The organism is bacterium (assembly GCA_030697645.1).
GTDB lineage: Bacteria > Patescibacteriota > Minisyncoccia > Phycocordibacterales > VMGT01 > JAUYPI01.
In genome coordinates this window covers 1-57,134 of sequence record JAUYPI010000008.1, presented here as the reverse complement: position 1 = coordinate 57,134, position 57,134 = coordinate 1, and the positions used below count along the sequence as shown (strand labels likewise).

Here is a 57,134-nt window from a genome sequence, read left to right as displayed (position 1 = left end):
TCTGGATCCTGCTCGGGGCCGCCATACCGCATCGCTATGGCGAGCCGTTCGGCGAGCAAACACTCGCAGATCTCGCCGAGCGGTGGCTGATCAATCGCGCGTGGGAGCCGCTCCAGATCATAAAAAATCCGAAAGGCAACAACACCCGCACGGAGCTTCTCGCGATCAGACAAGTGGAGCGGTGGGACAGACGCTTACGGTGGGGCGGCGAAAAAAGCATACGCGTTCGGATCGTGACCTCGTGGTGGCACGCGCCACGCGTATGGCTTGCTGCGTTCATCATTTTTCACCGGCCGATCCGTGTCTCCATGGCCCGTACGAAACTTTCCTGGCGCTCTCTTGCAAAAGAGCTGCCAAAAGAGCTCGCCAAGCTCCTCTGCGAAGGGCTGTGTACTATCGCGAGTATACGGCGTGCGCGCAGCAAGTAGCCCGTAGAAGTACGGCCATCGCGGAGCCAGAGTTTCGGGCGGCACCAACAATGGTGCCGGCCGAAACATGCTAGAATGGCGGAAAGGAATAGGAGTATGCGAATCATTATCACCGGTTCAGCAGGAACGATCGGGAGAGTCCTCGTGCGCGGGCTCACGACCCGATACGAGATTGTTGGTGTTGATTCTGAATATTATGGGGCTAGGCTCGGCAAAGACGACGAGCAATGCATAGCGCTCAACCTCGTGCATGAAGCAGTGCGCTTCAAGACGCTTGTCGCAGAGACAGAGCCAGACGCTATCATCCACCTTGCGTGGAATATACGCGAGGGTGGTGGTGGCCTACCCGGTCGGCTTGACTATGCGACGTGGGACGCGCACGAGATGAATGAGCGCATGGTACGGACAGTGCTCATGGCAACGACGACGCATAAGGTGCCACGCCTCATCCTCGCCAGCAGTGTGCATGCCGCAATCGGCCACCTCGGCGGCTACGAGTATCCGGCAAGTATCCGTGAGAAAGACCGACACGGCGCTTTCCACCGCAAAACCAAAATCAGGGTCTCGGATGGCCCCGCGGCCTCAGGGCTCTACGGCGCAACGAAAGTCTGGATGGAGGAAGCAGCCCGCGCGGCGGCAGCGGAAGCAGGCGGCGCGCTCACTGCAATCGCCGTTCGCTTCGGCAACGTCCGTCCGGACGACAACGCGGCTCAGAGCGAATACCCGTTTTACCTCTCGCACCGTGATTGCGTTCAGTTTATTGAGCGATGCCTTTCGGCGAAGAACCTCCGGTCATTCTCGACATTCTTCACCGTCTCCGACAACGCCTGCAACCCGTTCAACATCTCGGACGCCGAGCGCACGCTTGGCTATAAACCCCAGGATGGCACGAGCTGTCCTTTTCGGTAACGCCGACATGAACGTAGAACCCCGCTACATTATTAAGCCCCGCGTGCATGCACGCGGGGCTGCTGTATAAAAATATTCACGCTGGGGCGACCTCTGTTTTGACTTGCGAGCAACAAAAAGGCCGGTATATAATCCACGCATAAAAGGCAGTGAGTATGTCCTACTACAAAAAAACCATTCTCGTGAGCGCTGCGACGAGTGCCTTGGTGCTCGGAATCGTCCTCGCGGCGCTCGGCGGATACGTTTATCTTAACCGGGGCGCAATTTTTAACTACTTCGCGTCGGAGATCCTCGAAGAAGCAGGTGGCGAAGATGGCGACGCGACCGCAACTTCAACGAGTGGGGCCCCAGTCGAGCGTAGCGGTTTTGCCAAAGCGCTCCAGAGCGAAGAAGAACGTGTGATCAGCGCCGTCAAACGCGCGTCTCCTGCGGTGATCTCGATCGTGGTCAGCAAAGATGTTCCCATTATTGAGCAATACTTTGAAGAGGATCCGTTTTTTGATTTCTTCGGCGATAACTTCGGGGGCGGCTTCCAGATGCCGCGTTTGCGCGAGCGCGGAACCGAGCGCAGGGATATCGGGAGCGGCTCGGGCTTCATCATCGGGACGGACGGGCTTGCCGTGACGAACCGCCACGTAGTCGAGGACACAAACGCCTCCTATACCGCCTTCACCAACGACGGCAAAAAATACGACGTCGAGGTCGTGGCAAAAGACCCGATGCTCGACATCGCTGTGATTCGTCTCAAGGGCGGCGGCTCATTCCCTGCCCTATCCTTTGGCGACTCCGCGGTGCTCGACGTCGGCCAGAAGGTGATCGCGATCGGAAACGCGCTCGGCGAGTTTCGCAACACCGTCTCAGTCGGCGTCATCTCGGGTCTCGCGCGCTCGATTGTCGCCGGTGACTCCCGAGGCCGCTTCGAGCTCCTTGAGGAAGTGATCCAGACCGACGCCGCGATCAACCCAGGCAACTCCGGAGGCCCCCTGCTCAACCTTGGCGGTTTGGTCATCGGCGTCAACGTCGCCGTCGCGCAGGGCTCGGAGAATATCGGTTTTGCCCTTCCTTCAAACACGGTCGCAAGCGTCGTCGAGTCGGTGAAGACGACCGGAAAGATCGTGCGGCCGTACCTTGGCGTGCGTTACACGATGATAACCGAGCGCATCAAGCAAGCGAATAATCTCACGGTAGATTACGGCGCGCTTGTCGGACGAGGCGAGGGCCGCGAGGAGCTTGCGGTGATGCCCGGCTCCCCTGCGGACAAAGCCGGCATCGTCGAAAACGACATCATTCTCACAATTGACGGCGTCAAGCTCGACGAGAATCACTCGCTCGCCTCGGCGATTCGGCGCAAAAACGTCGGCGAGAGCGTCACGCTTGTCATTCTCCACCGCGGCGAAGAAAAAATCGTCCGAGTCACCCTCGAGGCTCTGCCGGAGTGAATCGACACGGAACCAGCCGCAAAACTTCGAGCAACAACGCTATCCCCACCTCGACAATATCCGAGAAGGCGTTCAACTATCTATAAGTTTTTTAAGTTCCGGGTATAGTCTGTCCGCGATACGCGTATAGCCCGCATCATTCGGATGAATGCTGTCATACATCAAACCCGGCTTCCCAAAAATACCGTCTAGAATATTGGGCACATACGCAGTGCCTCGACGCTCCGAGAGTTCCTTGAAATATGACTCCGCCTTATCGCCGAGAAGCGTGCCCTTAACACCGAGCAATAACACTATGGCGCCCTTTTCCTGGACACGCTCTATGATGCGCTCAAGGTTGGCGAACGTGGTCTCTTGGGCTATTTTCCGCAAAAAGTCATTGCCACCGAGAACGAGTATGACCACTTGAGGGTCGTAGCGGAAAATTTCCTCCACACGAGCAAGACCGGAAGCCGTTGTGTCCCCGGAGCGGCCGAGATTCACAATCCTGCGCCCGATCCGTTCCGAGAGAATAGGTACAAAACCCCCGCCCGCGGTCGAGCCGATCCCTTCCACCAAACTGTCCCCAAATGCAATAATATCTTTCCCTGCCGAAGGATAATTGCGGATTTCCGGCCCAGGTTTAAAGAACCACAGGAGAGAAAAAATAGAGCCGATTATGAAAAGCAGAACAAAAGCAAAAGTACCAAGAGCCAGAGGCGTCTTTTTCATACAGTCATTATGGTACCACGAAAATTTCCTGACAAAAGACACCCTTAACCTCAAACGCTTTCCAGCGCCATGCATATGTGCTAGTCTCATTTTAGAGAATAACCGATATTGTTCCATGGGGTCTCGCTTACCTAGAGGTGTGTCATGGGATCGATACGGGAATTGAGATTTGGTATCTGCCGTTGCGTAGCGGAGCGATACCCGGTATTGCCCGCAGTACTGCCTGTAGTTTTTTACGTCCGTGGCAGAAGGGTGGTGCAGGAATTTTCGCTGAGGTGGATTGTCATTCCTGAAGACAGAGAGGTGGAAACTTTGGTGAAATCTCGGGCACATTTTTTCTTTGACGCCCACAAGCGTGCCTCTTGGCATCTATTTGTTGAGCTGTTGGAGCAGTCCTATTTTGCCGCATCGCACGAAGAGGTATGGTGTACGCACTGGCAGCGTTTCTGTTCCCGAGCCGCTTTCTTTAGAATATGGGAGTCTGATACTCTACCTGATGTGGCAGTGGTACTGCGTGCGGCTGGAGTGTGCTTACAAAGATATAAAAGATACCGGGGAGGCTATAAAAGCTCAATGTATGGTTGCGTCGCATGACGCCGTATAAGTGGAAGCTGCCTATAGAATAGAGGCAATTTCCGGCGTGAGCCTTTTCCCCAAACGAAACCAGCGCTTCGCTCCGAGCGCTGGTTTGCTGTTGTTATGATGAGAGTCAAGCTTCTTTTCCATCTGCATTGGTGTATAAAAAACGGGGGGAATGAGACGGAAACGTAACCAAAATAGACCCTCCCTCGCCTGCGCGAGGTCGCGGAAAATTCTAATGGAGCTATTTCCCCACAATGAGGTGGAGATGGAAGTGGCTCGGGATTGATTTACTAGGGTGCGTCGGTTCAACTATCCATTCGTAGTGCTGGTGCACGAACGATTCCTTAATCACTGCCAACTCACCCAACTCCTCCGGCGTCAGCTCGTTTTCAACAGCATGCCGTTTTGGCACCAGCATATGGTGCACCTTGGCAATCAGATCGTACGGGAAAGAATTTTCAGTAACCTTCCAAAACTGGAAAGTCTCTATCGACTCCTTCCCACAAAGCGGGCAGGCCGATAGATCGGCAAGAGACAAATATTCCTCGTACCTCTCCTTTCCTTCCGGAGTTCGTAATGAGCCCATAGTTATTGACCGAGATTAATGAAAAATCATTGTATATCCGCAGTATACTATGGAGCAGTTGGAGGAGCTATTGAGCATGGAAAATAACGTCTAACCTGCATGTACAATTTTTGTTTATAGTGAGAGGTCAAAAAAGAAAAAAGCGCTGGTCAGGCGCTTTGAGATTTTACGACCTTTTGTGACTGAATGGCGCGAACTCTTTAGAGTTTCAGAGACCTCACTCGAAGCCCCGGTATCTCGGTAAAAATTTCGTGCGCATCCTCAATATGACTCCCGAAAGATTCAACCGGTTGCAGATTGATAAATCCTTCTCGGAAGAGAGCCTCCGCTTTGGTTCGATCGGAAACGTGGTATGCTTCGATCATCACCCGGGCAGTACAATTCTTGCACTTATCACAGATGATAATGTCGTACCCCGTTGTTTCCCGCAGAATCTTACGACCGTCTATGATGTCTCCAAATAATCGGACATAGTCTTCTCCTTCCTTCAGAAAATGATGCCTACATTTCGGACACTCGTTCGGAAGGAATTTTTCCACTCGAAACATAGGTTTGCCTCGTCGTTCCACACTCATATGTCACCTGTCTCTTCCTAGGAGCTCGTATAGAGCCGGTTTGCCCAAAAACACATTTCCTGTTTCGTTATTGTGGCTCATCAGTCGAGATACGCACCCCGAAACAGAGGAGAGTTTAAAGCAGGAACTCTCCGAACTCGAGGTAATAAAGAACTATCTTATTTTTCTCGGCGATTCGTGGCCGCAGTGAGCACGGATTTTTACCAGTGCATCTGCTCTGTGAGGCCACCTGTGGAGACTACACCGAGGTTCTCCCCGGAAACCACCTCTCCCATGAAGCATTGGGGTTTGTGAAGTGTCCCCACGCGGCAAATTCAGACCACCATACCGCGTCTAAGCGCAAGTCTCGAAAGGTACCCTCGATGGTCAGATCATAGCCGGCCAGCCATCGACGAGACAGCACCGCATCCATTGGCCACATTCGCGCCGATCCGTCGGCACCCTCCTTAAAAAGCGTGATGTTCTTCCACCGTGGTTCCCGCTCACCTGGCACGAACGCGAGCCAGACCAAGGCACGCTCGGCGACTCCGGAGATGACGATATGCTTTGCAATTTGCCTGGCACGAAGCGCCATCGCCCGATCGATCTTGTGGGGATCTTTACCGGATAGTGCTCCTCCCCCAATCGGAATGTGCGGCCCGTATGCATCTACGACAAGCTTCTTGCCGGCAAGACCGTTATCTCCTTCAGGTCCGCCAACCGCAAAGTCTCCTGCGCCGTTGACAATAACCTCCGTCTTCCCGCTTCCGCCGTTCCACCTGGTGTGTACCGAAGGGAGTTTAACCATAGCACATTCAAGAACCTGCTTGGCGGTTTTCACGATCTCTATAGTGTTGAGTTCGGACTGATGGTGAACCGAAAAACTCACCGCCTCGAGACGATACTCTGTCCGCACTCCAGATGACCGCCCTTCACTTTCAATCACTACAAGTACCTTGCCGTCAGGACCGATCCGGATGTTTTCCTTCCTCTGATCACAAAACTCTCGCGCGATTGTATAAGCGACAAAGTGCGCGATCGGGAGAAAGTTGGTGTCCGGATTTAGTTCCGCATATCCCGTGACGATGTTTTGATCGTCGGAGATAGAGCGAATGCGCCGTTCATCTTCACGAAAGTCACCAACGCACAGATCGGTGTCTATCGAGAGTCTTGTGGGATCAGGCAGAAATACCGAACTGTACCCGCTTTCGCGAAATACCCTTCGCGCAATCTCGGAACAGTCGAATGTCTCTGCATGTGGACACGCGATTCGACCATCGATGAAGACCTTATTTCGGTGTACAGCAACTTCGATACCGACGAGCGCATCGGGGTCGTCGATGAGCGCCTCATCAACAATCGAATCCGCTATGCGGTCGGACAGCTTATCGGGATGCCCAGGGAATACCCATTCTCCATACGTTTTCATTCTTCTTCCTCTCTATGGGTGAAGCATGCGCGAGCGAATGTCTCACCTTCTGCTTCTCAGGTTAACTCCAGTGGTAACTCTATGATCTCATCGGCAATGTCTTCAAGATCACACATATAGCCGTCAGCGACCAGCGCCACACATATTCGAACGCCGTTCTTTGATAGCTCATGAGACCAATACCGAGGTGGCTTGCCGACATACCCGTCAGTGAGCACGACAATCTTTCTGAAGCCATTTTCACTCGCGTGTTTCCAAATACAGACAGCATCCGTGCCGTCCGTTGTTTTGTATATGCCGCGCTTGAGCGCGTCGGGGGTGACCGCATCCACCACTTCGCTGAATACGAAGAGCCGAGCACGTTTTCTCAGAACATACGGCTTCACAAGAGAAGCCATAAGTGATCGATACCGAGCCACGCTCCCACTTACATCAACGTAGACCGACGTGATACCTCGTTCCTTACGTCGCCGTCTTATTTCAAGTGAGGTTCGATACACGAGCGGTTGCCAGCCGAAACTGGCGGCCACAAGCGCCCGCCGATCGCGTAGTGTCGGCAGGGGATGCTCGATCGTTCGATCCACGTCTTGAAGCGTATATCGCGTCACGCCGCCGGCAGGGCCCTCTTCAACCATCTTCCTGATGAGTCGCTCCAGGATCCTCTGTGCCGTAGGCGGAGTTTTCACCTTCTCAAGCAGGATCTCCCTGAGTTCTCTGCCAGAGCTTCTGCCGCGTATGGGATCCGGCGGCATTGGCCACTTCTCAACGATTGAGCGGACAGCCCCCTCCAGGGCCGGGCTGTTCGCGGCCGACTCGCCTCGTCCAACTATTCCTTCAGGAGAATGATCCCCTAAAAGAGGGCACTGAGCATCGCCCCCCGTACCCAACGTTCCATCTTGGCCTCTCCCGTCAAGCGGTATGCCTGCACCGGCAAGGTGTTCTTTGAGCGCGGTGTCTTTCTTGAAGAGGTCGTAGACCTCCTTGTAGGTACCGCTTGCCTCCGAATAGAGTACTCGGATCATTTCTGATACGGGTTTCGGAAGACTCATCGGGATGTCCCATTCCTTCGGCCAACCGTCGGGCGGCCGAAGCAGTGCATCCGGTAATCTGTCCGGCTTGTACAGCTTTTGGAAGAACGAGTAGTACATCGGTTCTCTGAAGAGCTGTGAGAGAATTGCATTTATCACAGCGTCAAAAGCGATGTTATCGAGCACTGTTGTTCGCTTGAACAGAGTGGTATGCCCCATGAGCACGTGGTGAAGTTCATGCAGGATAAGCATGAAGAGGTGTTCATCGGTGGCGCAGTGTTTTGAGACGAACTGCCCATTGACGAGCATCCGTGGTGCCGCAACACACTCTACCGCTGCCGTATCCACGCGGTCTGTGACAACGATGTCAGTGAGGCGAAAGAATGCGTCAAGCGCGTAGTGACCTGCCGGGAAAGCCGCAAGAATGCGTCCGCGGAGCGCATTCCCGGCATCCTCGTTATGCTCCGGTCTCTTCATGTAGTTTCTCCTGTAGCGCTACGATCCGTGAATCGAAGGTAACCAGCTCTCGGTAAAGCAAGCTGATCGAAAGATTTGGCGTTTTTGATGCCACAAACAAACGATCTGAACTTTTCGATAAGAGAGCTAGTTTCAGTTTGGGGCACGTTAATGACCTCAATGAGGTCGCTTTACTCAATGTGCCAGAGTAAAGATGCACCAGAACGCAACCAATGAGGCCGTGTTCGATAACAGTCCTGTTGGCAATGTCTCTCAAATCCTCCTCAATGGTCGTGCATAGTGCGCCTAAGAGAATCTCGTCATGAAGCCCTTTGAGAAAACTCTCTTCATCAGCGGACGTGCGGAGCGAGATCGTCACACCTCTATTACTTCTTACGCTTGCTCCATGGGCCAGAGTCGGGGGTGATTCGACTCGACGCGGTTTGACATACGCGGTTGAGCGTGAAGATGAGCTCATGTTGTGCAGCGCACGGGCGATTTCTCTCATACGTTTTCCTTTCTCCAGGGGAATAACTCGTTAAACTTGTTGAAGGTCAGTGCGACGATTTCCGGTTCAAACTCGACTTCCCGCTCAAAGAGGACAAGTGCGATATTAACTTTCACACTTTCTTCTAAGGTGTTCGTCGTCTGCTCACTGATCCAATCGACCAGTTTTTGCCACTGCCGATGCCGTTTCGACCCGCTCGCCACTTGATGTCTGCGCGCCGATTGATTCTCAACCTCGAACCATTCGTCGGCTAGAGCCTCGAACGCAACGGCTGTCAGATTTTTCGTGGTACTCACTATAGGATAGAGCGCAACCCCAAAGCAGATGCGCTCAACTGCCTCAAGCGAGGCGTACGCGTCCTGCACTAGGATCGACATATCCAAATCCGGAATCGAGAGTGATAATCCCAACGCCACCCGCTTCACCGGATTGGGTTCGGCAAAGATGAGTCGCCTTGGATCCGTTGCAGGAATTTCGGCTAATTTCCACGCCTGGTTATGGGCCGTGAGTAATTCTAACGCATCTATAACCTCGCCGTACGCGGGATGCGGTAAGGCGTTCGTAAGCGCCATGAATGTCGCGGACTTTGAATCGTGGCGACCGGCAACCGATTCCGCCGCGATAACCCCAACAATGGCATCGTGGAGCATGCGGGCGCGTCTCGGTGATATTGGCCGTTTCATCTTTTCAAGAAGCGCATGAATGGCAAGGACATAGGAGCCGATACTCTCGCTCAAAGTTTTCCTTACTTCCCCTGCCGCAACTCTCGCGAGGTTAATTCGCTGAGAGAGCAGAGTGCCAACTTTTGCAGCTTCCACTTCCGGCTGGCCGCGAATGACCGCGAGCTTGTGGCTCTCGGAAAACGCTGCAAAAGACGGAAGTGAAAGAATAAACGGAAATCGGTCCGCCAACGCCACATCAAGTGGCTCCGAGCCTTCGTACGTCCACCCGCGCTCTTCTTCCTCGTCCTTTCGTGGAGGGTTCATGGCCGCCCATCTGAAACGAAGACCCGAAAGCGGAATGCCTTGGATCATCTTCTCGTGGATGATTGGGAACAGCCGGTTTTGCATATCAACGCGAGTGCGTGATATTTCGTCAATAAACACAGACTCTACTCCCCATATAGAGCCTTTCGTTGGTATATACTCAAGGCCAGTCTTGCTTTCGTTCGGATACGGAAACCCGATGAGGTCGTCGAAATTGATCATCGCTGCATTATAATGGCGATGTTCAAGACGAAGTGCCTCCGCGAGCAAATTCAGCAGCAATGATTTTGCAGTCCCGTGTGGGCCGATAATGAGCAGCGGAGCTTCCGTCGCGAGCGCGGCGATGACTACCGACTCAACTGAGTCGTATCCAACGATTCCAAGCAACTGAAGGATGCTTGGTTCGGCCGTACTATGTTTTTGTACCATGCGTTGTTCCTTATAGTATTGTCAAGGACCTTCTACCAAACAAATACACCGCCCACGAAGGCGGTGTATCCAGACATCCAATTTTAGAACGTATCTTTCCTTCAAACAGGAAGTCTGAAGGATGGAGTTCGCACCTTTTTCGCCACTCGGCGAACAGGTTGCGGACGGAGCATTGGGCCATTACCCTTCGCATCTCCGTACTCTGGATACACCATATGTAGTTGTTAACCTCGTTCTAGTATACATAACCGCACACCTAAGTCAATGGTTTCTCGTCTACCACCGTCTCTACGCTTTCGAACCGCTATTTTTCAAAAAAATCCTATATGTGCATTGCCTCAGTAAAGAGTCACGTATCGCGGTTTAGGCCCAACAGCCATGGTTCGAACCTACAAAATCTGGCTCTATAGCAAGCCAAAAAGCGGCTCTCGCCGCCGCTTCTCCACACTGGCTGCCGGGCTTGGACTCGAACCAAGATAAATTGCTCCAGAGGCAATTGTCCTACCTTTAGACGACCCGGCAAAATAGAAAGCGCGCATGCATGCGCGCTTGTACTATAGCACATCAAGACTGCGGTTCGGAATGCGAGATAGCACTATCGCTGCGGGACATCGGATGTCCCGCAGCGATTAGTGGATGAGCCCTTAGGATACCTTGTTTACCCTAATCGCGTTCGGCCCTTTCGGACTGTCGGCGATTTCAAATGTCACCTTGTCACCTTCGTGAAGTTCGTCGAACCGTACACCCACAAGTTCGTTCGAGTGGAAAAAGAGATCCCTTTCTTGGCCTTCGCACTTTATAAAGCCGAAGCCTTTGCCCGCAATGAGGCGGGCGATTGTTCCTTCTTGCATGATAGCGTAAAAAATTTTGCGAATAATATATCAAATACAATGGCTGCAACAGAAGCTCGAACCACACCTCATCAGCACTGATCGCTGTCTATAAAAGTAACATTCATGGAACAGCCTGTCAATCATCGCAAAAAATTAAGTCGGCTTCCAGCTACTTGGTGACCAAGATTTTAATTATAGGACCTACGCAAAATAGTTGATAAGCGATACAAGCAAGCCACTAAAACAAGTTTGCACATGCCGATTAAGCCATTTTTTACATTTTGCGTAGGTCTAAAATTACTTCAATTTTTATTTCTGTCCAAATCCCTGAACCACGCGGGAGCAAGCCCCGCGTAGTTCAGGCCGAACGCTCGGCGCTGATCGCGGCTTTTATGAACTCGACGAAGAGCGGATGCGGACGCAGCGGACGGCTCTGGAGCTCGGGGTGGAATTGGGTGCCGAGAAAGAAGGGGTGCACCGAGCGCGGGAGCTCCGCGATTTCCATCAGGGTACCGTCGGGCGAGCGGCCGGAGAAGACCACCCCTGCCTTTTCAAGCTGCTCGATGTACTCTGGGTTCACCTCGTAGCGATGCCGATGACGCTCGCTGATCTCATGTGTACGGTACGCCTCGTGTGCGATCGTGTCGCGCGAGAGGAGCGCCGTGTAGGCGCCGAGGCGCATGGTGCCGCCGTAACGTCCTTCGGCGATGAGCTTCTTCTGCTCGGGCATCACGTCGATCACCGGGTGCGGCGCATCGGGCGCGATCTCCGTCGTATGCGCCCCCGTGAGCCCCGCGACATGCCGCGCATACTCGACGAGTGAGAGCTGCATGCCGTAGCAGAGGCCGAGGTAGGGGATTTTATTTTTGCGGCAGAACTCAATCACCGCTATTTTTCCCTCGACGCCGCGCGCACCAAACCCACCCGGGACGATGATGCCGTCGTACTCACACAACTTCTCCAGGTTCGCGGTCAGCGCGACGCCTTTCTTTTTCTCAAATGTCTCGGCGTCAAGCCACTCGATCTGCGGTTTGCGACGCTCGCTGAACGCGGCGTGCTTCACCGCCTCGATTACGGAAATATATGAATCCGCAAGAATGTAACTACCGGTGCCGAAATACTTGCCGACAATGCCAATACGCACCGGCTCCTCTGAAGCATGAATTTTTTCCACAAATGCGCGCCACTCCTTCATGTCTGTCCCGCGCGCGCGCAGGTGGAGCTTGCGCAGAATGGAAGCGCTTAAATTATCACGCTCAAAGTTTACCGGCACTTCGTAGATGCTGTAGACATTCGGCGCGGATATGACATCCTCCTTTCGCACGCTGCAAAAAAAGGCGATCTTTTCGCGGCGCTTCTTGTCGATACCGTCCCGGGCTCGCGCAATGACGATGTCCGGCTGCAGACCGGCGGCATTCAGGGCGCGAACGGCATGTTGGGTCGGCTTCGTTTTAAGCTCGTTATCATTATCAAGCAAGGGGAGAAACGTCACGAGCACGAGCACGACGCTCCCGGGGCGTTTGATCTTGAGCATCTTCACTGCCTCAAGGAATAACAAATTTTCATATTCTCCTGCGGTGCCGCCTATCTCAGTAATGGCGATCTCGGCATCGCAGTCTTTTGCCGCCTTATTGATACGATCAATAACCTCAAGGGGGATATAGGGCACGACGCTCACGAACTTGCCGTCGTAGCCGAGATTCCGCTCCCGATTGATAACAGAGAGATAGATGCTCCCCGTGGTCATATAGTTCGCGCGCGTGAGATCAGTACCGAGAAATCGCTCGTAGTTGCCCATGTCCTGATCGCACTCCATGCCGTCGCGGAGCACAAAAACTTCCCCGTGCTCCGTGGGATTCATCGTGCCCGCATCAACGTTTATGTACGGGTCGATCTTAAGAGCGGTCACGCGATACCCCCGAGCCTGCAAGATCTTTCCTATCGAGGATGCGGCGATGCCCTTCCCGACGCCGGACATCACGCCGCCGACGACGAAGATGTATTTGTGCGTTGTCTTTTTAGCCATGATGTAGCCGTAAAAAGTCTGTGCAACTTCCGATGACCTATCAGTCACGAAATCCGAATATGCCTAAATCCGAATATCGAAGCACGAACAGAACATGTGACAATTGACCATTGACATTTGACAGACGAGGCGACGCGGTCAAATGTCAAATGTTACATGTCAAATGTTCGGCTCGGATTTGATATTCGTATTTCGAATTTCTAAACCCTGAGATACCTCTTCGTCGCAAGGAAGCTCGAGAGGGCGCCGAGGGCGATGCCGGATCCCATCACGATCAAAAATATTTCCGCAAAATGCGCGCGGTAGTAGATAAATAGATTAATGCTTGCGAAAAACTGCTCGGTAATCGGCCCGAGCCAGTAGGTGAGCGGATAAAAGAGCCCGAGCGCAAGCACTCCCGCGACGACGCCTGCGAGCACACCCTCGATAATAAACGGTCCCCGCACATAGGCGCTTGAAGCCCCGACGAGCTTCATCACCGCTATCTCATCGCGCGAGGTGTAGATCGCAAGACGGATCGTGTTGAATGTAATGAGGACGGAAATCGCTGCAAGCGCGATCGTCGCAAGGAGTCCGACGCGCTCGGAGACGTCAATGAAGCCCGCGAGGCGCTCGATCGCGATTTTATTCTGGAAATAATTAACGTTGTCTACGATCGAGGATTCTCCCTTCGAGAGCGCGGGCGAGGACTCAAGAAAACGCGCAACGCTCTCGTACTGCGAGGGCTCGCGGGCCTTTACATTCAGCACGGCGCCGAGGGGATTATCGCCGAGCTCGTCGAGCGCCTGGAGAGTGAGCTGGTCGTCCGCGTGGCGGATGCGGAAATTCTCAAGTGCCTGCTCGCGCGTCACATACTCGACGCGCTCAACCTCCGGCAGCGCCTCGATCTGGGTTTTCACCCCAAGGATGTCTGCCTCTCCCGCAATCGGAATAAAATATACATTCACGTCCACTTTATCACGAAGCTCTTGGAGCGTAGACTCAAGCGTCGCCTGGAGGAAAAGCAGGCAACCGATCACAAAGAGCGTCACCGTAAGCACGAAAACGGACGAGAATGACACGACGCTATTGCGCCAAAAATCAAGAAAGCCGGAGCGGAAGATGCGTTTGAGAGAAATCAACATAAGTGCGAGCTGTTAGCTTTTAGAAGCTTCGCCGTCGCCGTCCATGCTAAAAGCTCAGTGGTTATTATAGTGTCCATGCGCCTCGTCTCCGACCACCCTGCCGCGCTCCATCGTAATGACGCGACGTTTGAGGGATTCCACGACGCCGGTGTTGTGCGTCGTGAGCAGCACGGTTGTGCCGAGGCCGTTGATTTTTTTCAAAATCTGCACGATATCATAGGTATTGACCGGATCGAGGTTCCCCGTCGGCTCGTCGGCGACCAAAATGTCCGGCTGGTTCACGATCGCACGCGCGATCGCCACGCGCTGCTTCTCGCCCCCGGAGAGCTCATGGGGGAAGTTCCACATGTGTTCCTCGAGATCAACGAGACCAAGCGCATACGGCACGTCGGACTGGATTTCCTCATCACTGCGGCCTGCGGCCTCCATCGCAAACGCGACATTCTCATAGGCGGTACGGGCGGGAAGGAGCCGAAAATCCTGAAAAATCATGCCGATGCGCCGCCGCAGGCGGCTGATCGCTCTCCGGCGAAGCGAGTGGATGTCCGTAGACTCAAAATACACCGCGCCCGCTGTCGGAAAGTCCTCGGCAAGCAGCATCTTGAGAAGCGTCGTCTTCCCGGCCCCGCTGTGGCCAACGATCGAGACAAACTCCTTGGAGTCCACCGTGAGCGTGACGTCCTCGAGCGCCACCGTGCCGCCATTGTATATTTTTGAAACTTTGTCGAAGTAAATCATGCGTACGCAACTGCCAACAACGAATTACTCACTTTCAATGACGAACTTCCGACCCTCGTCTACTTGTCATCCATTTTTTTCAACACAAACTCTTTGATCCGCACAGCAGCCTCGGATGCCTCTCTGCATTCAGCAGAGCTAAACTCTGGCGTGTCGTCGGGGTATCGAGACGTCATATAAAATCGGTTGAGCACCGCTGTGTCTTCATCAAGCTCGCGGAACGAGGGGTCAACATTTTGACACTCCTGGAGCAGCGCCTTGAGATCGTGTATTTTCCGTACGTTCTGGGCGTGGAAAGCAAGAAACCCTTTCAGGTATTTCTCTGCGGCTTGTTGCGCATGAAAACAAACGGGGTTGACGGGACCGTCCTCTTTCAGCGCCAAATCAACCATCTGTAAATCTTCATCGGCGCGATGAAACCAATCCACGACGTATTTAGTCATCGGCATAAAGCACGGTGCCATTACTGACGATATCTTCGAGAAATAAATTTCGATCGTCGTCTATTTTCTCACGAAGTTCCTTCGGTGTATACGCGAGAATATCGAGCGGCATCGTACGCGGAACCAGTGACCTATCTATATCACGCTCCCGCTCACGCCGCGGCTTCGCGGATTCTCCCACAACCAGCAGATCAACATCGCTGTCTTCGGTCGGTACGCCCCACGCGTACGAGCCAAAGAGAATAACCTTCTCCGGCTTAAACGTACGGACGATCGTATCCACAATGGTCTTAATTTTTTTATCAACTGATTTTTGATCCATATTTTTGAAACTTTGTCGAAGTAAATCATGCTGACGCAACTGCCAACAACGAACTACTCACTTCCAATTCAGTAGTTCAACGCGCCTTTGAGTCGGGAAGTTTTGATTTCGATCGCAGTTTGTACCAAAGTAATGAAACGGTACTTGCGGCCAGATAGAGAATCACGGTGCTTGTAAAAATGCTCGCTGCGAAACCGAGGACGGTTGGGTTGGGAAGTGCAAGAAAAGCCCCACTGCTGGGATGTAATGTTGGAATACCCACCTGATCGAACAACACGGCCGGTACCAATAATACGACGATTGCAATTCCAACAAAAAAAGTAGTCGCCATCCCAATGTCCGGCAAAATGCCCGAAGAAAAAAGTAGCCCGATAAGAACTACACAGAAGAACAGTGTCATTACTAAGCACGTCACCCTCGTCGGCTTCAGAAAATTTTTCATATTCACCTACACATTTTTCTCCGCCTCGATGAACTCATCGATCTCCCCGCGCTCAAGCACGCGCTCGATGTCGCTTGTTTCGACCCCGGTGCGGTGGTCTTTCACCATTCGGTACGGGTGCAGCACGTATGAGCGGATCTGGTTGCCCCATTCGGCAGAGATCGTCGCGGCAGTCGAGAGGCCGCGCTCGCGCGCGTGTCGCGCCTCCTCTTCCCTATGATAGAGCTTTCCGCGGAGGAGCGCCAGTGCCTTCTCCCTGTTCTGCTGCTGGCTGCGCTCGGAGGACACATGTACCGCGATATTGGTCGGCAGGTGCACGATACGCACGGCAGTTTCGCGCTTATTCACATTCTGCCCGCCTGCGCCCCCTGATCGCGCGAACTCGACCCGAAGGTCGCTCTCCGCGATATCCACAGGTCCCACCTTCTCAAACTTCGGCACGACCTCGACAAGCGCAAACGACGTCTGCCGTTTCTTTGACGCATTAAAGGGCGAGATCCGCACGAGGCGGTGTACCCCGCTCTCGTGCTTAAGGGTCCCATACGCCCCGCGCCCCGCAATCTCCGTCGTGATATTGCGGTAGCCGCCGGACTCACTCGAGTGCGCGTGGAGCTCTCGAGTGCTCCAGCCGTGTGCGACGATATATTTCCCGTACATTTCCGAGAGCATACGCGTAAAATCCTCGGCATCGTCACCCCCGGCTCCGGCAAAAATGGTCATGATCGCATCGCCGCTCTCATACACGCCGACACCGGCTGCGGTATCTTTTAGTGCCTGATATTCACGGATCAGCGTCTGCGCTCGCTCCTTGTCAGCCCAAAAATCGCTCGCCTGCATCAGAGCCTCAAGTTCTTTGAGGCGGTCGGTGCCTTGTTTTGTCTCGTCCATACGCTGCAGTATATACGCCAATATCAAAAACGAGAAGCGGGCCTGTCCAAAAAGAGAACCGACACACTCACCGAGAAACGAACTGAACGAAAATTTGCAATAACAATGCGGTCGCAGAGTTATTGCAAATATCTTTTTCTGTTTTTTATGACCTATAACGGAGGGCACGCGCGAGGCAATGAGTATGGTATAAGTATAGCAAGGTCGATCATTAGAAGACGGTCATTTTCAAATCCTATGCAAAAATGTGAAAAATGTGCCCAAGAAACGGAGGGGTACAAATGCGACATGTGCGGTGCGGAGGCCGAGGAGCATGACGCCGAGCATGAGTGTGGCGGAGAGCATTGTATGCCAAAATGCTCCGGCTGCGGCGAGGCGGAAGCAAAGTGTGCCTGCGCGATGTCGCTCTTTATGGGGCTCCACTCGACAGGTAGCGCCGGGAGAGAGCAATTAGAGCAGGCATGGAATACGTATAAAAAAGCGTGCGACGAGAGTGGTCTCAAAGCGAAGAAGGTCTACTACAGCAAAGAGAAAGGCGTTGCGTACTGTATCACGGAAGCGCCATCCGAGGCGGCGGTTCGGGATGCGCACAAGAGCGCGGACATCCCGCTCGACGACGTGTACGAGGTCGGCGTCCTGAAGTGAGAGGCCGAAAAACGTTGAGCACCTGTTGAACACCGAGTGTTGAACGTGTTCTGCGCACTACCGACAACGATGTGCCGGCGACCCAGAGGGGTCGCCGGCTTTGAAATTCGTCGCAAAGAAGTCGTGCATACTGTCTACTGCCTGTTGCCTCGTCCGCCGTACCCTCTGGCGAAGGTGGGCCTTGTTTCATGCTGCTTATTGCTCGCCCACTACCCTATTAAAAGCGCTCATCGCCTTTTCGCGGCCATCGGTGATGAGAGTCATGATCGCATCGCAGGCACGCGCAAGTGAGCTGGTAAGCACTCCCTCTTCGCGCTTACTGAACGCCCCGAGGAGAAAGTCGAGCACCGCCTGCTCGCCGCGGGGCTTCGCGAGCTTGCCGCGCACTCCGAGAGGCGCAATGCCGATACGCACACGAGTAAAATCGCGCGTTTTGATCGCGCGGATCACGGACTCAAGCCCTTTGTGCCCGCCCGAGCTCCGGCCGAAGGAAATTTTTACGACGCCGAGTGGTAGGTCGAGGTCGTCGTACGCCACAATAAGCCGCTCGGCGGCACGCGGACTCTTGACTAAACTAGCCACGGAAGCCCCCGAGCGGTTCATAAATTGCTGCGGCAGGAGAAGTGTCACGCGCGCTCCATCAATTGCACCTCCTGCTTTCAGGGCTTTGAGCCCTCTGTCCTCGCGCCAGGGCTCAAACTCGCCGCGCTCGCGGAGCGCCTCGAGCGCCCGCCGTCCCGCGTTGTGCCGTGTGCGCTCGTACTCCACCCCCGGATTGCCGAGGCCGACGACAAGGTATGTAGCTTTCCTCTTTCCTTCCTCTTTGATTGTTAACATAGCAAAAGTTTAGACGTTTTAGGTACCTTGTATTTGGTATTTTGTATCTTGTATTTTTGCACGCACTCTAACTCTGTGAATGAGGTTACATTTTCGACACAAGATACAAAATACGAGCTACAAAATACACAGTTTGATTTTTGATTTTTACGTTTTCATTTTGTACTGCAGTATTTTCTCCGATTTCTCTTGCGCTCTCTCGTCAATACGACTACAATAGCAGTAATCTTTTTTCTCCTCAACCTCCATGAACGTTCCTCTACAAAATCAAAACCAAAAAAACAGCCGATCATTCTTCGAGTTCATCCGCTTTCTCGTCATTATCTCGGCCGTCGTGTTTGCGATCCGCCTCTATATCGCCACACCCTTTATCGTCAGCGGCTCCTCAATGGATCCGACGTTCGCGCACGGCGAATACCTCATCGTGGACGAAATCAGCTACCGACTTCGCGAGCCGAAACGCGGCGACGTCATCGTTTTCCGCTTCCCACAGAAACGAACGCAGTTCTTCATTAAGCGCATTATCGGACTCCCTGGAGAAACCGTTGAGATACAAGATGGCACGCTCTCGGTGAAAAACGAGGGCACGCCTCGCGGATTCGTGCTCGACGAGCCCTATCTCGTGGGTGGCACCGCTGGTTCGTTTCTCGTCACCCTCGGCGAGAGCGACTACTTCGTGCTCGGCGACAACCGCTCGGCAAGCTTCGACTCCCGCTCGTGGGGGACCCTGCCACGCGACCTCATCGTGGGGCGCGCGCTCGCGAGGCTCTTCCCCCTCCAGAACATTGCGCTCTTCCCGGGATATGTCGGACGAGGTAATTAGGTTTTAGGTATTAGACTCTAGATTAGCGCGAACGGAATCGACCGGGTGGACACCATATCAAAAATGAATGCGCCTGTCTCACGACCGCGCCATGATGCGCTCCCCGCGCCGCTCGCGCAGGCGCTCGGCATCGCCGAGCACTATGGTTTTGTCTCGCTCGACGAGCGCTACCGGGCGGCGAGAGCGGAGCGCCGGGAGGTGCGAAGCGCCGACAAGCGCCGATGGCTCGCCCCGGTGCCTCCCCATGCGCCGCCCGGAAGTCGAGAGGATGTTTCCGCTATCATCGCCTGTCTCACAAGCGGCGTCCTCACGAGCGTCTCACCCCCCGCGCTTCTCTACCGGTACCTCCACGACGAGAAGGACGGAAAGGGCATGGGCCCGCTTCGCCGAAGCGGGAGCGAGGCGAGCCGCCGAAGCGCCTACACGCTACAGCTCGAAGTATTCGGGATGAAAGACGCGCTCGGCGAAGCGCTCCTCATTCGCGCCGCCTCGGCCATCCTCGATGAGCTCAAGCAAGGAGGCGTCATCATCCACATAAACAGCGTCGGCGACCGTGAGACCGCGGGACGATTTTTCCACGAACTCTCGTTCTATTACCGCCGGTACGCGGGCTCCCTCGCACCCTGCTGCAGAACGCGCGTCGGCGAGAACCTGCTCGCGCTCATGCGCTGTACCACCGAGCGGTGCAGCGAGGTGCGCGAAAACGCCCCGAAATCAATCAGCTACCTCCACGACTCGCACCGGCGGCACCTCAAAGAGGTGCTCGAGTATCTTGAGGGGATGGACATCCCCTACGCAATCGACGAAGCGCTCATCGAGCCGAAGCTAAACTTTGCGGCGACAATCTTCGAACTCCGCCCTGCAAGCGCGGCGGATGCGCGGCAGAAAGAGCCGTTCGGCTACGGCGGCCGCTACGAGGGACTCGCCCGGCGCACGGGAATCCGCGGGGCGCTCTCCGGCGTCGCGCTCTCACTCACGATCGCCTCAGAAAACGCTCGCCAACGTGCCGCCGAGGCCCCGCGACCGCTCGTACCGCGCATTCTCTTTATCCAGCTCGGAGCGGACGCGCTGCGCCGCGGCCTTGTCATCCTCGAGCTCCTGCGGCGGGCGCGGATACCCGTGCTTCAGGCGCTCGGCTCCCACTCGCTCTCGGAGCAGGTCGTGCGCGCGGAGCGCGAGAGCATACCCTACACCGTGATCATCGGCCACCGCGAGGCGCTCGACGGCACCGCGATCGTCCGCAATACCGCCACCCGCTCCCAGGAAACCATTCCCGTCTCGCTCCTGCCACGGTACTTCAAAACCACGGCGCGGGTACGATAAAACGCACGTGTCAGCTTTTAGCTGTTAACTTAATCAGACGAGCTTTTAGCTGTTAGCTTTTAGAAGCTACGTCGTCGTGCTAAAAGCTATCAGCTAAAAGCTAAAAGCTTGCACACCTTGATATTGCGCACATCGCTATAGGTTTGTATCATGGTTATCCCCGTGGTATAGTCTCACTATCATGATCAACGTCGAAGTCACCAAAACGGAGACTGAAAACAACGTCGCCGCGCTCCGGAGATTCTCTAAACGCGTCCAAGAGTCAGGCGTGCTCACTCGCGCCCGCTCACTCAAGCACTATAAACGAGACGCGTCTCAGCACACGAAAAAACGCAGTCGCCTTGCACTCATCGCGCGGCAGATTGAGCGCGAACGCCTGGCGAAACTCGGCAAGACGCCGGAGCCGAAGAAGAGAAAGGGGGGGAGGAGGGGATAAGGCCTATAAACATTTGACCATTGACATTTGACTTCGAACGACCGGCGACGCGACGTCAAATGTCAAAGGTTACATGTCAAATGTCGTTCTCCCATGCCCCGCTCCCTCACCATTCCCACCGCCATTATTCTCGCCGGAGTTTTTATCGGCGGCGCGGTTTTCTTCTCGAACAAAGCCTCTCGTCCTGCGGCGGTGGTAGAGAATGTCGGCGAGTCCGCCACAGCACCAAAGCAGCAGGGTGCTGCGCCGATTTCGGGCGACGACCATATTCTGGGGAACCCGCAGGCGCCGATCATTCTCATTGAGTATTCGGATACCGAATGCCCGTTCTGCAAGAACTATCACGCCACGCTCCACCGCATCATGGATGAGTACGGGAAGATGGGCGCGGTTGCCTGGGTGTACCGCCACTTTCCGCTCGCGGCGGTCCACAGCAAGTCCCCCAAGGAAGCCGAGGCCACGGAGTGCGCGGCGGAGCTCGGGGGAAACAGCGGATTCTGGCTCTACCTCGACCGCATCTTTACTATCACTCCCTCGGACAACAAACTCGACCCCGCACTCCTCGCAACAATCGCTGCAGATATCGGCCTCGACCGTGCCGAATTCGAGCGCTGCCTCAAGAGCGGCAAATATGCTAAGAAAGTCGAGGCGATGGTTGCGGATGCCGAGCGCGCCGGCGCCACGGGTACCCCGCACACTGTCGTACTCGTCGCCGGTAACCAGCTCCCCCTCGAAGGTGCCCAGCCCTACAGCTCCATTCGATCTCTCATCGAGAGCATTCTCCAAAACGTGCCGCAGGCGGGAAGCGAAACGGAAGCATCGGTGCAGTAGCGAGGCGAACCAAAACTGCTTGGTGCCCATTCTTAAAATAGTTCGAACGCATTTCGCCGCCTGCGGCGGCGAGGAAGTCTCCCCGCTTGCCCGTCCGAAGTCGAAAGGCGAAGGAGGACGAAAATCCGGAAAAGCGGCGGAGCCGCACCGCTGACAATTTCCCGCCTTCGCTATCATGAGCTACGGCGGACAAGCAAGTTTTTCTTTGGCGGCAAAGTTCTTTACAATTTTGAATACAGAAACTTTTTTGTGAAAAGAATTCACCTTTTATAAGTTGATTGACGGTGGTAGCGGTTGTTTATGGATTTGCGGAAAAATAGTTACGAAAATTGCTATTAATAAAATCCACACGGGCAGGAACATTAAAGTTCTCCGTATTATTTTTCCTAGAGTCGTGCTACCAGAATTTATTAAGGAAACAGAGAAATGATTTAGAGCAAAAACTATCCCTATGGCCACAGCTCCAATAATTGCCCAAGCGCCAGTAGTAGGTGGCGGAAAACAAACAAACCCCCCACACGCTTGAATTCCCCATTGTCCTCCGTATCCCGCATGCAAGGGAATGGCTCTCAATATTTTATAAATAGTGATATCCGCAGGAAGAAATGCGCCGACAAGAAGATATATCGCGTTAATTATTGTCGGCTTATATTCTTTCGGTGAACGCAATACAACTATTGCAATGATGTTTACAAATGCCATTGCGCCTGTAAGGAAAATTGCCGATATGAGCCACCCGAACATGCTTGGATAAAATCTTCCTGGTACGAAGCCTCTCCCGGGAAGCAGGTCCTCAACTATATTCGTAATGAAGTTAACCTGGGGTTTTATAAAGAAGGCACCAGGACTGCTATCCGGCATATCCCAACCCACATTCTGTGAAATTAAAACACCAAGAAAAATCCAGTAAGCTCCAAAAAATAATGTAGGAAAATATTTCTTCATAGTTTTAAAATCGTCTTCTTTGTAACTAATTCGACCCCCAACTTATATGATTAAAAAACTTCTTCCCCCAAAATTAAATGTAGTTCGAGCCGACCTTAACACTACGTGGTGCGTCGGGTGAGAGTCGAACTCACGGGGCCATTGAAGACGACGGATTTACAGTCCGCTCCCGCCCCCTACGGGACTACCGACGCAAACTCTCTTGTGCCATCTTATACTGCTCAATCCACTCCATGATTTGAAGCAATAATTTCTTATCACAATAGCGGATATGCACAAGACCATGGGGCATTTTGTGCTTTGGGGTGACATGAAGGCTTTCTCTCATGTATGGCCTGGTGAATTGACTCGGGGGAATGCGCGTCACTGCGCTCCAAAATTTTATAAGCTCACGGGCGTCTTGGTTCGAATAGTAATAGAGATACGCGCGCAGTTTGTTCTCATTGATACCACACACTGTTCTTAAAAACTCAGTAAAGATTTTTACCATCGACGGGTCACTATTCACAAAGTCAACGGTAGAGCTCTTGCCCGTTTTATACCCCTCACACCAATAGAGCATGACCCCGATGAGTTTCAGTTGTCTTTCTCGTTTCGATAGTCCCCTCGCAAGAGTAAACGATGGCTGTTTGCGCAGGAATCGTAATCTATTCTCCTCAGAAAAACTACGCCGCGCAAGCTTATGATGCCGCATAAAGTAATATACGGCATCCAAAGATACGCCGAAAGACTCTGCAATCTTTCGAGCACTGAATTTCTTTTCGTAGTACAGCTTCTTGAGCAGAGCGGTTTTGTTTTCTGGAATGGCCCCCACGACATAATGATAACAAGAGTGTCGTAATAGGTCAACCGGTATATCGTACAAAAAATAATCCGTTTGTCTTACCGCTATGCACAGCCGTCCTCGTCTCGTACCACGCACCGTGCACTTTGTGCCATGCACGTACTACACGGGCGGCCTACTCTCCACTTTCTACTCTCTACTCTCTCGTCAATAATTTCTCAACCGTTCCGCCTTCTCATGCAAGCGGATTTTTTCGTGCGCCTTGGCTTCGATCTGGCGAATGCGCTCGCGCGTGACGCCGAATTCCCTCCCCACTTCCTCGAGCGTATGCGTGATGCCGTCGTCGAGCCCTTGGCGCATCTCAAGGATCCGCCGCTCCTTCTCCGAGAGCTCGCCTAAAATATCCCTTATCTGATCCGCAAGAATCCGGCGCGAGACCTCTTGATCCGGCGAGAGAATCTTGTCGTCCGCGATGAAATCGCCGAGCGTCGAGGCCTTATCGTCGCCGTCGTCCCCGACTGGGCTCTCGAGCGAGACCGTGCTCTGATCAATCTGCTCAATCTGGCGGATTTTTTCAACATCGAGTCCCATCTCGAGCGCTACCTCCTCGCTCATCGGATCGCGCCCCAAGTCCTGCGCAAGGCGGCGCACGACCTGCTTGTACTTCGCTATGGTCTCCACCATGTGGACCGGAATGCGAATGGTGCGCGACTGGTCGGCGAGCGCGCGGGTGATCGCCTGTCGGATCCACCACGTCGCGTAGGTTGAAAACTTGTACCCCTTGGTCCAGTCAAACTTCTCCACCGCTTTGAAGAGCCCGAGGTTCCCCTCCTGGATGAGATCGAGGAGTGTGAGGTCGGCGCTCCGGCCGACGTACTTTTTTGCGATCGAGACCACGAGCCGCAGGTTCGCGCGCGCGAGGAGATTCTTCGCTTCCTCCTCCCCCGACGCGACGCGCTTGGCGAGATCCTTCTCCTCCTGCCCCGAGAGCAGCGGGTACTGGCCGATTTCCTTGAGGTACATCTGGATCGAATCATACCCACGCTCGCCGCCAAGTCGGCCGCGCTTCGTTGCCGGAAGCGGCTCCTCCTCTTCCCCGGAGAGCATGGCACCGCCCTCGAGCACGTCAACCCTCGCCGCAGCGAGCCGCTCGTAGAGCTCATCGAGAAAGATGACGTCGGTCTCGATATTCGGAAACTCCTTCAAAATCTCATCGTATACGATGAACCCGCGCTCCCGACCCTTCGCTATAAGCCGCTCCGCTCTCTCCTCGCGGTCGAGCACCCGCTGCGCCGCGCGCGGCGTAGTGGTGCGGCGCTGCCCTGCCCTCACTAGCGGACGCGCCGCACGCGATGGCTCGAGGCGCACAGCGCGGCTCGACGCTGCCACAGCACGCGCTCCACTCGTCACGCTACCCCGGGCACGACCAAACGCGCTGCTTCGAGGTGGAACACGCCCCCTGCCCACATTCCCTTTCGGAAGCGTCCGTACCGCAGAGGAGCGCAAAAAACGACTCGCACCGCTGCGGGAGGGCAGTTTCCTTTTGGATATTTTTTTAAGAGTAGCCATTGTTAAGCTTTTAGCTGTTAGCTTATAGCTTTTGAGAGGCTACGCCGTCGTGCTAAAAGCTAAAAGCTATCAGCTAACAGCTTCAGAGCGCCGCCATCGCCTTCGATATCTCCGCGCACGCAGCCATCGCCTCTGTGAGCGCTTCGTTGTCCCCTGAGAGCTCCGCCGCGCGCACTTCGGCGATCACCGTCTCGTAGCGTTCGAGAAGTATCGCGGCCTGAAATCGCCGCAACAGCGATACGCTTTCTTCGGCGAGCCGCTCCCGATGCTCACCGAGCGCGCGCTCGGCTTCAAAAATAAGCGTATCACGATTCTCGCTAAAACGCACCGCTGTCTCGCGAAACTCGCGATCGCCGCCGAGGGCAGTAACAAACGCGCGAGCGAACTCCGGGACGAGCGCGGCAAGCGCCACGTCATCCGCAATCCAATAATAGATGCCAACGAGCCGCCGCAGGAGCTGCTCGTGCTCAGTAGGTGCTGCGGTACTGCCCGACTCCGCAGCCACACGGGCATCTGCCGCTGCTCCTCCCGCCTCCTCGGCACTCGGCGGAATCCGACGCGCCGTCTCGCGGTACTTCACTACCTCTTCCATGATCGCGCTCTCAGGGAGAGCAAGCCGCGCGGCGACGAGCGAGATGAAATGCGCACGATCAATGGCACCAGACATCGCAGCAAGAAACGGTATCACTACTCGCGCTGCCTCGCGACGGAGAGCGCGGCGGTCTGTCGCATGCCTCTGCTCCAAGACAGTAAGGTAAAACTCGACGACGTGCATCGCGGAGCGGATCGCGCTCTTCCACGCCTCGCGGCTCTCTTTGATGAGATCGGCTGGGTCCTTTCCCTCGGGGAGCCGGGCCACCTTCACGTCCATCCCGAGCCCGAGTGCTATGGTAGCGGAGCGGCCCGCTGCAGCAATACCCGCACTGTCCGCGTCAAGCGCGATGATCATGTTGTCCGTCAGGCGTTTCAGGAGCTTGCACTGCACGTCGGTGAGCGCCGTTCCCGAGAGCGCAACGGTATTCGTAAACCCCGCCTGGTGCGAGAGGATTAAGTCCATCTGGCCTTCAACAACGATAGCACAGCGGAGCGTACGAATCGTATGTTTTGCCTTATCAAATCCATACAAGAGAGATGATTTGTGAAAGAGTTCGGTCTCGGGACTGTTGAGGTACTTTGCCGCATCACCCTCCTGGCCCGCTTGGCCGAAAATCCTGCCGGAGAACGCAACGACTCGCCCGGCGCTATCCGATATCGGAAACATAATCCGGCTGCGGAAGCGGTCATAAAAACTACGCTCCCCGCGCTTGATGAGCCCCGCGCCCTCGAGCTCACGCTCGCGAAAGCCCTGCAGCGCGAGCTCGTCGCGGAGCGTGCTCCAGCCTTCTTTCACAAAGCCGATGCGCCAGTGCGTAATAGATGCCTCTGTGAGGCCGCGTCCAAGGAGGTACTCCCGAGCCTCCGGCGCACTTCCGAGCCCCTGCTCAAAAAATACGCACGCACTCTCGAGCGCGGCAAAGAGCCGCGCGCGTTCGTCCGCGCTCTCACGCGGTTCGTCCACCAGGACCACGCCCGTGCGCTCGGCGAGCATCTTCAGCGCGCCGCGGAAATCGAGGCCGTCAAATTCCTGGACGAATGTAAAGACGTCGCCTGACTTTCCGCACCCAAAGCAATAATAGGTGTTGCGCGACGGCGAGACAAAAAACGAAGGAGTTTTCTCATTGTGGAACGGGCAACGCGCCTTGAAGTTCGCCCCGGCGCGCTCAAGCTTCACATAGCCGCTGATGAGATCCGCTATCGAAAGTCGCTCTTTGATTTGTTCGGTCGTAGTGGACATCCGTATGCACCAGAGTACCACTACGTCTAATAGGTTACAAAGTCACCGTCTGAAGGCTCAAACAGACTGGTATCGGACATCTGTTGGACATGTGCTATACAAAAGTTTCGATTTCTGCCGCGCTAAGCGCAGCACGGATGAGCGGTGCGAGCGCAAGTTCGCGTTCTATGCGCACGACTTCTACGAGCTTCCCCGCGGCGGTCGGGTGCTTCGGGACGAAAAGTGAGCAGCAGTCCTCCTGCGGCTTTATTGAAATTTCATAGGTGCCGATACGACGCGCGAGCGCGATAATTTCTTCTTTATCAAAACCGATGACTGGCCGAAGCACGGGAAGTTTCGTCGCCTGCTCGACAATGGTGAGGTTCGTGAGCGTCTGGGAGCCGACTTGCCCGAGCGCCTCGCCGGTGACGAGCGCCCCAACGTGCTCGCGCCGCGCGATGTGCTCGGCGATCTTCATCATCGCGCGACGATAGAGCAACACGCGGTACTTTTCCGTGGTACCACTTCGTACGCGAAGCTGGATGTCACCAAGCGGCACGAAGTGTACACGAAGTTCTCTCTGAAAGCGCAAGAAGCCCCGTGCAAGCTCCCGCACCTTCTCGATACTCTTTCGGGAGACGAGTGGAAAGCTGTGAAAGTGGATCCAAACGTTTTCCGCGCCGCGCTTTGCCGCAAGATACGCTGCAACCGGCGAGTCAATCCCGCCAGAGAGAAGCACCGCGACCCGTCCTTCGCTTCCGAGAGGCAGACCCCCAACTCCGCGCTCTCGGCCGCAGGCGAGAAACCACCCATATCGCTCTGCTTCGATGAGAATTTCCCGATCTGGCGAAGAAAGATCAACACGCCTCTCAATGCCACGCGCGAGTACCTCGATGATCTCCTCGCGCGAGAGTGTCACTCCTGCCCCCCGCCGCAGCGCAAGCGCGTAGGTGGCGTTCTTCGGTATCCACTCCTCGGCGCATTCGGCCAAAAATGTAGCTACACTCCCAAGCGTCGCACCTCTAAGAGAGTATCCTTCGGCGAACCACGCGATGCCGGGGATGTGCCGCACGATCTCACCAATAGACCCCGTCTCATCTCGGCGGATAAAAAAGCGGTCGTGTGAGCGCGCAAGATGCGCGCCAATCCCCGCTCTCTTGAGCTGCTGCTCGATCGTCCGCGCAAGTCGCCCGAGCATCAGCCGCCGCACGCCAGTGGATTTCAAAAATAACTCGCCGAAGGCGATCAGGACGCCACGCTGCACAGTGGTAGAAACAGTGGACATACTAGCGACATCCGGTGTTACACACTGATGCGTGCAAAATCGTGCTCGATCACGATCGGCTTCATGCCGATAATTTCTTCTCTATAGGAGAGTAGGGGGATTTGTTTGAGAAGATAGACCGGTTTCCGTAAAAAGAACGCCACGCCCATCTCCATCAGCGTATTGCCGCCGATGTAGCCCGAAATATCGTTTTTGTCGTAATTGGTCACGAGGATGGCATCCGCCCACTCGACTTTTTCAAAATGGGCTGCGATTGCCTCCGCCTTTCTGTCCCATATCCAGCCCGTGTCGGTCGTGGCTGCTTTGCGTAGATCGTAATACTCCTGAACCGACATCACGGCGCCGTTCTCGTCTTTTATGCTCTGTGGCGGCAATTTCACCTCATGCCCAAAATCTTCGAGCGCCGCCTGCGCTTCAAGCATCTCGTTGTAAAACGCAATACTCCCGCAGATAGTGATTTTCATAACAACAGTGTACCACACCGAACGCCCATAATCCCGATGAATAAAATAACGACAGCCCGCTCACGAAACAACATGAGCGGGCTACTATTTATAGGTGAGTTCGATACCGTCAGCTTGTGCCACTGCGATAGCGGAGGAAGGCCGCAACCACCTCCTTCGGTGATAGCAACGTCTGGTCAACAAAGTGCATGAGCGTGACGTCCGCCAGCGTGTGGCTTGCAACGATAGGTACCTCATGCGCTCTCGCCCAACCGATCTCCATCGCGACCGTTGGGCCGATATAGCCACCCGGATTGCAAATATAGAGCAGATGCGCCTCTGCGATCGCATCAAGGTGTCGTTGTTCGAGCACGCTCGGGTCGTCTGTATCGTCGCTCTCGAGGAGAACGAAGTCGTCGCCAGGATTTACCGCTGGCGAGAGTTGTGGTGAAAGCACGGTCACCCCAAGCGCTCTGAATTGCCGTATCGCCTCCTGAATCTCTGCCAAATGTTTACGGAAAGAACCTGAGACCACTACTGGTATATCTAGCATTATCGCCTCCTTTCTCTTTTCACCCTGCAGCAGAGTACCACATCGACTGTCTACCGTCAAACGTACGCATTCAATTTTAGCGTGTCTCGGAAATTAAACTCTTAACGTGCAATTTGCCTATCATGTCGAAGTGGGTGCGAAGGACGCCGTCCACCTCGCCCTCGCCACACGGAACAGAGCAATAAAAAGGAAAATCGCCCTGCTGGGTGGCATCGAACTCTATGACTCTTGTACTATTGGCAGGCATTCTCTGTGAGACACCATAGGAATCTATGGCGATGCCGTGGTCATAGTCGTCTTCATTAATCACCGTCATTATGACGTGGTCACCGTGATTAATCTCTATCTCCTCCGGCACAAAGCGCCACTCATTTTTCTTCGCAACGACAGCGACCTCGTGCACCACGCCGGTCACGAGCGGCACCTTATCCTCCGAGAGCAGCGTCGTGCGGTAGAATATGCCGCCGCCGATGACTACAACTGCAATAATACCGACGATGAGATATTTGTTCATAGTGTGCCTTGTATTTTGTATTGTGTATCTTATATTTCGTATGAGGAGTTTTATACAAACTATACAAGATACGAGCTACAAAATACGAGATACACTTTTCGCTTTTATGCCGTGCGATGAATATACCGATACACCCAAACACTAAGCAACGCCATCAACACCAGTGAGACTGTCGTGAGCAGAACCTGCCCCGTGGCCGGCGCGAGCGTACTGTCTTTAACCTCAACCCAAAAAGTCGCGGTCAATGTTTCGTCTGTGTCAAGGTTAGCCCCCTGCGGCCGAAATTGCGCGAAGAGCTTGTAAAATCCGGCAGTGGGAAACGCTACATGAAAATTCACCGGCTCGTAGCCGGGCGCGTCGCCGGTCGGGCCGTGAGCGTGAGCAACCGGTGCGAGTGTATTGATCGCATGAGTGTGCGCTTCCGTCGGGTGCGCGTGGACAAATTGGCTGAGGTCTCCCTTGATCGCCACGAGGTGCATCGGCTCACCAAGATATTCCTCGAGCGCGATGCCGTCGCCAACGAGCGTATGGACGTCAAACGTCAGGTCTGCGGCGCGGCCCGTAGCAATGCGCTGCGGTACCGAGAGCGCTACTTGGTAGTCGCCGACGATCACGTTACGAGCAAGCGAGATCACTTTCTTGGACTCGACGCCATCGCCCGTGACCATGAACATTGGATGGCCAAAAGTAAAATGCTGCTGTCCGCGAGCTATCTCGGACCAAAATTTGTACTCACCCGGGTTATCGAACGTATGCTCGATTCTGAAAACCGCCGGATCATCTGGCGACGGCTCCGGGTGGATGTGGCGGAACTCATTGAGATCACTTCGTACGCCGATGACGTGCATCAGTCTTGTATGCTCCACGTCGAGCTCGTAGAATGGCACCACAGTATTGCCAGGTTTTTCGTTGATCAAAAAACTGAACGGAAGCGGCATGCTAGTCGTCACCGGCGTCGTTATACTCATATGCACCACAAGTCCCTCGCGCACAGATATCTCCTCGATGACGGTCCCTACGCCGACATGTGGAAGCTCCGCGTCGTGTGGAGATGCCGTGTCATGGGCGTCACCGCCGTTTGCGAACACCAACAAAGGTAGAAAGTACAAATGAAAAACTAATAACGACAATGCAAAATTAAAAATTTTGCATTGCACAGTATCATTTTTCACTTTGATTTTTTCATTTTTCATTTGAGCGACTGTATCGGCTCATACCCCTCATACTGTAGGAGTGTAATCATCCCTGCCGCCGCGTGGTGCACGTGGTGGCAGTGCAGGAGCCACGGGCCCGGATTGTTGCCTTCAACCGATATGTCAACCGTCTCACCGGGGTTTACGGTAATCGTATTGCGCTCCTCTGGATGTTCAAGCAGGAAGCCGTCGCGCGCGACTACCTTAAAACTGTGGCCGTGGAGATGCATAGGGTGGAATGCCGCAGTGCCGGCATTGATAAAGCGCACGAGCACGGACTCCCCTTTCTTAATATCAAGCTTCGGGACGTATGGAAAAATGCGACCGTTGATAGTGAACGTATTGAAGTCCGGCACCGCACCCATCATGCCCGTGTCGTGCATGTGCGAGATTGCAGAATTAACACCGCCTGCCTGAATGTCCCACTCGTCAAGTACAAGCGTATACTCACGAAGGGAATCTATGTCAATATCACCATAATCCGGCGCTACAATAAACGCCCCCGAGAGCCCCATGTCCATCTGCTGCGCCGCAGTACTGTGGTCTTTCCCGTGCGAATGGTAAAAGCGCGTGCCAGCCGGTGTCGCCACGAATTCGTATGTAAACGTAGCGCCCGGCTCGATCGCTTTCTGCGTAACCCCTGCAACGCCGTCCATCTGCCACGGCACATCGAGTCCATGCCAGTGGATCGTGGTCGCATCCGGCAAACTATTTTTTACAATTACCCGCACCTTGTCGCCCTCATTCGCGCGTATCTCCGGCCCGGGGACCTGGCCGTTGTAGCCCCAGACATGCACCCATTTCCCATCTGCATACTCCCAACGGAATTCGCTCGCCTCGAGGCGGAATTCTTTATAGCCGTCAGGACTCACGCTGAAAGGTAAGCGCTCGAGACGATTTGACGGTCCGCGGAGCGGGAGCGCAGCGAGCGACGCGGCGCTCGGCATGTCGCGCGTATCCATCATGTCTCCGTGCTCATGACCAGCCTCTGCAGCTTCTTTTCCATGTCCCTGCATATTTCTCCCCAGGGTAAATGTCCATCCCGTGGAATACCCGATGATAAGCGCAAGCCCCATGTATACGGCGACAAGCCATTTTATCGTGCGCCTAGAGGGCCGTTTGACGATAAACGCCGTGAGCATCGTCACCGCAAGAAGGCCCAAGAAAAACATATTGCCGTATCGGATAAAACCAGAAGCGTCAATAAGCGGATGCTCGTGCTCGAGTACTATTTCACCAAACCTCTCTCCTCCGATGTTATTGACGAATTGCTCCCACGACGAGTGAGTTCCCGACGCAATAAACCAATCATGGCCGAAAATGCCAAACGTGAGAAGATAAGCACCGACGATGAGAAGCATCCATCCCATGGCGCGCGCAATCGTTTCCTTGTGCTTCACAACCGGCGCGAGGGCGTTCACGCCGAGCGTCCCGAGAATGGCAAGAAAGATAAGCGGAACAGAGCGACCCATTCCGTGGACAAAACCCAAAAACCATCCGTTAAAGATATCTCCTGTTGTCGCGATATATCCGAGGAGCACATAAAAAGCCGGGTTCGGGCAGCCCACCCCGGCATTCCCGAGCAAAAGTCCCAAAAGGAAGGTCTTGACATAGTCCTTTTGGCGCTGGATAAAATCCGGGAACTTTCCGGAATATGAAGGAAGTCTGAATTTCAGCAATCCGATTTCTGACAAACCGAAAAGGAAAGCGGCGGTCCCTCCAAGAAGAACCGCGTACACCTCGGCATCGGACTTCAAACCAAAGGCCTTGCCCGCGGCGGCAATAAAAACGCCGTATAAAGACAGGGTAATGGTGAGCCCGAGAGTGAAGGACAGCGCCATGAAAAGCCCCTTCTTAGGATTTTTCCCCAGTGTGAGCGGCACAATCACAAACGCAAGCGGCAGAGTGCAGGGCAAGAAAATCATTGAAAGGCCCGCGGCAAAAGAGAGAGTCAGGCCTACGGTCTGCTGGGGAGTCGTCGCAAGCCAAAAAAGACCGATGACAAAAACAAAAAACAAGGCAAAACCTACCATCGCAATGCGTATTTTGGTGCGGTGCTCGGCCTGATTGTCGCTCTGACTTTCGGGGACGACATTCTGGCTAGGTGATTGCGCCGATGTTTGTTGTGATTGAATTTCCTCAGGCATAGATATCTTCTAGTATTCAAATTGTACTATACAACTCAACGATGCGATACGATATATTGTGCATAACTAAAGCACACCCATCAAAATCACGGCAAAAATGCCGATCGCAGTCACGGCGAGAGTGGTTTTTTTAGTTTGTTTGATTGTTCCACAATTAAAAATCTAATAAAACGCCCTGCCGAACAATACCCCGAGCGCCGCGCCGAGAAGGCCGATGTCGCGGAATGTCGCGGCGTCGACGCCGACAAAAACCAGTATCGCCGCCATTTCAACGGCCGCAAAAAACGCCGCGATACGTACAAGCCAGCGCGGCAGGAACCACGCAAGGAACGCCGCCGCCATAGCGAGCTCGGCGATGCCCTGACCGCGAAGATACATCTCGGGGCCAACCCGATCGATCTGGGTTTGGATGAACGCCGGCAGCCCGCGCAGAGCCCACGTCCACGCAGTGGGGTGCAGCAGAATATTAAGTCCCGAGTACGCAAACACCGCGCCGAGGCCGAGACGGAGGAACAATTGTGGGGTGAGTTTGTCGAAGAGGTTCATGATAAAAAGTTTGCCGCCATACGCTCTTGGTCCTTTTGCATTAAGCAGACAGCTTCTTCAGCTTCTCCACAAACTTCTTTTTGTCCACCCCGCCCGTACTAAACAACTCCCCGTTGATAATTATTCCCGGCGACGCGAAGATCATGTGCTTTTGCGCGAGCTCTTGACCCTCGGGTGTGACAACACTCACGTCTTGAAACTCGACATTCGACCACTCACCCTTTATGGACTCCCAAAATGCCGCAAACTCTTTGCAGTGCAGGCAGCCGGGAGCGCTCAACTCTTGCAATAATATCTTGTTGCTCATGATTAAATCATACACCATCAACCACTGTTGACTTATCCACATACCCAACTCGTAGCATGCCAAAAATTTTCAATTTTGCAATTTTCAATCAATTTTCAACGTGTCAATGACTGAGTGACGGACGACGTCGTGTTTGAAAATTGTGTCATTGCAAAATTGATTGAAAATTGAAAATTGTACATTGAAAATTTTACCCTTCAACCCATCTTTCCAAATCTGTTGCTACTTCTCCAATTCTTTCAATTTGGCAAGGTATTGGAGAACGGTATACACAAACTCCGCGTGGCTCCAGACCAGAGGCGAGGCGGAGACTGGCGCGCCGGTATGCGGGTCAACTTGCTCGGGCAGCATGCCGGCGCCATTCGCGCGATCAACGGTCCAGTTCAGCCAAACCAGCGCTTCTTCAAGTTCACGCGTCTTTTCGGCGATTGCAATCAAGTACTGCGCATACCAGAGCGTTGAAATTATCCAGGGGTTACCCGGCAGCCGCGCATCAGCGCGATAGTACATATCTCCCTCGTAGCGCGCTGCGCCGCCAAACGGGGTCTTGCAGCAGAGCCAATCCCTGAGAGACTCGGCGGCCTTGCGGAGCCGCTTGTCGTCGGGCTCTAGGATGCCGAAGCGAAAGACCCCGGCAAAACCCGCGGTATCAAGCGTCGGATCGGACATCGGTTCATCGTGCTCGTAGGAAATCTGCTTGAGGAAGTATCCAGTCTCGGAGTTTATGAGGTATTTCAGGATGCCTGTCCGAACTTCTTCTGCCGCGCTGCTAAAATCACGCGCGTCCTGCTCCTTCCCGAGAAGCTCCGCAAAACGGGCCGCGGCTCTGAGGCCCCCAAAGACGGACGCTGCAGTATATGTGGACACGCCATAGCGCTCCTCCCAGAGGTCATAGCTCGGAAGCGGCAGGCCCGTCGCTCGGTCACGGTAGGTTACAAGAAACGTGGCCGTTCGCTTAATCAGAGGATTGTAGAGCCGCTCAATAAACTCAAGATTGCGGCTCGACTCGTAGTGGCCCCACAGCTCAAAGAGCACCGTCGCCGTCTGGTCCTCCTGGATACCAAGCTGCTCCTTCCCCCCCCGCACCCATGGATGCCAGGAGCTTCCGAGCGATTTGTCCGGTAGATACTTGTGATAAAAGTACCCTTCGGGCATAAGCGTGTCCGCGCAAAACTGATAAAACGGCTCGGCGGTGTCGGGGTAGCCCGCGCAGTCAAGCGCTCTCGCCGCCAATGCGGCATCGCGCATCCAGACATATGCATAGCTATCCCTGCCATACTTCAGCATTTCGGAATCCGCAGATGCAATAATGCCCCCTTCATGATCGAGGTGCGCGCGGATCACGAGGAGCGATGTCGTAAATAGTCCGGCAATCTTTGCGGGAAGTTTCTCGAGACCTCGCTCGCCAGCCCTGCTCCATGCCCTCCAAAAATCGCCGGTACTCTCGATGATGTGCTCCGGCGAGCGAAGTTTGATGAGATCGTGGCGCTCCCGCGCCTCGGCGAGCGTCGCCCCGGCAGCGATCCAGTAGTAGATTTCGCTCTGCTCGCTGCCTGTCGGGAGCGTAAACGCAATCACGGAATCAACCGCTCCGTGCTCAACGGCGTTTTTCGAGAGTGCGCCGTCTTCAGCGTCCCGCCAGGTCCCTTCTTTACCCTCGATTCCCGCGACGCCGATGCTGAAGTCGTCAAAACTCTTACCCCCACGAATGCCGCTCACTAAAAATACTCTCCGACCGCGATAGTGGACGATCGAGGCGTTTTTCGGATCGTAGAGCGCCGTATTGCCATACGCCGTGCCGTAAATCTGAAACTGTTGGTGGAAGAATATTTTGATCGTGCGCGGCTCTCTCCCCGTCTGCCGTACGCGTAGCCGCCGCACAAAAATCGGCTCCTCGTTGTAGACAACATCGGTGAAATGGAGCTGGACGCCGAGCCCGGCATGAACCGCTTGTATCTCGGAAACGAGCGTTTGCGGCTCGTAGATAATGCCGACGCGCCAGCTCTCCTCCGAGAGCCATGAGAACCTGCCGTCAACGAATACGCCGATCCGATGCACGCATGCTGCTCCGACGTGGTTCTCGAGCCCGGGGTGCGGCTGATAGAGATCCCGCACTTGACCTTTGTTGTCAAGCCCGACGAGCATTTCACCGTTGCCGAGGACTAAGGATAAGGGCATGGGAGTGTAAAATTTTCAATGTACAATTTTCAATTTCCAATGAATTTTCAATGACGCAATTTTCAAACGCGACGGCGTCCGTCATTGAATCATTGATCCATTGAAAATTGATTGAAAATTGCAAAATTGAAAATTGGAAATTTACGTTACAGGTACGCCGCGAGCGCCTTGCGCATTCCTGCCGGGGTCTTTGCGCGACGGAGCCTCAGAGCGAGCGCCTTGTCGGCAAAGACGCCCTCCGCCCATGATGCGAAGTCGTTGTGTTGCGCTCGCGCGTGGTGCTCAAACTGCTTTTTGGTCATCACGCCGAGCGCGGTGTGCAAATCGCGCAGGCTGCAGAGAATCGGTCCGTTATTGACCCAGAAACAGGCGGCGCCGGTCACCTCGTGCATCGCTCTACTTGAGAGCTTCTTGCTTCCGAGTGTTCGTTTGACTGTTGCCATAAATGACATGGTATTAACTTATATTACGCTGATAATGATACGACGTTTTTCAAAAACGATAGCGGGGAGCGGATCAGAGTGCCCCACTCGCGTATTCGCGCAATCGGCCCTGCGCGGCTCCGACCCGAAACGCCACCAAGGCGCAGCCGCAGGTCCGCAAGCACATTCATGTATGAGATAAATGCGTCATACGGCGACTCGTACGGATTGAAGTATTTGTGCACATCGCCGTCCGCAAACCACTTCGTGCACATGTAGTAAAAGTGGTCGGAGGTCTGGAGCCGACGCCAATCTTCGATGAGTACGGGGTCGCGGCTCGCGAGCGCATCGCGCTCAAGTGAGTAGAGCTCCCTCAAGGCCTGCTCCTGCAGGGCATTGCCGCGCCATGCTGAGAGATCGCGCTCGATATCGGCCCACGAGACGTAGTGCGGCACGTCGAGCTCGGCGACCGGCCGGTACCGGCGGATCGCCTCGGATGGCGTCACAAAATCAGTATCGCGGCGGCGCAGGAGCTCGCGAGGCAGATGCTCAAGAAATGCAAAAATGCCGGTGTCCTCCCATTGGTGCTCCCCGAATGTCTCGTAGTCCATAAAGAGATTGATCAGGTTTCCGCCTCCGTTGTGTGATTCGACCCAATCGGCGAATTTGCCGGCTGTCAGTGGGTACTCTTTCCATGAACGCTCACCGAAGCGAAATGCGATATCGTCCGAGAGGCGGTAATTCTTGAGGAGGAGCGCTGTCCGCGACACTCCTTTCGGCCGGTAGAGAAAGCACGGGCTCCGCCAGCCGAGAATGTGATCCGCGCCTTCGGCAAGTATGCCGCTGTAACCCATCGCACTCACCACTCGCCCGATGTCATTGTGGTAAATGAGCTCGGTATTGCGGAACACGCGCGGCCGAACGCCGAACAATCTTTTGATTAAACGCTCATGGAGTCGCACCTGCCGCTCGAATTCTTCCCGTGAGAAAAGAAAAGAGAGCGAGTGGTAATAGGTCTCGGCGAGGAGCTCGACGCGGCCGGTCTTCACCAGGGCTTGAAACGAGGCAAGTACGTCCGGCTCGTAGCGCTCGAGCTGCTCGAGGAGAACTCCCGAGAGCGAAAAACTCACGCGAAATTCCGGATGGCGCTCGAGGAGGGCGAGGAGCAGTCGGTTCGTGGGAAGATATGACTTGCGCGCCACCTTTTCGAGCACCGCGCGATTGTCTGTTCTCGCACCGCTCCCCTCGTCGAAGTACCCGTGGTCGTTGCCCACATCAAACACCCTGAAGCGGCGAATGCGCATCGGCTGATGGACTTGGAAGTAGAAGCAGACGGAAGGCATGTTTACACAATTACCAATTTTCAATTTCTAATTTTCAAAACGACGACGTCGTGTTTGAAAATTGTGTCATTGAAAATTGATTGAAAATTGTAAATTGATAATTGAAAATTTAGACGCCTTGAACTGATTGGTTCCTTCATGCACAGCCCGCTGCATACGCTTGCCCCGCAAGTAAGCCCCGATACATCTCAAGGCATTTCTCCGCCGTCCTATCCCACGTGGCCCGCAGGACGTCCTTGATGCTGTGCTCGCGCAGGGTGTCGGTGAGGGCGGGGTGGTCTATGACGGCAATAATTTTGTTCGCGAGCTCGTCGACGTCCCAAAAATCGGCAAGCAGCATGTGCGGCGAGACTTCGCGCACGCCGCTTTGCTTCGAGACGATTGCCGGCACGCCGTACCCGATAGCTTCAAGCGCCGTGATGCCGAACGGCTCCGAAACCGAGGGCATCACGTAGACATCCGCCGCTCGGTAGAGCGCGTCGCGCTCATCGCCGCGAACAAATCCCGTAAAGAGCACCCGCTCCGCGATCCGCCGATAGGCGGCCTCTTCTATTATTTGCCGTTCCATATCGCCGGATCCCGCGATAACAAAATAGGTGTTCGGGCGATGCGCGAGCGTGCGTGCGGCGGCAGCGATAAAATAATCCGGCCCTTTCTGTATCGTGAGCCGTCCGACAAAAAGAACAATTTTCGCGCCCCGCTCGCGCAGGCGCCGGAGGGCCTCGATCCTCCCCTGCCCCGCCTTGAATTCTTCCGGATCAATGCCGTTGTGCAGCACTGAAATTTTGTCCGGATCGACACTGTAGTTTCGCGCGACGAGCTCCCGCGTGTAGTTGCTCACCGTCGCAACGCGCTCTGCTCCCTCGAAGGCCTCACGTTCAATCCGATACACCTCACTGTTCGCGCCCCGGCCGCCGGTGCGGTCAAACTCGGTCGCATGGACGTGCGTAATCAAAGGTTTTCCCGTCGCCTCCGCCGCGGCAAGCCCCGCTGGAAACGTGAGCCAGTCGTGCGCGTGGATGAGGTCGAAGTGCTCTCTCATCGCACGCTCGCGCACCGCGCGAGCGTAAGCATACACCGTATCAAAAAGCGTGTTACCGCCCTGTTCCATGCCTCGCGCCCGAGTGCCTCGCGGCCCGACAGAACTGTATGCGGTGAACTTCGCCGCTGCTCTCGAAACCTCGCTTCCCGCAAACCACACTCTCATGAACGGCGCCGAGACTGCTGCCTCGTGCGGGAGCGTGAAGAGTATGTCCGTCCCGCGTCCGGCAAGCGCTTTGGCGAGCCCGTAGCAAGCAACACCAAGCCCGCCGCTGTTAAAGGGCGGCAGTTCCCAGCCGATCATGAGCACTTTTGGTGTGTGTTGCACACATTTACACGGAACTTCGGAAGATAACCATCACCGTTCGGTATCGCACACTGTATGGGTATGGCGTTCGGGTATGCAACAATCCGCAACCGCTCGACACTCGGAAGTTCGCGCGCATGTGATCAGTATACCACGCATACTTCTCTTCTCCGTCGCAAGCGGTTGTGCATAACTGCCCGCAGTTGACAGCGCCAGGTCTTCAGAGTATGAAGGCTACAGGGTAGGTTCCACGAAAGTGAATAAGAAAAAACACCTACGTGAGGTGTCTCGTATGAGAAAAGAAGTCGCCCGATTTACGATCAATTACACACAGTATCTCTCCCCAGACGGCACCGTGACCTCCGACATACCAGAAGCGTTGACATACGATACAGACCGGTTGGTAGTGTGGTACCGCGACATGGTACTTACCAGGGTCTTTGATAAAAAGGCTATTGCGCTGCAGCGGCAGGGGCAGCTCGGCACCTTTGCCTGCTCCGAAGGCGAAGAGGCGGTCGGGGTAGGATATGCAAGTGCCATGAGTACGGTTGATATCCACATACCGCACTATCGCCAAACCGCCGCGCTCATTACCTTTGCCGAGGGCGACAAGAAAATCGACGCCATGGTACGCTCTCTCCTTTTTTGGTTAGGAGACACGCGGGCAAATGACCCGCTGTCGCTCTACCACAGTCTTGATTTTCCACCGGCAATCCCGATCGCCTCGCAGACCTTGCACGCAAGCGGCGCTGCCGGGGTATGTCGCTACTTCATGCAAGGTCGAGAGAAGAGAGTGGTTGTCACCACGGTGGGAGATGGTGGTACGTCGAAAGGCGACACCTATGAGGCGATGAACTTCGCCGCACTCTGGCAAGCACCCATTGTTTTTATCATCACCAACAACCAGTGGGCGATCTCGATGCCGCGCACGGGGCAAACTGCGGCAGAGACGCTTGCGCAGAAGGGTATTGCCGCCGGCATCAGACATTGCGAACAAGTGGATGGTAATGATGTCCTCGCGGTCTACACCGTAGTGCGCGCCGCTATCGAGCGGGCACGACGCGGCATGGGGCCGAGCGTCATCGAGGCGATCACCTACCGTCTTGGCGCTCACACAACCGCCGATGTCCCAGAGCACTATCGCCCGAAGGAAGAGGTAGAGCAGGCACGCCTGAATGACCCCATACGGCGTCTCAGAGCATATTTGACAGGCCGTGGGCTGTGGAGCGAAAATGACGAAGAAAAACTCCAGGCTGAGAGTAGCGAGCTCGTTGAAAAAGCGGCAGATCGCTACCTCTCCACGGTGCGGGAATCTCCAACGACACTCTTCGACTACCAAATGGAAAAATTGCCGAAGAGTATTCTCGCCGAGCGTGAGGAAGTGCACGCGCTCTATGGGGGGAAGAACCTTTCTACCATCCGGGACAGCCCCAGAAAGCAGCTCGCCTCTGAGGCGAGCGGGGTTATCAATATACCAATTGAGACGATCTATGGAGACCCTAAAGGGATAACTATGATCACGGCGCTCAACCAAGCACTCGTCTACGAAATGTCCCGCGATGAGCGCGTGGTGCTTTGGGGGGAAGACATGGGAAAGAGTCGCGGCGTATTCCGGGCAACAGAAGGATTGCTCGGGCGATTCGGGAAGACGCGCGTCGTTGATACGCCACTCGCTGAACTTGGAATCATGGGTGCGGCCACAGGCGCTGCCGCGCTCGGCATGAGGGTGGTCGTAGAAATGCAGTTCAGCGGCTTTGCGTACCCGATCATTGACCAGTTGGTGAATCACACGACTCGTCTGCGGGCACGCACACGCGGCAGGCTGCACTGCCCGATCGTAGTGCGCATGCCATGGGGGGGCGGCGTGCCCGCACCGGAGCACCATCTCGAGAGTAATGAGGCTTTCTTTACGAGCATCCCTGGGCTGCGCGTGCTGGTACCCTCATCGCCACAGAAAGCCTACGGCCTCCTGCTCGCAGCTATTCGAGATGAGGACCCTGTCATCTTTTTGGAACCAATAAGCCTCTACCGAGGGGTAAAAGAGGTGTGCACGGATCAAGGTGACACACTGCCGCTCGATACCGCTTTTATCGTCGAGGAGAGCATCGACGCCAAGATCACGTTCATTGCATGGGGCGCAATGGTCTACAAGGCGCTCACCGTGGCAGATCTTCTGCGAGAAGAGAGAGGGGTCGAGTCAGACGTCGTTGACGTCGCGTCACTGGTACCGCTCGATATGGAAACGATCGCTGCATCAGTCCGCAAGACTGGCCGGGCGGTGATTATCCAGGAAGCGCCGCGGCATTGTGGTGTGGGCGCGGAAATAGCGGCGCGACTGTGGGAAATGATCCCCGAATACCTCGAGGCGCCAATTCAGCGGGTAACCGGCTGGGACATCACCATGCCGGGGTTCCCAATGCAGCACTTCCACATCCCGGACGAACGGCGCATCAGAGAAGCAGCGGAACGTGTTCTTGAAAATGAGTGGTAGCGAGTATCACGCTGCCAAAACCTCCTTGGAGCAGCCAGAGGACAAAGAAGAAACGCGCGGTGAGCTCATCATGCTCACCGCGCGTTCTTATTTTGCTCATGATTGCTTTTAATACTTTACTCATGATTGCCTCTGACATTCGGGCACTCGGGCAAAATATGTTTTTACGCCGTCATAATAAAAATGCGGCCGCATTTTTATTATGACGATGGATTCGGCAGTAAGAGAGGAGTGCTGCGAATTGAACTCGCGATTGAACTCACGGCATAATGCGGTCTCTTAAACGGGCTCTATATAAACAAATCGAGACAGCTTGTCGAAAGCTGTCTCGATTCTTTTACGACCGCGAACAGAAACATTACGCCTGCTTGAGAGCACGAATCGCGTCTACAAGTTTTTCCACGGCAACTCGTGCCTCGCGTGCCGCTTGTATGATCGCCAGGCATTGTTGGCGCTGCCCTTGCGTAGGCGCAGCATGCATCCCCTGCCGGTATACGTTCTCAATCTCTGAAAGCTGGTCCGGCATGTTTAACAAGTGCGCCACGAGAGGAGTCGCGGTCTGCAGCAGTTCACGTTTGCGGAGAACGATCGTCGCGAGCTTAAAACGCAACCAAACTTCCCGAAACCAGAGCACGAGGATTTCCATCGCCTTCCCCCTTTAGATGATGGTCGGAAAGATACATGGTAACCACTCACGCCCGTCTTTGCGAGCGACTGAAAGGAGCGAAGCAATCCAGGGGTTTTGCGTTACTCGCTCTGGATTGCTTCGTCGCGCTACTCCTCGCAAAGACGGTTCTGTGACGGAGCATTGTGATAGGTGTGAGCGGTTACGATACATGGCCTTTACTTTTCTTCTTATTGTTGTTTACACTATAAAAACAAACACGTCAAGTTTTATGCGTTGACAGCGGGAAAAATGTACGCTATGCAATGCTGAGAAGACCGATTCTAGACGCAACACGTATACAGCAAAGGAAAGAGCGATGAGCAAGTCGTATGCAAAAGCGGGCGTTAACGTCGAGCTCGAGCATCAATTGAGTGAAGAAGCAAAAAAGGTGTGTGCCGAAACGTATGGCTTCTCTCCCTTTGTCGAGGTAGTCGAATTTTCAGAGAACTTTCGAGGACCGCGGGGATTTCGATTGAAACACCCTGATCCGCGAGAAGTCTGGCTCGACGGGGCCCCGGACGGTATCGGCACGAAAACGATCATCCTAGACGCTGCGGGCTCGCATGTGAGTGCCGCAGCGGACCTTCTCGCGATGACCGGAGGCGATATCACGCGCTGGGGCGGCCTGCCGCTCGTGCTCTTTAACAATCTCGAGGTAGCCACACTTGCCGCAGAAGACCGCGGCCACGTTATAGAAATGCATCGAAGTCTCTTACGCGGCCTCCGCCACTACGCCGCGTACCAAAATGTTGTTTGCCTCCGGGGGGATACTGCACAAATGGGTCAGTGCGTCGGCTCAGAGATCGCGCACTCCGTGACCCGTTTCAACTGGTCCGGTGTCATGATCGGGGCGTACATGTCCGACCGCATGATTACGGGCAAGGCCATAGGCGCAGGGGACAACATAATCGCGCTCCGCGAGTATGGTTTTCGATCAAACGGGGGGAGCGCGGTGCGCATGGCGCTTCGAAAAAAATTCGGCAAACACTGGTGGCGCAAAGACAAAGCGCGCACGTTTATCTTCGAGGCGGCCCAGCCCGCAGTACTCTATGATCGCCTTCTCGTCGAGGCTAACGGCTGGTATGACCTCCTACCCAACGCAGAGGAGAGAGTGCGCGTCCCGATGAACGCCATCGTGCACGTCACTGGCGGCGGCATTCCGGAAAAATTCGGGCCGCTTCTTGTTGCACGCGGCCTCTCCGTCGAGCTCGATGACCTTTGGGAGCCGCCAACGGCGATAAGAGCGTGTGCCGAGTGGCTTAACATGAGCGATGAAGAATGCTACCGCGTCTGGGGATGCGGGCAGGGAGGGCTCGTCGTGGTCCCGCAAGAAACCCACGAGCAATTCCTCGCTCTCGCATCTCGGCACGACATTGAGGCTCGCGTGTGTGGCCGTGTCGTTGCAAACCGCGAACCGGGGATCAGCATCCACTCAAAATTCTCGAGCGCACAGATTTGCTACCGAGCGTGTTGAGCGCTGCAGAGTGCCACGTAGAACTATTCAAGCTCTACGACCTGGCGGTCCCACAGAAGCAGAGCTCATAAATCTTTACACATCTGCCCCGCTACCAAAAAGTAGCGGGGCAGCGCGTTCTACTTTTCACCCTCCACTTTCTACTCTCTCAACTCACCCCTCCGCGCGCTTGAGCTCAACGGTGAACGTCGAACCTTCGCCCTGCTCCGAGGCGAATCGTATCGAACCCCCCATAAGTTGGACGAGCTGTTTCGTGATAAAAAGGCCAAGGCCGCTGTGTTCCACCGATACGATCGTTCCGACGCCATGCCAAAATTTTTCAAAAATGTGTGGTTGGTCGTCCTTCGCGATACCCACCCCGTGGTCAACGACGTCCACGGCGACGGTCTTCTCACTCGTGAGCGCCGTAATCTCAACCTCGCTGCCGCGTTCGCTAAACTTAATCGCGTTCGAAAGAAGATTGGTGAACACCGCGCCAAGTCGCAGGGGGTCCGCACTGACACGCGGTACATTCCCCTCCAACCGGGAGACAACGGTAACTCCATGTGCCTGAGCAAGATTACGCACTGAAGAGGTCGCCTGCTCTATAATATCACCGAGTTGCGTCGGCTGGAGAGAAATGCGCAGCGCCTGACTCTCGAGCCGCGCAGTCTCGAGAATATCATGCACGAGGCCCAAGAGGCGCATCGTATTTTGCACAATCAGTCGGATTTCCTCTTTATTTTTGGAGACCAGTTCTGGTGTGTTGGTCTCGAGGGATTCAACCGCCCATTTGATTGCCGTTGCCGGTGCGCGGAGCTCGTGGGCAGCGAGGAACACAAATTGATCCTTCAGCGTGAGAAGTTCGGTGGCCTGACGACGCTCGCGCGCTCGCGAATCGGCCAATTTTTCAAACGCGCCAATGATAAGGTACCCGACGACAAACAGAAACGCGGCGAGCGCAAGCATGATGAGCACCGCAATCTCGGGTTCTGCGTACCGCTGCGCCACCGCGTACGTACCGAGTATCGCGCCGATAACCACGACGCCCATGATGATAAAAAGAAACGGCGGGCAGGACGCAAGCGGCACACCGAGCTCGCTGCAGTAGCGCGGAAGATTGAGTTGGGCAAGGCTTTTACGCATAGCGCCAGTATACTGTGGCATCTCAATGAGACGCAATGTCGAATTTAAAATGCCTGCACTTCTTCACGCCCGTTTTGCTTTAATACTGCCTGCGTCTTCTCGTAGTCGGGCAACTCCTCTACCCTACTCAACCCAACATGCGCCAGCGCCTCGGTGGTCGCGCGATAGAAGGTGCCGCGTTTGCTCCCATACTCCGATATTTTTTGAATGAGCCCGCGGCCCGCGAGCAACCGGATTGAGCTCTGCGACTGCACGCCGCGGATATACTCGATCTCGGATCGCGTCACCGGGCCCTGGTAGAGTACGACCGCGAGCGTTTCAAGCGAAGCGCGCGAGAGCTCGCGCGAGAGTTCGTCCTGCCGGAGTTTCTCAATGAGCGGCGCAGCCTCTCTCGCGGCGCGGAGCTCGACGCTCTCGCCGATTCGCACCAACCGCACTCCACGCTCCGCAAGCGCGGCATCGAGCGCCGTGAGCGCTATTTCTATCTCCGCAGTCGTACATGCAAACAGGCATGCTAACTCGCCGACCGACATGGGTTCGGTAACGTAAAATAGTATGGCTTCAATGTGTGTTTCGAGAAAAGGCATGGGGCAAAAGTCGAATTTCCAAGTTCCAAAGCTCCAATTTGGAAGACAATTTCCAAAATCACGAACCGCCAAGCAAGCTCTGCGGCATGACGGACGGACTACTACGTCGTAATCGTTTTCATGCCAAACCGCGTGGTGTCCGCGAGAGCGAAGACTGCGACGGTATAACTGAATCAAAGAGAAGCTGCTAACACTCTCGTGCTAAATGGATGCGGGCATCTCCGTCGTAACCGGAATCGCCCTGGTGTGCCAGCCACTCTCGGCTGGGGCGAGGTCGAGGATGTACGTTGAGATGTGCTTCGCCGGGTACTTCTCTAGAATGAGCGCCGCGGTGCGCGCAAGCTCACGGCGATGGTGCGCAAGCTCATCCTCGCGCGAGTCGAATGCCTTGGAGCCGCCATAAGCGCCGCAGTCCGTGTGGATCGTGAGCACGATCTCCTCCGGGTCGTGGAGCAGGATTGACTTTACGAGCTGGCTCACAAGGTAGCCTTCGCCTCCGTCCTCGGCAAAAAAATCTTTGATGCCGCCCGCGGTCGTCGGCGGATCAAAGCTCCCGAATTTCTCGCGAAAATAATTATCGGCGTCCGGATGGAGACGCCAATCAATACAGAGAAAAACGACGGCAGGACAGGTGTAATGTTGCGCCATGTGGTTTTAAGAGATTTGCAATAACAATGCGGTCGCATGGTTATTGCAAATTCTATTCGTTAATGACATGTGGATAAAAACGGATTCCAGACAATTTCTTATTCCTGCACTGATCCTCCCGTATGCATGTCTTCGTGCTGCTGTCTACGAACTCTCGCAGATCGCCGCAGCACTTTGAGCCGCGCGAGCTCGCGCTCGAGGGACCCGAGGAGCGCCGCGTGGCCACCCTCGTCGGCGAACCGCTTGCCTTGGAGCGCCTCCTCGGCACGTACCCGCGCTTCCTCCACCTTCTCGAGCGCAAGTTCCTCGGCGCGCTCTGCAGAGTCGGCGAGGATGCGTACTTCGGAGTCCGGCAGAATCTCGACAAAGCCGCCGGAAGAGGCAAGGTGTGATTCTTCTCCGCCTTTCCGCAACGTCATCGCTCCGGTCGCAAGCAGAGACACAAGCGGCCGATGGTTCGGCAGCACGGTGATCTCGCCATCCGGCGTCGGAAGCGAAAGCGAGTCAACATCTTCCTCAAGCACCACGCGCTCGGGGGTAATGATTTTTATGTGGAGAGGCATAGGCGCAAATAACGCCGCTGTGGATAACATCGCAGCAGCAGCTTGACGTTATGCAAGCGTTGTATATACCAAAATGACACAGGTTTGCGAAAATTTATCGAAACAAACGGTCTAAAAGCTAACAGCTACAAGCTAAAAGCTCAAAATTAGCGGTCCGGCGCTATTTCATAATACCCGATCAGAAATCTCGCAAGGTCCATAAACGGCGTGGTGAGCGTCTGGGAGGCGTACCGTACGCCCTGCGGCTCCCGTGCGTAGAAAAAAATGAGGAAACGCGGATCGTACGCCGGAAAATAGCCAAAAAATGCGTGGAGGAACCTGTCTTCATAATAGCCGCCGTCCTCTGAATTTGCAATCTGGGCGGTGCCTGTTTTTGCCGCGATAGAGTAGTGCGGCAGGCTCGCAGCACCACCGACGAGCGCCTCGTCAACGACTTTCACCAGCATGCGCGTGATCTCCTCGGCAGCTTTTGCGGAGAGGATGCGCTCGGGTGGATGGGCGGCCGGCGCGCTCTGCGCGACGCCGAGGTCTGTCGCTACCCGTGCGACGACATGAGGCGTGACGAGCAGCCCTCCGTTTGCAAGCGAGGCGAGCGCGCGTGCGGTGCCGATAGGGGTGAGCGCGATCCCTTGCCCGAAAGATGCGGTCGCGTACTCAATCGAGCGGGGGCTGTCGAGGTTGCCGAGGAGGCCCCGCGTTTCATTCGGCACGTCTATGCCGGTTTCCTCGCCGAGGCCGTATCGGCGAAAATACTCGGCAAAGCGGGCACTGCCGAGCTTCAAGGCGACATACGCAGCGCCCGTGTTCAAAGACTCGTTCAGCACCGTCTGCATCGAGACTCTGCCGCGCCCCTTGCCGTCGAAGTTTGAAATCGTCCAGGTGTCGAGCGTGAGCGAACCGGCGTCATAGTACGTGCTCTCCGGGGTTATAACACCGGCATCGAGCCCGGCGGCAAGAGTCAGGGGTTTAATTATTGAGCCCATCTCGAATACATGTTCGACCAACGGATTTGCGAATGAAGCAGAATCGGCCTCTGCAAATTCATTGGGATTAAACGTCGGCTCCGCAGCCATCGCCATGACGGCCCCTGTTTTCGGATCCATGATAATCCCGCCAGTACCCGCTGTATGCCACGTTGCGGTAACTTCCGCAAGCTCCCTCTCCAGCGCCGCCTCGACCGACGGCTCGATGGTGAGTTCAAGATCGCCACGCGCATGCTCCGCACCGCGGAGCGCCGTGCCTGCCCCGGCGAAAAGTTCGGCAAAAAAGTTAACCGCGAGCGCACCTTCGCTGCGCCCAAGCACGTCCTCATAGTAGCGTTCGAGTCCGTAGCGGCCCTTCCTTTCATCTCCTTCAAAACCAATAAAGCCCAGCGCATGCGCAGCGCCCGCGCCACCCGGGTATATACGCCAACGATCGCGCTCGATCGTGACCCCCGGAAGCTCCATCGCGCGGATCGTTGAGGCTTCGCCCTCGGTGAGCTTCTCCGCAATGCGCTCGTACGGATCGCCCCGGCGTGATGCGCGCGAAAGAAACTCGTCGCGAGAGAGCTCAGGAAGAGTGCTCGAGAGTTTCAAGAACGTCGCCTCGGGGTCGACGATCGCGTCCGGGGAGATCGCAACAGCAAACCCGCTTCCAAGCGTCGCCGCAGCGACGCGCTCGCCGTCGCGCGCGGTAAAAAAAATAGAACCGCGGTCGAAGAGCGACTGCGGACGCACGTACTGTCGGTCAGCGCGCTCGGCGAATTCTTCGCCGCGCACGATCTGCACCATATAGAGCCGGAGGACGAGCGCAAGCGCGGCAATGCAGAGCGAAGTGGAGAGAATTGCGAGACGTGTACTGCGCGACTTCACCTTCACAGGGGCCGAGCGCTTCGGGGGAACAACCATACCACGGTGTACAAGCTTTTAGCTTATAGCTGTTAGCTCTTGAGAGGCTCCGACGTCGTGCTAAAAGCTAACAGCTATAAGCTAAAAGCTCAAATTTGCTTACAATCCTTCAGTGCCTGCAGCAAGCGACAACGTCCTCTCCTCGCCGCGGGTGAGGAAGATCGGATATGCGGCCTCGAGAAGGCCGAGCTCGCGGGCACGATCGAGGGTAAGCGAGGCGACGAGCAGAGCGCGCTTAGCCTCAAGATGGGCGACCACCGCAGAGAGCCGTGAGCGCTCCTCCTCGCTTGATGCGCGCAACGACGCATACTCGACGGCCTTATTCAAATAGTACCCATAGGAAGCGAGCGCCAGCAGCGCAAGACCGCATAGTATGACAAGAAGACCGAGCGGCAGCGCGCGAGAGTAGGCGAGTGCGATAACTCGACTATGAGACTGATTTGATCTAGTTAATCTATGGGACATACCTAACGTCAGACGTCAGCAACGAAAAATGCAAAGCAAAAGCGAAAAACAACAGTACAAAATTCAAAACGGCTGCTGTGTTCGTTCTGTTTTAGGTTTTGCGTTGTTGTTTTGCGTTTTTCGTTTTACACTTTACGCTTTCTCGATCGCCCTCATCTTTGCACTCCGTGAACGGCGGTTGGTGGAGACTTCCGTCTCGGTCGGCGTGATTGGTTTTTTTGTTAAAAGGTTCACTCTGCCGGATCGCGCGAGGTCAGCAAAGTAGTGCTTGACTGTTCGGTCCTCGATGCTGTGGAATGAGATGACCGCCATTCTTCCGCCTGCTCGCAGGGCCTTAAACGCCGCGTCGAGCCCTTCCTCAAGCGCGCCAATCTCATCATTGACCGCTATACGCAGCGCCTGGAATGTTTTCGTCGCCGGATGGATGCGCCCCATCTCTCGCGGCGGCGCAACACCCTCAATCACGCGCACGAGCTCACGAGTCGTTCCAATAGGACGAATCTTGCGCGCTGCGACGATTGCCCGCACAATACCCCTCGCCCGCCGCTCCTCACCGTAGACGTGCAGGATATCGACAAGCTCACCCTCGCCCCAACTATTGACGATCTCGTAGGCCGTGAGCGTACCCTCGGGCGTTCGATCCGCAAACGTCATCAAGAGCGGCTCATCGCGCTCAAAGCTAAACCCTCTCCCCGAATACTCGAGCTGGTCGCTCGAGAGACCGAGGTCAAAGAGCGCTTTGTCTATCGCACTGATGCCGCGACCCTGAAGCATTTCGCCGAGATCGCGAAAATTTCCGTGAATAAACTCGGCGCGACACGCCGCTCCTCGGAGACCATCGCGCACCCGCGCGAGCGCGCTCGAGTCGGCGTCAATCGCAATGACTTTTCCCTTCGCGCCGACTGCATCCGAGAGCGCTCTCGTGTGCCCGCCGCCGCCCGCGGTAGCGTCGAGAACCGTCTCGCCTTTTTTAATTGAAAGGAACTGGAGAACTTCGTGCAGTAAGACCGGGATGTGCATGCGTACCAATTTTCAATTCACAATTTTCAATTTTCAATCAATTTTCCAATGAATCAATTTTCAAACACGACGCCAACGTCGTCCGTCATTGAAACATTGAAAATTTATTGAAAATTGAGCATTGAAAATTGAAAATTTGACTGTAATGCTCCATTAAAATCTCGACGCTCGGTTTTACGTCTATAAAGCTCCGACGTCTCCCAACTTTTCAGCGAGCGTATCCGCCTGTCTTTCCACCCGCCGCTTGTACTCCTGCCAAAGCTTATCGTTCCACACCTCGACACGGTCGTAGACGCCGGCGACAATCACTTTGTTTTTCAACTTCGCAAACTCTTTGAGAAAATCGGGGATGAGCACACGCCCGACCGCATCTATCTCTCCTTCGACTGCGCCTGCGAGCATGAAGCGGCTCAAAGAGCGCCTATCCGCCTGCCCCATCGAGAGCGCCGCAAACTTCTTGCTGACGACCTCCCATGCGGCAAGGGGATAGATAAATAAACACCCGTCGAGCCCGTTCGTAACGACTACGTGCTTGCCGAGCTCTTTGCGGAATTTAGCCGGCAGTGACAGCCGCTTTTTCGCATCGAGCGTGTGCACATACTCTCCGATTAACATACAACCAGTGGGGATTACTTCCCACCGTATCCCACTTATTGGAAAGTGTATGCCACCACATCCCACACCGCAAGTGCCTCATTGTGCACAAAAAGTGGACAACCTGTGGATAACGGCGCTTACCCATTCAAAATTTCATGCTCGAGCTTCGGCGTTTAGAAATGGTGTCGCCTCGCTTGACGCAAAATGCAGAACTCGGCCTCCCCCTCGGGGCTCGGCCTCAGACAGCTGCATTTTGCTACTCGGCTCGCCATTTCAAAAACGCCTTTCGCTAGGGCATGAAATTTTGAATGGGTGCGCGCTATCGAACGCCAGCACAATGCGTAAATGCTACGCCGATGCTAAAACACAGCCGCCTGTCGATGCTAAAAAATGCATCAAAGGTAGACCAAAGACAAACCCCGACAGCGAACTATCGGGGTTTACACGCAAAGTGTGCGCGGTATCTGAGAGTGCTCTGCGTCAGAGATGGCCGAGACAGCGCTTCTGTTGCGGGCCATTCTCATGAGAGTTCAGAACTGTATGGAGTGTTGGTAAATCGAAGACTACCTAAAACCCCAAGCTCGGTCGCGGGCGAGTGCCTGTTCGGGCGAGCACGGATCAAAATCGGCGCTACGCACACGCTTTTTATGTTCAAGAAATGCGATTACATGGGGTTGCCATCCGTAGGCCAGATCCATCTTGCGGATCTCATCAAGGCCAAACCAACAGACACGCTGACCCTCTGTAAGTTTTTTGTTTAGTCGATTCACATCATCGTTCCACAGGAATTCACAAAAAACATGGTCCGTCCTGTCAGGAAACTCAATAACACCGAGCAGCAACGGCATGCTAATATACAACCCGAGCTCTTCCTGCATCTCGCGCCTGATGCACTCAAGCGGGCTTTCATCCTCAACGTGCCCGCCGAGCACGTCCCACATATTCGGATATTTATCCTTGGGTACGATAGGATACTTATCCCGTAAAAAGAGCAGGATGTTGTCCTCTCGGTTGATAAAGAACATGCTTGCGCCTTTAGGCTTCTCCATCGGAACCTCCTTCCGCCCGAATGATTTTCCATTGCTGTTCCTGTACCTCACGCCGATAGGTATTGAATCATGTTTCCCCGATCGAGGCAAAGTGCCCACAGCTGCGCCTTGAGATCGTCGGGAAACGATTCAGATATGCTGCTGTCTATAGAAAAGATATCCATAACGCATGCTCATGCTGTGGATACGAGATGCCAAAGCTGGCATCGTCGCACTACCATAACAATAGCCGGGCGTTCCGTACGAGTACATGGTTATCCCCCCCCCTCCGACATCGAATGTCGGAGGGGGATCAAACGCGTACATCCGTGCTACCTTCGTGCCCCCTTGCGACTCGCCCCGACGCGCTTCGCGACACGGCGTGCCTTTTTCACCGCGCTGCCGACGTCGCGACTGAGCGCGCGCCACTCGCCTTTCACTTTCCGCGCTGCGGCGCGGAGCTCCCGCGTATCTATATCGCTCACCCGCTCGTATGCCCCCGCCGCCTCATCAACGAGACGGTGATAAGCACGCTCGGTCGTGATGCCAACTTTTCGCACTCGGCCTCTCACGTCTCGTTTCAAATCCTCGGCTATGTGCGTCACAGTGCGGCGCACCTTTTTTCCCGGCCGCGTACCGGCAAGGTAGTAGAGCCCTGCCGCGGCTGCGGCAAGAGAGAGCCCGGCGCCTACTCCCGCGGCCTCTGCCCTCCGCACGCTCCGAGCGTGTTTTTTCGTTGCTTTTTTATGTCGCATAAAAATAAACCCTACTGATGATGTATCTTTCGACCGCGCGCACGCCTCGACGTGCGCACAAAAAATTGCGTCACGGTGCGCCGGAATCGCCCTGCGCCATCGGCGATTGCGTCGCCTTCCTCTCGCATACGCCGCGCAAGCTGCGAGGCGTCGCGCATGATGCGAATCAGATAGAAAAGCACCACGAGGAGCCCAAGTGCGACCAGCACCACCGCTACGGTTGTCGTAAAAAAGAAAGCATCCGCATGAATGAGCGAGTCATTCATGCGGATAGTATAGCACGCGGGTCAGAGGAACAACGGCGAGGGCTGTTGATAAGCCAGGGATGAAGAGAGCTACTCCACCGTCACCGACTTTGCAAGCTGCCGCGGCTTGTCGGGATTCAGACGCTTCGCTCGAGCAACCGCATGCGCGAAGAGCTGCATTGCGACGACGCCATAGATCGGCTCGAGAAAGTCGAGGTTTTGCGGCGTATAGAACAAATGGTCCGCAAGCGCTGCAGCGATCGTGTTCCCTTCTGTGGCGATCACGATGAGCGGTGAGCTACAGCGCTTCACCTCCTCGATATTCGAGAACATCTTGCTCTGAAGGAGCGGCTCCCGGCCAACGAGCGCGACGGTCGGAAAATTTCTGTCAAGCATCGCGATGAAGCCGTGCTTCATCTCTCCAGCCGCGCACCCTTCAGCATGAACATAAGAGACTTCCTTCAGCTTCAACGCTCCCTCGAGCGCCATCGGGTAGTGATACTTGCGCCCGATAAAGAGGACGCTGTGGTATCGTGGCAGATGGCGCACAAACTCTCGCGCGAGCGAGCGGATCTCGTCCGCGTGCGCGAGAACTTTCCCAACATCCGTCGGCACTTTGCGCAGTCCCTCAATGATCTCCATCCCATCAACGAGTGAGAGTCGTTTCAGCCGTCCGAGTTCGAGCGCGACCGCGGCGAGAATCAAACACTGACTCGTAAACACTTTCGTCGAGGCAACTCCGATCTCAGGCCCGGCGTGATTATAAATCCCCGCCGTCGTCATGCGGCTGATCTTCGTGCCGGGCACGTTCACGAGGCCGAGGATGAGCGCACCCTGCAGTGCTGCGGAGCGCAACGCATCCGCTGTCTCCTGTGTTTCCCCCGACTGGCTCAGACCCCAGACCACGGTGTCGCGGTCAAAGCATTTGTTGCCATAGCGCATTTCACTCGCGAGCATCGCGTCGATGACCACACCGGTTCCCGCGAGAAACTTGTCGAAGACCATCTCGGCATAGAGCGCCGCGTAGTAGCTCGTGCCGCAGCCAGTGAATATGATGCGTCGAGCTCGAGAGAGCCGCTCAAGCACCGTCTCGCCGCTCTCGAGCTTGCGCATAAGACCGTTGAACCGCGCCGTCGCGTCTCGCTCGTCGATTCTCCCGTGGAGCGCGTTCTGAAGAGAGCGCGGCTGCGTGAAAATCTCCTGCTCCATGGGGTCATGGTACCCCTTGTAGGAAACGTCCGTGTACGACCAGTCGATCGTCTCTCGATTCAGCTCGACTTCGCGGCCGTGGATCGTCTCGCTCCGCTCGACACCCGAGCGCGTGAGTCGCACTATATACTCGTCTTCAAGGTACGAGACTTCGCGCACGCCGAAGGTGCCGAGTGCCGTGATATCGCTCGCGGCATACATCTCGCCGTTCGTGCTGCCGACGACAAGCGGCGAGCTGAAGCAGGCAGCGATTATCTCGTCCGGATGATTGCGGTGGAGCACGAGAATAGCGTAGGTGCCCTTCACTCGCTCAAAACCATCCTGCGGATTGCCGAGGAGCGCCCGACGTACTGCCTCAAACAGATCGCCCTCGTAGCCAAGCGCAATAAGATTCGGAAGTACCTCAGTATCCGTCTCTGAGGTAAAGACGCGGCCGGCGCGCTGCAGTGCCAAGCGGAGCGCACGATAATTCTCGATGATGCCATTATGAACGACGAGCACATCGATCTCGCCCTGCGCCTCACTACCCAAGCTCGCATGCGGGTGCGCGTTCGCCTCGGTCGGCTTGCCGTGCGTCGGCCAGCGAGTATGCCCAATACCAGCATGCGCGCTGCGTATCTCTTTTGTCCCGCGTACTTTCCGCGCGAGATTGTCAACCGTACCTTCGCTCCGGACACGTACCAGCCGCCCGTCTTTCTCAACGCCGATGCCTGCAGACTCGTAGCCGCGGTAGCTGAGCACGTCTAAACCCGTCAATATTTCTTTCACAGAATCGCGCGTGCCAATGTGACCACAAATGCCGCACATATACTTTGTCCTCTTATACTGTTGTATTCCCCATCGCAACAACTTCTATATAATAAAAACAACCGCGACCTCAAAAAGGTAGCGGGCTTGCAGCAAGCAATATCGCGTTTTACATCCGAAACAAACTCGAACTCCCAATGTTCAAGTGCGTCTGTGCTTCGTAGCTTGTATTGCGTATCTTGTCAGCACTTTGACAAAAATTGACCAAAAATGACCATTTCGTGGCTCAACAGAGGCGTATCAACGTTCGCATACAAAAATGGTTTTGTTAAGCCATGTGTTCAAACAACGTTGTTAGCGCTTAACAGAGCCGTGGAATGGTCAAAATCGACAATTTTTTTGTCAAAGTACTGTCTTGTATTTTGTAGCTCGTATCTTGTATCTTGCCATTTGTATAAAATTCGTCATACAAATGTGCTATGGTGAGCTGAAGAACAGTCGGAAAGAAAAGACGCTATATGACGCTTGCTTGATTTATTTTCTGACCTATGCCGCACCCCACTCTCCACTTCAGCGCGCTTGCAAACATCTTCGCCGAGCTCGAGAAAACCTCCTCGAACCTCGCGATGATTGACATTCTCGCTGGTTTTTTTAAAACCGCGAGCGCCGATGATGCGCGTATCGCGGCTTACCTTATCGGCGGCGGCGTCGCTCCCGACTACGAAGGACTTGAGCTTGGGCTCGCGGAGAAGCTCGCGCTCCGCGCAATCGCAATTGCCTACGATACTCCCTCTCCCGAGCTCGAGCGGCGTCTGCGCCGCACCGGTGATCTCGGCTCGGTTGTCGCGGAGATTGCGCCACGACAATCTCACGCGATGCTCACCCTCAGGCAAGTGTTCACCGAGCTGCGACGACTCGCGCTGCTTACGGGGACTGGCTCGCAGGAAAAAAAGCTCGACGCCCTCGCCGCGCTTATCAGAAGAGCAACCGCCGAGGAAGCAAAGTATCTCGTGCGCATCGTTCTCGGGGCGCTCCGTCTCGGCGTCGCGGAGATGACGTTCCTCAGCGCGCTCGCGCTCGCAACAACCGGCTCGCGCGAAAATAAAAAGACGCTCGAGCACGGCTTCAATGTACTTTCGGACATCGGCGAGGTTGCCTACCGGGCGGTCAAAGACGGCGCCGCGTCGCTCTCCCATGCGCGACCGGAGTTTGGCATACCGGTGCGCATGATGCTCGCCGAGCGAGTCGCCGAGCTCGAGGAGGTTCCAGAGCACATACCGGGCGCGGTTTTCGTCGAGTATAAATATGACGGCGAGCGGCTGCAGGCGCATATCCGCAACGCGAGCGACATCGTCATTTTTTCACGACGACACGAAAACATTACCCACCAGTTCCCGGACGTCGTCGCGGCGCTCAAAGGGACGTTCGGCGGCAAAAATGCGATCGTCGAAGGCGAGGTCGTGGCGATTGATGAAAAAACCGGCTCCATGCTTCCCTTCCAAGTGTTGATGCAGCGGCGGCGTAAGCACGATATTGAAAAATACGTCGCGAGCGTGCCAATCCGCTATGTGCTGTTCGACCTCCTCCATCTCGACGGCCGCTCGCTTCTCGAGAAGCCGCTCGACGAGCGCAAGCGCTCACTTCAAAAAGCATTCAAAAGCGGCGGGGCAATTGCCTATGCTGACGCGCTGCGGACAGGAGAGCTTGCGGAAATTGAGAGCTTCTTCGCCGACGCAACCGAGCGCGGTGCCGAAGGCGTCATGATTAAAGACGCCGCGAGTCACTACGAGGCGGGCAAGCGCGGCTGGCACTGGATTAAGTTCAAAAAAGACTACGCCGAGGCCCTCGTTGACACCTTTGATCTCGTCGTCGTCGGCGGACTCTATGGTGCCGGCAGGCGCGCCGGCACCTACGGCTCGCTTCTCGTCGCCGCCTACGACCCCGAGGATGGCCGCTACTACTCATGCACGAAAGTCGGCACCGGATTCACCGACGTCGATCTCGCCGCGCTCACAAAAAAACTAAACCGGCTGCGACTCAAAGAAAAACACCGTCTCGTCGAAACGGGGATGAAACCAGACGTGTGGTTCGAGCCGATGCTCGTGATGGAGGTCTCCGCGGCCGAGCTTACGGTAAGCCCCACCCACACCGCCGCACGCGGGAAACTAAAAAAAGGCGGCCTTGCGCTCCGCTTCCCCCGCTTCCTCCGCTCCCGCGATGACAAAAATCCGACCCAAGCAACCACCGTCGAGGAAATCTACAATCTCTACCGCCGCGCGCGCAAAATAAAAAAACGCTAGCCCTTTTGAACCAGGAAATTGCCGACCCGAGACTCCGATGTCACACCACGACGAAGCTCCAATTTCCAACCAACAATTTCCAAACAAATTCCAATACTCAAAATCCAATTTCCAAACACGGCATTCGTGTTTGAAATTTGATGCATTGGAATTTGAAGTTTGTTTGGAACTTGTGGGT

General features: G+C 55.1%; 57 protein-coding genes, 2 tRNA genes and 1 riboswitch (1 of these 60 running past the window's edge). Of the genes, 12 read left to right on the top strand and 47 right to left on the bottom strand.

The features are described 5' to 3' along the window. The 3 genes from Q8R39_02320 to Q8R39_02310 all read left to right on the top strand — a co-directional run. Positions 1-428: the 3' portion of an ElyC/SanA/YdcF family protein gene (locus tag Q8R39_02320; protein MDP3735242.1), read on the top strand. The gene continues 163 nt to the left of window position 1, outside the view; only the last 428 of its 591 coding nucleotides appear in the window; its start codon lies beyond the left edge, outside the window; its stop codon occupies positions 426-428. A 96-nt stretch (positions 429-524) separates the two neighbouring features. After that, positions 525-1,337 carry an NAD(P)-dependent oxidoreductase gene (locus Q8R39_02315; protein ID MDP3735241.1) on the top strand — a complete coding sequence of 271 codons (813 nt, stop codon included), beginning with the start codon at positions 525-527 and terminating at the stop codon, positions 1,335-1,337. A 155-nt stretch (positions 1,338-1,492) separates the two neighbouring features. Continuing rightward, positions 1,493-2,776 carry a trypsin-like peptidase domain-containing protein gene (locus Q8R39_02310; protein MDP3735240.1) on the top strand — a complete coding sequence of 428 codons (1,284 nt, stop codon included), beginning with the start codon at positions 1,493-1,495 and terminating at the stop codon, positions 2,774-2,776. 72 nt (positions 2,777-2,848) lie between these two features. On the opposite strand, the gene Q8R39_02305 is transcribed toward Q8R39_02310, so the two are convergent. The 15 genes from Q8R39_02305 to Q8R39_02235 form a co-directional block, all read right to left on the bottom strand. Continuing rightward, positions 2,849-3,487, bottom strand: coding sequence for a GDSL-type esterase/lipase family protein (locus tag Q8R39_02305; GenBank protein MDP3735239.1), 639 nt, complete (start codon positions 3,485-3,487; stop codon positions 2,849-2,851). Positions 3,488-4,310: 823 nt separating this feature from the next. Beyond that, positions 4,311-4,655 carry a hypothetical protein gene (locus tag Q8R39_02300; protein MDP3735238.1) on the bottom strand — a complete coding sequence of 115 codons (345 nt, stop codon included), beginning with the start codon at positions 4,653-4,655 and terminating at the stop codon, positions 4,311-4,313. A gap of 200 nt (positions 4,656-4,855) precedes the next feature. After that, positions 4,856-5,230, bottom strand: a complete 375-nt coding sequence (locus tag Q8R39_02295; protein MDP3735237.1) for a hypothetical protein — start codon at positions 5,228-5,230, stop codon at positions 4,856-4,858. A 238-nt stretch (positions 5,231-5,468) separates the two neighbouring features. After that, positions 5,469-6,638, bottom strand: a complete 1,170-nt coding sequence (locus tag Q8R39_02290; protein MDP3735236.1) for a methionine adenosyltransferase domain-containing protein — start codon at positions 6,636-6,638, stop codon at positions 5,469-5,471. A gap of 56 nt (positions 6,639-6,694) precedes the next feature. Further along, the gene (locus Q8R39_02285) at positions 6,695-8,143 is read right to left on the bottom strand and encodes a hypothetical protein (protein MDP3735235.1); all 1,449 of its coding nucleotides are present in this window, start codon (positions 8,141-8,143) and stop codon (positions 6,695-6,697) included. Positions 8,144-8,626: 483 nt separating this feature from the next. After that, positions 8,627-10,045 carry an AAA family ATPase gene (locus Q8R39_02280; GenBank protein MDP3735234.1) on the bottom strand — a complete coding sequence of 473 codons (1,419 nt, stop codon included), beginning with the start codon at positions 10,043-10,045 and terminating at the stop codon, positions 8,627-8,629. 87 nt (positions 10,046-10,132) lie between these two features. Continuing rightward, positions 10,133-10,258, bottom strand: a riboswitch (SAM riboswitch). A 235-nt stretch (positions 10,259-10,493) separates the two neighbouring features. Then, positions 10,494-10,567 (bottom strand) — tRNA-Gln (locus Q8R39_02275). Positions 10,568-10,689: 122 nt separating this feature from the next. Next, positions 10,690-10,896 carry a cold shock domain-containing protein gene (locus Q8R39_02270; GenBank protein ID MDP3735233.1) on the bottom strand — a complete coding sequence of 69 codons (207 nt, stop codon included), beginning with the start codon at positions 10,894-10,896 and terminating at the stop codon, positions 10,690-10,692. 340 nt (positions 10,897-11,236) lie between these two features. Next, positions 11,237-12,904: a CTP synthase gene (locus Q8R39_02265; GenBank protein MDP3735232.1), complete on the bottom strand. Its 1,668-nt coding sequence runs from the start codon at positions 12,902-12,904 to the stop codon at positions 11,237-11,239. A 200-nt stretch (positions 12,905-13,104) separates the two neighbouring features. Then, positions 13,105-14,028: a permease-like cell division protein FtsX gene (locus tag Q8R39_02260; protein ID MDP3735231.1), complete on the bottom strand. Its 924-nt coding sequence runs from the start codon at positions 14,026-14,028 to the stop codon at positions 13,105-13,107. Between the two features lie 54 nt (positions 14,029-14,082). Beyond that, the gene (ftsE, locus tag Q8R39_02255; protein ID MDP3735230.1) at positions 14,083-14,766 is read right to left on the bottom strand and encodes a cell division ATP-binding protein FtsE; all 684 of its coding nucleotides are present in this window, start codon (positions 14,764-14,766) and stop codon (positions 14,083-14,085) included. A gap of 59 nt (positions 14,767-14,825) precedes the next feature. Next, complete coding sequence (locus Q8R39_02250) at positions 14,826-15,215, bottom strand: HEPN domain-containing protein (GenBank protein ID MDP3735229.1); 390 nt, start codon at positions 15,213-15,215, stop codon at positions 14,826-14,828. Further along, the gene (locus tag Q8R39_02245; GenBank protein ID MDP3735228.1) at positions 15,202-15,531 is read right to left on the bottom strand and encodes a nucleotidyltransferase domain-containing protein; all 330 of its coding nucleotides are present in this window, start codon (positions 15,529-15,531) and stop codon (positions 15,202-15,204) included. The genes Q8R39_02250 and Q8R39_02245 overlap by 14 nt, the downstream gene beginning before the upstream one ends. Before the next feature lie 76 nt (positions 15,532-15,607). Next, positions 15,608-15,931, bottom strand: a complete 324-nt coding sequence (locus tag Q8R39_02240; GenBank protein MDP3735227.1) for a hypothetical protein — start codon at positions 15,929-15,931, stop codon at positions 15,608-15,610. Positions 15,932-15,979: 48 nt separating this feature from the next. After that, the gene (locus Q8R39_02235) at positions 15,980-16,861 is read right to left on the bottom strand and encodes a PCRF domain-containing protein (protein MDP3735226.1); all 882 of its coding nucleotides are present in this window, start codon (positions 16,859-16,861) and stop codon (positions 15,980-15,982) included. A gap of 288 nt (positions 16,862-17,149) precedes the next feature. On the opposite strand from Q8R39_02235, the gene Q8R39_02230 reads away from it, so the two are divergent. After that, a complete protein-coding gene (locus Q8R39_02230; protein ID MDP3735225.1) occupies positions 17,150-17,506 on the top strand; it encodes a DUF4242 domain-containing protein in 357 nt (118 codons plus the stop codon). 195 nt (positions 17,507-17,701) lie between these two features. Here Q8R39_02230 and pth read toward each other — a convergent pair whose 3' ends face one another. Next, positions 17,702-18,343, bottom strand: a complete 642-nt coding sequence (gene pth / locus Q8R39_02225; GenBank protein ID MDP3735224.1) for an aminoacyl-tRNA hydrolase — start codon at positions 18,341-18,343, stop codon at positions 17,702-17,704. Positions 18,344-18,590: 247 nt separating this feature from the next. Between pth and lepB the strand changes: the two genes are divergently transcribed. From lepB to Q8R39_02200, 5 genes are all read left to right on the top strand, one after another. Continuing rightward, positions 18,591-19,166, top strand: a complete 576-nt coding sequence (gene lepB / locus Q8R39_02220) for a signal peptidase I (GenBank protein ID MDP3735223.1) — start codon at positions 18,591-18,593, stop codon at positions 19,164-19,166. A 63-nt stretch (positions 19,167-19,229) separates the two neighbouring features. Then, on the top strand, positions 19,230-20,489 hold the full coding sequence (locus Q8R39_02215; GenBank protein MDP3735222.1) for a His/Gly/Thr/Pro-type tRNA ligase C-terminal domain-containing protein: 1,260 nt from the start codon (positions 19,230-19,232) through the stop codon (positions 20,487-20,489). 181 nt (positions 20,490-20,670) lie between these two features. Beyond that, positions 20,671-20,925, top strand: coding sequence for a hypothetical protein (locus tag Q8R39_02210; GenBank protein MDP3735221.1), 255 nt, complete (start codon positions 20,671-20,673; stop codon positions 20,923-20,925). A gap of 93 nt (positions 20,926-21,018) precedes the next feature. Beyond that, positions 21,019-21,756, top strand: a complete 738-nt coding sequence (locus Q8R39_02205; protein ID MDP3735220.1) for a thioredoxin domain-containing protein — start codon at positions 21,019-21,021, stop codon at positions 21,754-21,756. A 22-nt stretch (positions 21,757-21,778) separates the two neighbouring features. Next, on the top strand, positions 21,779-21,910 hold the full coding sequence (locus tag Q8R39_02200; GenBank protein ID MDP3735219.1) for a hypothetical protein: 132 nt from the start codon (positions 21,779-21,781) through the stop codon (positions 21,908-21,910). Positions 21,911-22,023: 113 nt separating this feature from the next. Here the strand turns inward: Q8R39_02200 and Q8R39_02195 are convergent, their stop codons facing one another. The 17 genes from Q8R39_02195 to Q8R39_02115 form a co-directional block, all read right to left on the bottom strand. Next, on the bottom strand, positions 22,024-22,701 hold the full coding sequence (locus Q8R39_02195) for a hypothetical protein (GenBank protein MDP3735218.1): 678 nt from the start codon (positions 22,699-22,701) through the stop codon (positions 22,024-22,026). A 106-nt stretch (positions 22,702-22,807) separates the two neighbouring features. Further along, positions 22,808-22,895, bottom strand: a tRNA-Tyr gene (locus tag Q8R39_02190). Continuing rightward, the gene (locus Q8R39_02185; GenBank protein MDP3735217.1) at positions 22,886-23,515 is read right to left on the bottom strand and encodes a hypothetical protein; all 630 of its coding nucleotides are present in this window, start codon (positions 23,513-23,515) and stop codon (positions 22,886-22,888) included. The genes Q8R39_02190 and Q8R39_02185 overlap by 10 nt, the downstream gene beginning before the upstream one ends. A 177-nt stretch (positions 23,516-23,692) precedes the next feature. Beyond that, complete coding sequence (locus Q8R39_02180; protein MDP3735216.1) at positions 23,693-24,769, bottom strand: sigma-70 family RNA polymerase sigma factor; 1,077 nt, start codon at positions 24,767-24,769, stop codon at positions 23,693-23,695. A 367-nt stretch (positions 24,770-25,136) separates the two neighbouring features. Then, positions 25,137-26,888, bottom strand: a complete 1,752-nt coding sequence (gene dnaG, locus Q8R39_02175) for a DNA primase (GenBank protein ID MDP3735215.1) — start codon at positions 26,886-26,888, stop codon at positions 25,137-25,139. 94 nt (positions 26,889-26,982) lie between these two features. Beyond that, positions 26,983-28,152, bottom strand: coding sequence for a tRNA uracil 4-sulfurtransferase ThiI (gene thiI, locus Q8R39_02170; protein MDP3735214.1), 1,170 nt, complete (start codon positions 28,150-28,152; stop codon positions 26,983-26,985). 17 nt (positions 28,153-28,169) lie between these two features. Then, positions 28,170-28,616, bottom strand: coding sequence for a hypothetical protein (locus tag Q8R39_02165; protein ID MDP3735213.1), 447 nt, complete (start codon positions 28,614-28,616; stop codon positions 28,170-28,172). Between the two features lie 109 nt (positions 28,617-28,725). Beyond that, on the bottom strand, positions 28,726-29,148 hold the full coding sequence (locus Q8R39_02160; protein ID MDP3735212.1) for a hypothetical protein: 423 nt from the start codon (positions 29,146-29,148) through the stop codon (positions 28,726-28,728). A gap of 76 nt (positions 29,149-29,224) precedes the next feature. Further along, positions 29,225-29,662 carry a cupredoxin domain-containing protein gene (locus tag Q8R39_02155; GenBank protein ID MDP3735211.1) on the bottom strand — a complete coding sequence of 146 codons (438 nt, stop codon included), beginning with the start codon at positions 29,660-29,662 and terminating at the stop codon, positions 29,225-29,227. A gap of 104 nt (positions 29,663-29,766) precedes the next feature. Then, positions 29,767-30,756 (bottom strand): hypothetical protein, encoded by a 990-nt coding sequence (locus Q8R39_02150; GenBank protein MDP3735210.1) that lies wholly within the window; start codon positions 30,754-30,756, stop codon positions 29,767-29,769. A gap of 95 nt (positions 30,757-30,851) precedes the next feature. Next, a complete protein-coding gene (locus Q8R39_02145) occupies positions 30,852-33,002 on the bottom strand; it encodes a multicopper oxidase domain-containing protein (protein MDP3735209.1) in 2,151 nt (716 codons plus the stop codon). A gap of 162 nt (positions 33,003-33,164) precedes the next feature. Then, positions 33,165-33,548, bottom strand: coding sequence for a hypothetical protein (locus tag Q8R39_02140; protein ID MDP3735208.1), 384 nt, complete (start codon positions 33,546-33,548; stop codon positions 33,165-33,167). Positions 33,549-33,588: 40 nt separating this feature from the next. Next, the gene (locus tag Q8R39_02135; GenBank protein ID MDP3735207.1) at positions 33,589-33,855 is read right to left on the bottom strand and encodes a thioredoxin family protein; all 267 of its coding nucleotides are present in this window, start codon (positions 33,853-33,855) and stop codon (positions 33,589-33,591) included. A 222-nt stretch (positions 33,856-34,077) separates the two neighbouring features. Then, complete coding sequence (locus Q8R39_02130; GenBank protein ID MDP3735206.1) at positions 34,078-36,033, bottom strand: glycoside hydrolase family 15 protein; 1,956 nt, start codon at positions 36,031-36,033, stop codon at positions 34,078-34,080. Positions 36,034-36,179: 146 nt separating this feature from the next. Next, the gene (locus Q8R39_02125; protein ID MDP3735205.1) at positions 36,180-36,476 is read right to left on the bottom strand and encodes a hypothetical protein; all 297 of its coding nucleotides are present in this window, start codon (positions 36,474-36,476) and stop codon (positions 36,180-36,182) included. A gap of 23 nt (positions 36,477-36,499) precedes the next feature. Continuing rightward, positions 36,500-37,798 (bottom strand): glycoside hydrolase family 57 protein, encoded by a 1,299-nt coding sequence (locus Q8R39_02120; GenBank protein MDP3735204.1) that lies wholly within the window; start codon positions 37,796-37,798, stop codon positions 36,500-36,502. Between the two features lie 136 nt (positions 37,799-37,934). Next, positions 37,935-39,143, bottom strand: coding sequence for a glycosyltransferase family 4 protein (locus tag Q8R39_02115; protein MDP3735203.1), 1,209 nt, complete (start codon positions 39,141-39,143; stop codon positions 37,935-37,937). A gap of 295 nt (positions 39,144-39,438) precedes the next feature. Here Q8R39_02115 and Q8R39_02110 point away from each other — a divergent pair, with 295 nt between their 5' ends. Beyond that, positions 39,439-41,637, top strand: coding sequence for a thiamine pyrophosphate-dependent enzyme (locus tag Q8R39_02110; protein ID MDP3735202.1), 2,199 nt, complete (start codon positions 39,439-39,441; stop codon positions 41,635-41,637). Positions 41,638-41,995: 358 nt separating this feature from the next. Here Q8R39_02110 and Q8R39_02105 read toward each other — a convergent pair whose 3' ends face one another. Next, positions 41,996-42,283: a hypothetical protein gene (locus tag Q8R39_02105; GenBank protein ID MDP3735201.1), complete on the bottom strand. Its 288-nt coding sequence runs from the start codon at positions 42,281-42,283 to the stop codon at positions 41,996-41,998. A gap of 337 nt (positions 42,284-42,620) precedes the next feature. Between Q8R39_02105 and Q8R39_02100 the strand changes: the two genes are divergently transcribed. Next, positions 42,621-43,778, top strand: a complete 1,158-nt coding sequence (locus Q8R39_02100) for an AIR synthase-related protein (protein MDP3735200.1) — start codon at positions 42,621-42,623, stop codon at positions 43,776-43,778. A gap of 153 nt (positions 43,779-43,931) precedes the next feature. Here Q8R39_02100 and Q8R39_02095 read toward each other — a convergent pair whose 3' ends face one another. The 12 genes from Q8R39_02095 to glmS form a co-directional block, all read right to left on the bottom strand. Further along, positions 43,932-44,903, bottom strand: a complete 972-nt coding sequence (locus tag Q8R39_02095; protein MDP3735199.1) for a HAMP domain-containing sensor histidine kinase — start codon at positions 44,901-44,903, stop codon at positions 43,932-43,934. Between the two features lie 44 nt (positions 44,904-44,947). Beyond that, a complete protein-coding gene (locus Q8R39_02090; protein ID MDP3735198.1) occupies positions 44,948-45,490 on the bottom strand; it encodes an SMC-Scp complex subunit ScpB in 543 nt (180 codons plus the stop codon). A gap of 201 nt (positions 45,491-45,691) precedes the next feature. Then, entirely contained in the window at positions 45,692-46,138 is a 447-nt protein-coding gene (locus Q8R39_02085) for a hypothetical protein (protein ID MDP3735197.1), read from the bottom strand. A gap of 98 nt (positions 46,139-46,236) precedes the next feature. Continuing rightward, on the bottom strand, positions 46,237-46,701 hold the full coding sequence (gene atpC / locus Q8R39_02080) for an ATP synthase F1 subunit epsilon (protein MDP3735196.1): 465 nt from the start codon (positions 46,699-46,701) through the stop codon (positions 46,237-46,239). Between the two features lie 146 nt (positions 46,702-46,847). Continuing rightward, on the bottom strand, positions 46,848-48,590 hold the full coding sequence (locus Q8R39_02075; protein MDP3735195.1) for a penicillin-binding protein 2: 1,743 nt from the start codon (positions 48,588-48,590) through the stop codon (positions 46,848-46,850). Between the two features lie 99 nt (positions 48,591-48,689). Further along, positions 48,690-49,055 (bottom strand): hypothetical protein, encoded by a 366-nt coding sequence (locus Q8R39_02070; GenBank protein ID MDP3735194.1) that lies wholly within the window; start codon positions 49,053-49,055, stop codon positions 48,690-48,692. A gap of 132 nt (positions 49,056-49,187) precedes the next feature. After that, positions 49,188-50,075, bottom strand: a complete 888-nt coding sequence (gene rsmH / locus Q8R39_02065) for a 16S rRNA (cytosine(1402)-N(4))-methyltransferase RsmH (GenBank protein ID MDP3735193.1) — start codon at positions 50,073-50,075, stop codon at positions 49,188-49,190. Between the two features lie 180 nt (positions 50,076-50,255). Continuing rightward, the gene (gene mraZ / locus Q8R39_02060) at positions 50,256-50,690 is read right to left on the bottom strand and encodes a division/cell wall cluster transcriptional repressor MraZ (GenBank protein MDP3735192.1); all 435 of its coding nucleotides are present in this window, start codon (positions 50,688-50,690) and stop codon (positions 50,256-50,258) included. 545 nt (positions 50,691-51,235) lie between these two features. After that, a complete protein-coding gene (locus Q8R39_02055) occupies positions 51,236-51,721 on the bottom strand; it encodes an NUDIX domain-containing protein (GenBank protein MDP3735191.1) in 486 nt (161 codons plus the stop codon). A 311-nt stretch (positions 51,722-52,032) separates the two neighbouring features. Continuing rightward, positions 52,033-52,455: a hypothetical protein gene (locus Q8R39_02050; GenBank protein ID MDP3735190.1), complete on the bottom strand. Its 423-nt coding sequence runs from the start codon at positions 52,453-52,455 to the stop codon at positions 52,033-52,035. A gap of 11 nt (positions 52,456-52,466) precedes the next feature. Next, positions 52,467-52,721, bottom strand: a complete 255-nt coding sequence (locus Q8R39_02045; protein ID MDP3735189.1) for a hypothetical protein — start codon at positions 52,719-52,721, stop codon at positions 52,467-52,469. Positions 52,722-52,790: 69 nt separating this feature from the next. Continuing rightward, positions 52,791-54,716, bottom strand: a complete 1,926-nt coding sequence (glmS, locus tag Q8R39_02040; GenBank protein MDP3735188.1) for a glutamine--fructose-6-phosphate transaminase (isomerizing) — start codon at positions 54,714-54,716, stop codon at positions 52,791-52,793. A 488-nt stretch (positions 54,717-55,204) separates the two neighbouring features. Between glmS and Q8R39_02035 the strand changes: the two genes are divergently transcribed. After that, positions 55,205-56,956 carry an ATP-dependent DNA ligase gene (locus tag Q8R39_02035; protein ID MDP3735187.1) on the top strand — a complete coding sequence of 584 codons (1,752 nt, stop codon included), beginning with the start codon at positions 55,205-55,207 and terminating at the stop codon, positions 56,954-56,956. On the opposite strand, the gene Q8R39_02030 is transcribed toward Q8R39_02035, so the two are convergent. Next, positions 56,953-57,134, bottom strand: a 182-nt coding sequence (locus Q8R39_02030) for a hypothetical protein (GenBank protein MDP3735186.1), incomplete at its 5' end; no start/stop codon positions are given. The genes Q8R39_02035 and Q8R39_02030 overlap by 4 nt on opposite strands.

Bases quoted from the DNA above. Each gene is read 5' to 3' on its own strand.
- Q8R39_02315 (MDP3735241.1), top strand. From the start codon at position 525: ATGCGAATCATTATCACCGGTTCAGCAGGAACGATCGGGAGAGTCCTC.
- Q8R39_02310 (MDP3735240.1), top strand. From the start codon at position 1,493: ATGTCCTACTACAAAAAAACCATTCTCGTGAGCGCTGCGACGAGTGCC.
- Q8R39_02305 (MDP3735239.1), bottom strand. From the start codon at position 3,487: ATGAAAAAGACGCCTCTGGCTCTTGGTACTTTTGCTTTTGTTCTGCTT.
- Q8R39_02300 (MDP3735238.1), bottom strand. From the start codon at position 4,655: ATGGGCTCATTACGAACTCCGGAAGGAAAGGAGAGGTACGAGGAATAT.
- Q8R39_02295 (MDP3735237.1), bottom strand. From the start codon at position 5,230: ATGAGTGTGGAACGACGAGGCAAACCTATGTTTCGAGTGGAAAAATTC.
- Q8R39_02290 (MDP3735236.1), bottom strand. From the start codon at position 6,638: ATGAAAACGTATGGAGAATGGGTATTCCCTGGGCATCCCGATAAGCTG.
- Q8R39_02285 (MDP3735235.1), bottom strand. From the start codon at position 8,143: ATGAAGAGACCGGAGCATAACGAGGATGCCGGGAATGCGCTCCGCGGA.
- Q8R39_02280 (MDP3735234.1), bottom strand. From the start codon at position 10,045: ATGGTACAAAAACATAGTACGGCCGAACCAAGCATCCTTCAGTTGCTT.
- Q8R39_02270 (MDP3735233.1), bottom strand. From the start codon at position 10,896: ATGCAAGAAGGAACAATCGCCCGCCTCATTGCGGGCAAAGGCTTCGGC.
- Q8R39_02265 (MDP3735232.1), bottom strand. From the start codon at position 12,904: ATGGCTAAAAAGACAACGCACAAATACATCTTCGTCGTCGGCGGCGTG.
- Q8R39_02260 (MDP3735231.1), bottom strand. From the start codon at position 14,028: ATGTTGATTTCTCTCAAACGCATCTTCCGCTCCGGCTTTCTTGATTTT.
- ftsE (MDP3735230.1), bottom strand. From the start codon at position 14,766: ATGATTTACTTCGACAAAGTTTCAAAAATATACAATGGCGGCACGGTG.
- Q8R39_02250 (MDP3735229.1), bottom strand. From the start codon at position 15,215: ATGCCGATGACTAAATACGTCGTGGATTGGTTTCATCGCGCCGATGAA.
- Q8R39_02245 (MDP3735228.1), bottom strand. From the start codon at position 15,531: ATGGATCAAAAATCAGTTGATAAAAAAATTAAGACCATTGTGGATACG.
- Q8R39_02240 (MDP3735227.1), bottom strand. From the start codon at position 15,931: ATGACACTGTTCTTCTGTGTAGTTCTTATCGGGCTACTTTTTTCTTCG.
- Q8R39_02235 (MDP3735226.1), bottom strand. From the start codon at position 16,861: ATGGACGAGACAAAACAAGGCACCGACCGCCTCAAAGAACTTGAGGCT.
- Q8R39_02230 (MDP3735225.1), top strand. From the start codon at position 17,150: ATGTGCGGTGCGGAGGCCGAGGAGCATGACGCCGAGCATGAGTGTGGC.
- pth (MDP3735224.1), bottom strand. From the start codon at position 18,343: ATGTTAACAATCAAAGAGGAAGGAAAGAGGAAAGCTACATACCTTGTC.
- lepB (MDP3735223.1), top strand. From the start codon at position 18,591: ATGAACGTTCCTCTACAAAATCAAAACCAAAAAAACAGCCGATCATTC.
- Q8R39_02215 (MDP3735222.1), top strand. From the start codon at position 19,230: ATGAATGCGCCTGTCTCACGACCGCGCCATGATGCGCTCCCCGCGCCG.
- Q8R39_02210 (MDP3735221.1), top strand. From the start codon at position 20,671: ATGATCAACGTCGAAGTCACCAAAACGGAGACTGAAAACAACGTCGCC.
- Q8R39_02205 (MDP3735220.1), top strand. From the start codon at position 21,019: ATGCCCCGCTCCCTCACCATTCCCACCGCCATTATTCTCGCCGGAGTT.
- Q8R39_02195 (MDP3735218.1), bottom strand. From the start codon at position 22,701: ATGAAGAAATATTTTCCTACATTATTTTTTGGAGCTTACTGGATTTTT.
- dnaG (MDP3735215.1), bottom strand. From the start codon at position 26,888: ATGTCCACTACGACCGAACAAATCAAAGAGCGACTTTCGATAGCGGAT.
- thiI (MDP3735214.1), bottom strand. From the start codon at position 28,152: ATGTCCACTGTTTCTACCACTGTGCAGCGTGGCGTCCTGATCGCCTTC.
- Q8R39_02165 (MDP3735213.1), bottom strand. From the start codon at position 28,616: ATGAAAATCACTATCTGCGGGAGTATTGCGTTTTACAACGAGATGCTT.
- Q8R39_02160 (MDP3735212.1), bottom strand. From the start codon at position 29,148: ATGCTAGATATACCAGTAGTGGTCTCAGGTTCTTTCCGTAAACATTTG.
- Q8R39_02155 (MDP3735211.1), bottom strand. From the start codon at position 29,662: ATGAACAAATATCTCATCGTCGGTATTATTGCAGTTGTAGTCATCGGC.
- Q8R39_02145 (MDP3735209.1), bottom strand. From the start codon at position 33,002: ATGCCTGAGGAAATTCAATCACAACAAACATCGGCGCAATCACCTAGC.
- Q8R39_02140 (MDP3735208.1), bottom strand. From the start codon at position 33,548: ATGAACCTCTTCGACAAACTCACCCCACAATTGTTCCTCCGTCTCGGC.
- Q8R39_02135 (MDP3735207.1), bottom strand. From the start codon at position 33,855: ATGAGCAACAAGATATTATTGCAAGAGTTGAGCGCTCCCGGCTGCCTG.
- Q8R39_02130 (MDP3735206.1), bottom strand. From the start codon at position 36,033: ATGCCCTTATCCTTAGTCCTCGGCAACGGTGAAATGCTCGTCGGGCTT.
- Q8R39_02125 (MDP3735205.1), bottom strand. From the start codon at position 36,476: ATGGCAACAGTCAAACGAACACTCGGAAGCAAGAAGCTCTCAAGTAGA.
- Q8R39_02120 (MDP3735204.1), bottom strand. From the start codon at position 37,798: ATGCCTTCCGTCTGCTTCTACTTCCAAGTCCATCAGCCGATGCGCATT.
- Q8R39_02115 (MDP3735203.1), bottom strand. From the start codon at position 39,143: ATGATCGGCTGGGAACTGCCGCCCTTTAACAGCGGCGGGCTTGGTGTT.
- Q8R39_02110 (MDP3735202.1), top strand. From the start codon at position 39,439: ATGAGAAAAGAAGTCGCCCGATTTACGATCAATTACACACAGTATCTC.
- Q8R39_02105 (MDP3735201.1), bottom strand. From the start codon at position 42,283: ATGGAAATCCTCGTGCTCTGGTTTCGGGAAGTTTGGTTGCGTTTTAAG.
- Q8R39_02100 (MDP3735200.1), top strand. From the start codon at position 42,621: ATGAGCAAGTCGTATGCAAAAGCGGGCGTTAACGTCGAGCTCGAGCAT.
- Q8R39_02095 (MDP3735199.1), bottom strand. From the start codon at position 44,903: ATGCGTAAAAGCCTTGCCCAACTCAATCTTCCGCGCTACTGCAGCGAG.
- Q8R39_02090 (MDP3735198.1), bottom strand. From the start codon at position 45,490: ATGCCTTTTCTCGAAACACACATTGAAGCCATACTATTTTACGTTACC.
- Q8R39_02085 (MDP3735197.1), bottom strand. From the start codon at position 46,138: ATGGCGCAACATTACACCTGTCCTGCCGTCGTTTTTCTCTGTATTGAT.
- atpC (MDP3735196.1), bottom strand. From the start codon at position 46,701: ATGCCTCTCCACATAAAAATCATTACCCCCGAGCGCGTGGTGCTTGAG.
- Q8R39_02075 (MDP3735195.1), bottom strand. From the start codon at position 48,590: ATGGTTGTTCCCCCGAAGCGCTCGGCCCCTGTGAAGGTGAAGTCGCGC.
- Q8R39_02070 (MDP3735194.1), bottom strand. From the start codon at position 49,055: ATGTCCCATAGATTAACTAGATCAAATCAGTCTCATAGTCGAGTTATC.
- rsmH (MDP3735193.1), bottom strand. From the start codon at position 50,075: ATGCACATCCCGGTCTTACTGCACGAAGTTCTCCAGTTCCTTTCAATT.
- mraZ (MDP3735192.1), bottom strand. From the start codon at position 50,690: ATGTTAATCGGAGAGTATGTGCACACGCTCGATGCGAAAAAGCGGCTG.
- Q8R39_02055 (MDP3735191.1), bottom strand. From the start codon at position 51,721: ATGGAGAAGCCTAAAGGCGCAAGCATGTTCTTTATCAACCGAGAGGAC.
- Q8R39_02050 (MDP3735190.1), bottom strand. From the start codon at position 52,455: ATGCGACATAAAAAAGCAACGAAAAAACACGCTCGGAGCGTGCGGAGG.
- Q8R39_02045 (MDP3735189.1), bottom strand. From the start codon at position 52,721: ATGAATGACTCGCTCATTCATGCGGATGCTTTCTTTTTTACGACAACC.
- glmS (MDP3735188.1), bottom strand. From the start codon at position 54,716: ATGTGCGGCATTTGTGGTCACATTGGCACGCGCGATTCTGTGAAAGAA.
- Q8R39_02035 (MDP3735187.1), top strand. From the start codon at position 55,205: ATGCCGCACCCCACTCTCCACTTCAGCGCGCTTGCAAACATCTTCGCC.